The organism is Streptococcus sp. 27098_8_12 (assembly GCF_041432115.1).
Taxonomy (GTDB): domain Bacteria; phylum Bacillota; class Bacilli; order Lactobacillales; family Streptococcaceae; genus Streptococcus; species Streptococcus parasanguinis_V.
On record NZ_JAPVZA010000001.1, the window covers coordinates 115,344 to 173,014 of the forward strand.

Below are 57,671 nucleotides of genomic sequence, written 5' to 3' on the forward strand. Positions count from 1 at the left end.
CCCCGCCGCACGCGCCTTTTGTCCAAGGCGGATAATGGCATCTTCCACTTCTTTACTTGCGACCATCATCAAGTCTGCCAGCTCATCGACAATGACCACGATCAATGGAAGGGGCACTTGCTTCATCTCAGACTGGGCATTGTACTCAGCCACCTTGGCATTAAAGCCAGCAATATTACGAGCACCCACTTTCGAGAAGAGCTCATAGCGATTTTCCATCTCATCAACGACCTTCTGCAGGGCTCGACTGGCCTTGCGTGGGTTGGTCACCACTGGGATCAAAAGGTGAGGAATATCATTGTAGACAGAAAGCTCCACCATCTTAGGATCGACCATCATAAACTTGACTTCGTCCGGACGGGCCTTCATCAAGATACTCGAAATAATCCCATTGACCGCTACTGACTTACCAGATCCAGTAGAACCCGCTACCAAGAGGTGGGGCATCCGAGCCAAATCAAAGGTTCGTGCCGAGCCATCTACAGCCTTCCCAAGAGGAATCTCAAGGAGTTTAGCTGGGTCTGTTTTGGACTGCTCCCACAATTCACGGAAGGAAACAGTCGCAATCTCTGAGTTGGGCACTTCAATCCCGACCAGAGACTTCCCTGGAATCGGTGCTTCAATCCGCACATCCTTGGCTGCTAGGGCCAAGGCCAAATCATCTGCTAGATTGGAGATGCGGTTGACCCGCACACCGACAGCTGGCTTGACCTCATACTTAGTGACAGAAGGACCGATTTCTGCCCGCTCCACTGTCGCCTTGATATTGAAGCTTGCAAAGGTCTCTTCCAAAATGCGGATATTCTGACGAACGATATTTTTCTCTTTGGATTGATTTTTCGGCTTGTCAGGTGCGAAGAGATCAATGGTTGGAAGTTTGTACTGGAGGAGTTCCTTAGGTGTGAAATCCACTTGAACTTCTTCCCCATCGTCCTCGAATTCTTCGGCTTCCGGAAGCTCTTCGTATGCTTCAGGCTCTTCAGGCCATTCTTGATCTGGCAGGTAAATCTCTGGTGTTGCTGGTGCGACAATTTCGGCTTCTGGGAAGGGCTCTGTGAACGGCTCTTCCGCCAATACCTCTCCCGTTTCAGGGTCTACAGGATGCCCTTCCATTGAAAGGGGAGTTGGAAAAACTGCACTTGCTTCTTCTTGCTCTCTTTCAGCTGCAGCAGCTTCCTCGGCAGCTCTCGCTTCTTTTTCAAGGAATTTCTGCTCGCGACGTTCTTTGCGTTTCTCCATAGAAGCGTGGAAGGCTTCCGATCCCTTTTCAAACAAATCATAGATGGAGTAAGGACTCATCAAGAGAATCCCCAATCCAATAAAGAGAAGGCCAATAAAATAAGAGCCAATATTTGAAAACAGGAAGGAAATCGGAGCATAAAGAAGGGCACCGATCATACCACCACCGGCAAAGCTCTCCACTCGCAGATGAATCAGGTCTGCCATGATTCTTGAAAAGGTGACCTTGATTCCATTATTGTCTAAATGAAGGGAGGATACAAAGAAGGCCTGAAACATCAAGAGAATCCCAGCAAAGAAGCTTAGGAATCCTGAAATCACCCCTTCGTGTTTGTCCAGCCATTTAAAGGCATAGAGGTAGAAAAAGGTCGCTAAAATAGCCAAATAAGCCAAACTCCCAACAAACAGTCGGATCAAGTTGTAGGCCAAGACCCCTACTGCTCCCAATTTCAAAGCCGCAAAAATTAAGACCAGACTAATGAGAATGGTCGCAATCATGCGATGAATTGCTTTTTTTCTTTCTAATTCTGCTTTGGACAGTCGTCTCGTCGACCGTGTTTTTTTTGATTGATTATTGTTTGCCATAACCTTTATTATATCACATTTCCAGGCCAGTTCTCTAGTAAAATCATTTCCTCAATTTTTCAAAATAAAGTAAAAAAACAGCACCGATTGGGTACTGTTTTAGATATTTTTCTTAGGGTGGCGGTCAACGATGGCTTGATAGTCTTTCAGCGCTTGCTTTCCTTTGTCCGTCAACTGATAGCCTCGAATCGCGAACTGTTGCTCCAACTCTTCTTCCGTAAAATGGTCAGCCAAAGCTTGGTTCAAATCGGCCGCTTTCATCTTGGACAACCCCGCGACTCCCTTCTTTTTAAGAATGGCTTTTTTCATGGTCGCATTGATATGGTCCAGTGAATCAAAAGCGGATTCGATAAAAGCATAGCCCTTCTCCACCAAAACCTTCAAGTGTTCCGAAGCATGAATCCCATAAGTATATTCGAAGTACTTAGGAAACCAAGTCTCTGTCGTAAAGGTTCCAAAATGGATCCGCCACAAGAGAATGATATCCCCAGCAAGCAGGTCATCGTGAAGGAGCTCCATATTTCGTTTGGAAACAGGCTTTGGATCCAACAACCAAGCTTCCAAATCCCTCTCAGGTGAAATATAGGGTTTCACCTCGTGATCGGAGTAAAATTTTTCCATTACATCTGAAATAGTCGTCATAAGTCTCTCCTATCTATCATCGACTGTATCATAACAAAATAAAAAGAACCTGTCGATCAAGAAAGCTTCCTGATGACAGGTGCCTAATGTAAAACGGATCTTATTCAGATTTTTTATCATCCGGTGTGATGGTATCTAGAACTTGGTCGACTTTTTGCTCTCTTTCCAAATCATGATCCGTTTGAATACTATCAATTTGATCTTGCAAATTTGTCTGTTGGACTTGTGGTTTGAATGACGAAGCAAATCCTACTCCAATCACCAAGAGACTCGCTCCAAGGACGCAAAGTCTTTTGACATGCCAAGCCGTCGGCAAGGGAATCTTTGCTCGAATCCCTGATTTCTTGACCCAATCCGGATGGTCTCGCATCACGCGATTAGCTGCCATCAGAGGCATCAGGTAGCCAAAGAGCGCAATGACCGTTGTCAAACCAATCACCCGAAAACGATTCTGATTGGACGGAGAAACATGATTCACTTCCATCAAGACCATTCCCGTAATCACTAAAGTAATGACCAGTAATAAGCCCAAAGATCTCCATAGACCTTCCCTACGGTAGCATTTCAATTCATCAAACGACATCTCGTTAAAATTCTTATCCATTTTTTAATAACTCCTTATATTTTTTCAGGCTCTTTCAATTAATCTCTATTTTGATCGGAGGATTTACAGATGACTGCCTTCATCCCTCAAGTATTGCTTAGCCTTTCGAACAATATAGAGCGACTCATCTTCTGAAACTAACTTGTGAAAGAGTTCATTGGCTCTGTGCTGATCACCTTTAAGAGTAGCATTCAAGGCTTGGTAGTAGATAATTTCCAACTGCTGGTACTTGAAATCATTGCTTAAATCTTCGAAATAGTCATTGCTTTGGTGCGCAATGGTTAAATCATAAAGGGCAAGACAGACCTTTCTTGTTTTCTCAGCCAGTGTCGGGTCTGTGATAGTCAATTCATTCAACCGACCCTCCAGTTCTCCTCTAGACAAATCAGGATCTGTCAGGACAGTTGATCGCATGAGATAACTTTCAAAAAAGTTTTTATATTTCTGCGGATAATCCGTCTGACTAAGTGCTTCCCTAGCTTCTTTTATGACAGTATCAAAATCTCCCATCATAAACGAATAGGCAACCGATGTCAGCTTAATATCTATCTGTGAAATAGCCTTTTTCACATTCTTGTTCAACTGAAGGTATTGCTGCCAAAAAGCTAAATCTAAGTCTACATGGAGCAAGGTGTTGCACTTGTTGGTGTAGCTTTTCTTGAGCAATTGGATGAATAAAATCAAGCATGCAATAACCAATAAAACGCCAGCAGTCTGAAGAAGAGTATCCCTGACCACTAATCCAATGCAAAAGATCAGAAGCATTGCTAACAAGCCTGCAGATCTAATATAGAGTCTATAGTTTTTGCGTAGAGTTTTATAATCCAATTTGTAGCCTCCTATTCATGATACGGTTTTTGAGGGAATTCGTTCATTTTCCAACAAATTAACATATCTCCCATCATACCGAATTTTCCATCTATACGCAACTTACTTCTTAATTAGTGATTTATCAAATGTTATCGGTCTTGAAACAACCTCAGAAAATAGAGAATCCCGTCCAGATTTGAAAGTATCGCAAAATTAAGGTACAATAGAGAAAGACAATTATGTTGGAAAGGAAGAATATGAAAAAATTAATCGCACTACTATTATTTTCCGGCTTGGCTTTGACAGCTTGTTCGTCCAATAAGACTGACGCTAACTCTTCAAGCTCAAGTAAAGAAAAGACAGAGCAGACCGCAACTTCTAGCTCTAGTCAAAAAGATCAAAAGAAAATTGAAGAAGAACAAAAGAAATTAGAACAACTGCGCAAAGATTTTAACGATGCCATGACCAATGAAAATGCCGTCTTCCCACAACTTTCAACTGATGTGGCTGAAGACGAAGCGGAGGTTAAAATCACAACGACTGAAGGCGACATCACTGTGAAGCTCTTCCCTAAATATGCCCCACTTGCAGTTGAGAACTTCTTGACCCACGCAAAAGAAGGCTACTACAATGGCTTGCTTTTCCACCGTGTTATTAACAACTTTATGATCCAAACTGGGGATCCTAAAGGAGACGGTACGGGTGGCGAATCTATCTGGAAGGGCAAAGACAAATCCAAAGATTCAGGTACTGGTTTTGAGAATGAGTATTCTCCATACCTTTACAACCTTCGTGGAGCCCTTGCCATGGCCAATTCTGGTCCAAATACCAATGGTAGTCAATTCTATATCAACCAAAATAAGGATGATATTTCAAGTAAACTCCCAACTGACCGCTTCCCAGCTAAGATCATCGATGCTTATAAAAATGGTGGAAATCCAACCCTCGATGGTGGTAACTACACTGTCTTTGGTCAAGTGATCGATGGCATGGATGTGGTGGATAAAATCGCCTCTGCCGAAACTGATGATAAGGACAAACCAAAAACAGACATCAAGATTGAAAAAATCGAGATCTTAAAAGACTACAATTTCAAGAAATAATGAAAAGAGAACCGAGAGGTTCTCTTTTTAAGATATTGATAAACATTTTACATAAAATTAGCTAATAGATTCATTGGTAAAAAAATGAATTCTAATTATTTATGTCATTCATCTACTGAAACTTTCCGCCGTGAGAAAAGTGCCTGAAACAGATTTGTTTCAGGCACACGGAATTATTGAGACCTTAGGCTCAATAATTAGTCATGGAACTTCTCAGAAGTTCGCTGACGTCCGTACTCACCTAAGGAAAGTTTCTAAGAAGAATCTGAAAAGAGAACCAAACGGTTCTCTTTTTGTCTTTACGTCAATTCATTAAAGTCCCAGATTTGGTCCATCCAGCCTTCATAGAAATCTGGCTCGTGGCAAACCATGAGAATCGATCCCTTGTACTCTTTCAGAGCCCGTTTCAATTCATCTTTGGCATCCACATCCAAGTGGTTGGTCGGCTCATCTAGTACCAAGACATTGTTTTCACGGTTCATCAAGAGACAGAAGCGTACCTTGGCTTGCTCTCCACCGGATAGCACCTGGATTTGGCTCTCGATATGTTTGGTGGTCAAACCACAGCGAGCAAGGGCGGCACGGACTTCTGCTTGGTTGAGAGCCGGAAAGGCATTCCAAACTGCTTCAAGCGGTGTCTGGCGATTGCCCCCTTCGACCTCTTGCTCAAAATAGCCAAGCTCTAGGTAGTCTCCACGCTCGACTTCTCCAGCGATCGGAGGGATGATTCCAAGCAAGCTCTTCAAGAGAGTGGTTTTCCCGATCCCGTTGGCTCCGATGATGGCTACCTTTTGATTGCGTTCAAACGTTAGGTTCAAAGGCTTGGTCAAAGGACGGTCATAGCCAATCTGAAGATCCTTAGCCTGGAAGATAAAGCGTCCAGGAGTCCGGGCATTTTTAAATTCAAAGGAGGGCTTTGGTTTCTCACTTTGTAACTCAATGAGTTCCATCTTGTCCAGCTTCTTCTGACGAGACATGGCCATATTCCGTGTAGCCACACGCGCCTTATTGCGGGCTACGAAATCTTTCAAATCAGCAATCTCTTTTTGCTGGCGTTCATAAGCTGCTTCCAATTGCGATTTCTTCATTTCATAGACTTCAAGGAATTGGTAGTAGTCTCCTGAATAGCGGGTTAACTGCTGATTTTCCACATGGTAGACGATATTGATCACATCGTTCAAGAATGGAATATCGTGTGAAATGAGGACAAAGGCATTTTCATAATTCTGCAAATAGCGTTTAAGCCAATCGATGTGCTCTGCATCCAAGTAGTTGGTTGGCTCGTCCAAGAGAAGGATATCTGGTTTTTCTAGCAAGAGTTTGGCCAAGAGGACCTTGGTCCGTTGCCCACCTGACAAGGAGGTCACATCTGTATCCATGCCAAAGTCCATGACCCCAAGAGCACGCGCCACTTCATCAATCTTGGCATCCAAGGTATAAAAATCACGACTTTCTAGACGCTCTTGGAGTTCTCCAACCTCTTCCATCAGAGCATCGACATCGGCTCCCTCTTCCGCCATGGCCATATAGAGGTCATTGATGCGAGCTTCAGCTGTGAACAACTCATCAAAAGCGGTCCGTAAGACATCACGAACTGTTTGTCCTTCTTCTAAGACCGAATGCTGATCCAAGTAACCTGCCGTCACATACTTAGACCACTCCACCTTTCCTTCGTCTGGTTGCATCTTACCGGTCACGATGCTCATGAAGGTCGATTTCCCTTCACCATTGGCCCCGACAAGACCGATATGCTCTCCCTTTAGCAAACGGAAGGACACATCCTCAAAAATCGCCCGGTCCCCAAAACCGTGGCTCAAATTTTTAACTTCTAAAATACTCATGCTTGACTCTCTTTCATTGATTTCACTCGTATGATTATATCATCTTCACTGCAAAATGAAAAGGGAGCCCAACTCCCTTTTCTTTTACAAACCTAAGTCTGCGTACGGTTTCCGGTAGCCCACTTGAACTACTTTTCCGTCTTTGACAAGTAGAGGCCGCTTGATCAGCATACCGTCTGAAGCAAGGAGATCCGCCGCTTCTTTCACTGTCAGTTGATCCACCTTATCTTTCAAACCGAGTTCCCGGTATTTCATTCCGCTAGTATTGAAGAAAGACTTGATCGGTAGGCCAGAAGCCGCCATCCAATCTTGCAATTCTTGGCTAGTAGGTGTTTCTGTGACAATATTTTGGCTTTGGAACTCACATTGGAGACCATCCAATTCTGATTTAGCCTTTCGACAAGTCGAACATTTTGGGTATTCAATAAAGGTATACATCGATTTTATTTCTCCTTCCAGGTAATTCCTTCGTGTTGTAAGAGCCAGCGTTTGCGATCGAGTCCAGACGCATAGCCCGTCAGTTGTCCATCTTTTCCCATCACACGGTGGCAAGGGACTAAGATCGTCAAGGGATTGCGTCCGACAGCCTGTCCCACGGCTTGGGCTGAACCACAAGAAAGATCCTGAGCAAGCTGGCCATAGGTTTTGGTCTCACCATATGGGATCTCTCGCAATAACTGCCACACCCGCTCTTGGAAGGCTGTCCCTTGCGGTGCTAGTGGAAAGCTGATAGCGATTGGATCTCGCGCAAAATAGTGATCCAACCACTCCTTCACCTTCTCATGGTAGGGATGGACCTGTTTCAGCGCTCCATAGGGATCAGGTGCCTCTTCTTTCGGATCATAAAAATCAAGCTCTACAAGGCCTTCTTCACTGACAACGATCGAAAGAAGCCCCATAGGGCTTTCATAAAATTGTTTAAGATAGAGAGTCATTGTAGGCTGCTTCCGCTCTTTGGTCCCAGCGGTCCTCTTCTGAGACCACTTGGAATAGACTAGTTTCTGCTTTTCGTTTGATCTTTTGATAAGCCAGACGTACTCCATCAATAGGGACCTTTCCACAATAATGGTAGCCCAATTTTTCAAGCAAATGTTGCATGACCACATTATCCGGGTGCGTATCGCAACGGAAATCTGGGCCTTTTTCTCCTTCGATTAAACCTTGAAGGAAGGTCTGAGCCACCCCTTTGCCAGCAGCTTCTTTGGCTACAGCGACGCGGTGAAAAGTGATATACATATAGTTGTCATGCTCCCACTTGCCATCGTAAATCTCATTATAGGCCGCTTCATTTCCCTTTTGGACGGCTGCATAGGCGACGACTTCCTGATCTTCAACCGCCACATAGCCACGACTTTCTAGAATATCCTCAAAAATGATCTCTTCATCTGGATAGCCATCCTGCCACTGGTCGACCTGTCTTTGAGCCAGGCTTTCCTTGGCATCTTGGATGATTTCCATAATTCGCTTAATCTCATTGGGATAAGCCATTCTAATTTCCATCCTGCTTCCAACCTTTCCTAGTCTTGATGGTAACGAGCATAGAGCTCACTCTTTTGCAGGCCGTATTGTTTGGCGACCTGTTTAATTGCTTGATTTTTCTTCATGCCCTCTTGGACCAAGGTATCGATCTCTTGGATCAAGTCGACCTCTTCTAGGTCTAGCTCTTCTTCCTTGGCTCCTTCGACAATCAAGAGGCACTCCCCTTTGAGAGGATTTTCTTCAAGAAATGCGACTAACTCAGAAATACTGCCGCGAGTATATTCCTCATAGATCTTGGTTAATTCACGAACCAATACGACAGGACGATCCCCATAGACAGCCAACATATTCTCTAGGGTTGCCTTCACTCGATGGGGAGACTCATAAAAGATCTGTGTCTCCGGATAGGCCACTTTTTCTTGGAAAAAGGCCTTTTGTTGCCCCTCTTTGCGAGGCAGAAATCCATAAAAAATATGAGGTTGAGGGGCTAGGCCACTGGCAATCAAACCCGTTATACCTGCACTAGGACCAGGCACAGCTACGACAGGAATCTCGCGTTCAATCGCTGCCTTGACCAAATCATGACCAGGATCAGAAATACTAGGAAGTCCTGCATCTGAGACTTGCGCTAAGTCTTTTCCAGATTCTAAATAGGCGATTAGATCTGGAATTTTCTCCATGGCATTGTGCTCATGAAAGCTGGTCTGGGGTGTCGTAATCTCAAAATGCTTGAGCAAGAGGCCTGTATTTCTAGTATCCTCAGCTGCGATCAAGTCCACATCCTTTAAGGTCTGGACCATGCGGCAACTCATATCTTCACGATTACCGATCGGTGTCGGAACCAGGTAAAGCACCCCTGTTTTCTTTTCCCCTTTAAAACTTCGTTGGATCTGCATGCTTACTCCCTAAATAACAACTCGTCACAAAACATACACTCTTCATCGTTCTCACGGCGTTGACCGTAGGAATAAGTGCAGATATGAAAACCGTCGTTGTAAATACGTTGCAAATTTTCACGACCATGGTGTTGTGACTTTGCGGATGAAGTCTTCTCAACTTCCCCCAAACGCTCTCTCAATTTATCATTTTCTAAACGAAGAGCTGTATTTTCTTCGATGACTTGTTTCAAATTTTTCTTGATGGCTTCGACTTCAGCCAAGGTGACCAACAAATTCTGAGAGAAGCCGTCTAAAGCATCAAATAATTCTTTTTTATTCATTCTGACTCCTTAACTTTCTAAGCTCAAAACCATATATTCTAGAGCATTTTGAAAAGAAACATTGGCCTTCCACATCCTGCGAGCAAGACTCAATTTCTCAAGCAACTGCTGGGATCTACTCAAGCGCAACTGCTCTTCTAAAGCCAACTCCATCAAACGAAAGGCCTGGCTTTGTTTTTCCTTATCATCTGCTAGACTCACCAAGCGGGTCACTTCCAAATAAGCACGATTTAAATTGGATTGACAACGTTCGATGAATTGATCACAAACTTTTGCTAGTTCAAAAAACGTAGCATTCTTTTTTTGCTGCTCTGCCTCTTCGAGACTAAAACTAAAACGAGCTACTAAATTTGCCTGTGATTTGATCAAGCCTTCTTTTTCTAGCAGTTCGGTTAGATAGGCTTGCTTTTTAGGAAAATGGACCTGCTGGGCCCGACTCTTGATGGTCGGTAAGATCAAGTTTTCATCGGAAGTCAACAAGAAGAGATAGATCTCACTCTGGGGCTCCTCCATGACTTTTAAGAGAGAATTGGCCGCATTGGTATGCATCTTATCCGCATCTTGGACGATAAAGACCTGCCGACTGCCTTCAAATCCTGATTGAGAAAAGTCTTGAACGAGCGAGCGAATGCGGTCGGTCTTAATGATCTGGTTGACTGGACGCACGATCTTTACGTCTGAGAATTCTTCTTCAGCAATCAAGCGACAGGAACGGCATTTGCCACAAGGCCAGACTCCCTGCAAATCTTCGCAAAATTGACTTTGAGCTAGCAAGAGGGCCATCTCAAAACTGGCAAACGAACCTGTAAAAAGATAAGCATGACTGAGCTGTTTGTGTTCTAGGATCTGGGTGAAGCGCTCCACCAATTCTGGCTGGAGCTGTTGGATCTCTTCTAGCTTCATTTCAATATCCCCAAGCGATTTTCTAAAACAGCCAAAACATCCGCAAAGACTGCTTCAAAGGATTGACTGGCATCGATTTTCACAATGCGCTCTGGTTCCTTTTCGTACAAGGCCAAATAACCTTGTCTGACTTTTTGGTGAAGCTCCAATCCTTCCAAATCCAAACGATTGACTTCCCGCTCTTGGTTTTTGGCAATTCGAGCGAGCCCTTCTTCGACATCCAGATCAAAGTAAAGGGTGAGATCTGGTTTAAGACCATCTGTCGCGAATTGATTGAGCCACTCGATATCTTCCACACTCAGACCGCGACCATACCCTTGATAAGCGACCGAGCTATCAATAAAGCGGTCCATCAAGACGATTTTCCCAGCTGCAAGGGCCGGTAAGACACGTTCCACCAAATGCTGCCGGCGACTAGCAATATAGAGCAGCAACTCGGTCTTGGCATCCATACTAGTATGGTCTGGATCTAAAATGACTTGGCGGATCTTTTCTGCAATGTCTACACCGCCTGGTTCACGGGTTGTAATAAAAGGAATTCCTTTTTCTTCAAGTAGAGGCAAAACGGCTTCTAGGACCGATGATTTTCCCGCTCCTTCTGGACCTTCAAATGAAATTAATGTACCGTTTACCATAGTATCCTCTTTCTAGTTTTCTTCTTTTTATTTTACCAAAAATAAGGGTAAAAATCTTGTATTTTAGGAGAGAAAATTTTTCAAAGTCATTTTCATTTTTTCACTTTTTTGTTACAATGATCTTATAAAGTTTTAGGAGACAACCTATCATGTTTAAATTTAAAGATATTCTGGCTATCATCTTGGGGGCCGGCATTTTTTCATTTGGGATCTATTTTTTGGTCATTCCCTTTCACTTCTATGAAGGAGGAGCAACAGGGATTACCTTGATCACCTATTACCTCTTAAAAGTCCCCGTATCCATCATGAACTTACTGATCAATATCCCTCTTTTCATTCTGGCTTGGAAGCTGCTGGGTAAGAAATCTCTTTATCTAAGCTTACTGGGGACCTTTTCGGTTTCCGCTTGGATGGCAATTTTTGAGGCCATGCCCCTCAGTCACCGCTACCATCACTTCATCTTTGAAGCCTTTAAAGGAGATATTCTGCTTGCCTGTATTGCCTCAGGGGTTGTGCTTGGTTTGGGGCTAGGGATCATCTTCAATGCTGGAGGAACCACGGGAGGAACAGATATCCTCGCTCGCATCTTTAACAAATACACTTCCCTCAGTATGGGGAAACTCATGTTGATTGTAGATGCCATTGTTCTGACAACTGTGGTTGTTGTCTTCCAAGATGTTCGTACCGCTATGTATACCCTCTTCTTTATCCTGATTGACACCCTTGTCATCGACTTGATTGGGGAAGGTGGTTTTGCTGGAAAAGGCTTCCTTATCGTTACCTCTAAACCAGAAGAAATTGCCAAAAAGGTATCTGACGATCTGGGTCGCGGGATTACCTTTATCCGCGGGATGGGCTATTACAGCCGTAAGGACCTGGATATTGTCTACTGTGTCGTTTCGCGGAATGAGATGAAACAAATGAAAGACATCATCAATCAGATCGATCCATTCGCCTTCATCACCATTTCTGAAGCCCATGAAATTCTCGGCGAAGGCTTCACTTTAGATAAAGAAAAACAACCCATTACCCGTTAATAGAAAAAATAAGGCTAGATTCTCATCTAGCTTTGTTTTTCTATTTACGATTTTCCTTAGGTGAGTACGGACGTCAGGTGAAATTATCCAGTGGATGATTTCAGCAATCCAGGAAGTTCCATGACTAAATCAAGATACAATCCGCGACCCGTATTCAATTAGTTTTGAGCCCCTTCGCTTTTTAATTTCTAAGCTCAGGCTAAAACAGTTCCCCAAACTGTTTTACTCTCAAAAATTCCGAGAGCATGAAACATACTTGTTTCATGCTATTTTCTCACGGTGGAAAATCTTAGAATACACGTCATAATTAATAAAATCATAATTATTTTTACAGAATTTATTAAGTTACTTTATACAAAAATCAGACTGGATTGTCATCCAGCCTGATTTTTTATTAAATTGCTTTTGCGGTTGTTCGAGTGATTTCATCGACTTTCAAACCGTTGGCTTCAAATTTACTACGGATTCCTTCTAGATCTGTCACCCCATCAATTTGAACTTCGATAACCACACGATCATCTTTGGTTGGGATATTGACTGTATTGGCGATGTTATACCCTTCTTCTACAATCAAGTGAATGATTTGTTCTAGAACTCCAACCTTATCTTCTGTCACAAAGCGAACACGAACTCCTTCTTCTCCATAACCGGATACTTCAAGGAAGGCACGGAAAATATCACGGTCTGTGATGACACCGGATACTTGGTCATTGTCCACGACTGGAAGAATTCCCACCTTGTTCTTATACATGAGATAGGTCGCATCTTCTAAGCTCGCAAATTTAGAGACGGTAATGACATCGCGAAGCATGACATCTTTGACCTTGGTCTTGTTCAACAGATAGTTCATCTCGAAAATAGACAAGCTTGTTGCTTTAGATGGACTTGCTTCTGCAATCGTACCTTCTGTCACCAAACCAACCAATTTATCGTTTTCAATGACTGGCAAACGGTGCAAACCTTGTTCGCGCATCAAATCTGCCGCGTGGGCAATTGTAGTATCTGGACTAATGTAAACCACTTTACGTGTCATAAAATCTTTAACAGCCATAACAAGTTCTCCTATGCTTTTATTAGTTTTATTATACTTGATTTTAAGAATGATTTCAAACGCTTTCAGCAGTTTTCTCTTGTTTTCAAAATTTAGAAAAATCAAACACACGTACCTTTTTATGCAACATTTAATCTTGTAAACTAATCTTAGTCACTAGTAACCGATTTATTAGAAGATAAGGAAAGTACAAATACCACAATGGATAATAATAAGAATATACCCCAGGCAAACTGAGAGTTCCACATAGATAAACTTGTAAATAAAATAGTTGCTATTGGCATTGATAATACTGATATAACCTTAAAAAAACTACTAGTTTGTGCAAGAATATCCGGTGGAAGTTTTGCCATTAAGAGACTATTTAATTTGGGATTTACCTTACTACTAAGATACATCATGAATGCCAACACACTAAAGGAAATAATTTCCAAACCATTTATCCAACCACATATTCCTATGACTATTAATAATCCACTATCTATTTGAAGTATTTTAATAAGTGATAGTTTAGAAAAATAATCATTAGGGGTCATTCCACCAATTAGGGCTGAAACAAATAATATTGTTTGAAGTAAAAATACCGACTGAGCAAAAGATAAACCAAAAGGAGTTATTTCTGTAAATTTCAGATTGTACATTATTAAAATAGCACTGCCTAACGAATTTAATCCTAAAATTGAAAAAATCATTAGACCAAAACGTACTTTCTCTTGATATTTAAATATACTTTTACTATTTTTGTAAAGGTTCTTAAGTTGTGAGATAAACCCATTTTCTGGTGAATAATTAACTTCTGGATGTGTCAATTGTCTTTGGATTTTAAGCAATACCATCGATGATAATAAGAAACTTATAGCATTTATCGTAGCTAAAAAGAAGAAATTATTATGAGAAATCGTTAGTAACCAAACTCCCAAAGTTTGACCAGAAATCAAAGTTATTTGACTAATTACTTGATCAAAAGAGTACGCTTCCATCAGCTCTTCTTCGGGAATGTGGGACTGAAACATGGGTAATACTAAGCCTCTTCTGTACTCTGCAATACAATCTGATAGGATGTTAATGAAACATACAATCGAGAAAACTAGCCATGAATTTTCTTTCGATAAGAACGCAACCATAATAAATAATACTGCTTGTATATATCCTAATAATAGCAACCACAATTTCTTATTCTTTGTTTTGTCAGCCTGCATTGCAATAAAAAGAGCACAAATCGTTGGAATATATTGTATAAAACTTGCTACACCAACCGCCAATTTACTATTCGCCATACTTGCTGCAAAAACTACAAAAACAAGATTATAAATAGTTGATCCTAAATCATCGAAGAAACTAGACAAGACCAGATTCCTAAAAAAAATATTTCTTAAAAAAACTTTCATCTGCTATACCTTTCTAGTAGAAACTTGATATACATAACTTCATTCAAATAAAAAAATATTTTTAAGTTTTTCAGAATTACTTTTTCTTTTATATGAATTAACGAAATATCGAAGTATTTAATTGTTATATCTAAATATAGTTTACTACTAAATTTTAAATATTTAACAGAGTTTCAAATATGAAATATCCTATCTCATACATCTGATCTTTTGCCTAATTTATATGTATCCCAAACTGGTCCAATTTTACCTCTAAAATATTAATCAGTTGACTATCACCAACAACTCGAAGAGACTCTATAAATTGTTTAATTTCCTTTTTAGAATTTTTTGACTTTAAGTAACCATTTACTAATTTTAAAAATTTCAACAACATGATTTCTAGCATATCATATGGGAAAAGAAGCTTTTCTAGCTCGAGTATAAACAATGGAACTTGAGTATCAATTTTTCTTAAAATTAATTCGCCAATTAAATTTATGTACGTTAATTTTAAAGAACTTAAATTGTGTTTAAGAAAATTATAATCTTTAGTCCTTTCCGCAAGCTGATCTCCAAAAAATAATAAATCTTCATCAGAAATTAAAGTCATTGTATTTCCAAATACATATAATTCAAACCATGTCCAAGATTCAATTGAAAATAGATAATCTACCAATACTTTTCTATCTTCTATTTTTATTTCATAGTTTTGATCTAATGAATGAATCGCATTTTCAATAATAAACGACTGAATTCTTTGATATTGATCCGTCTCTTCACTCTGTAATACTTCGGTTAATAGATACTCTAATCCTTTAATATCCTGTTTCAAAAATAAAGTGGATATCTTCTTACCTAAAATAATATCTTTAGGTAATTCATAATTATTTAATTTATGGCCAAACTCTTCAAAAGTCATGTGAATTGATTCTATCGCTATTAATAATTTATCAGCACTTAACATTGTTTGCCCATTCTCAAATTTAGACAATTGTGCTATGCTTAATCCTTTTCTAGCAACATCCTTTTGTTTTAAGCCTCTGGCGATTCTTAGTTCCTTATATAATTCACCCAATTGAATTTTTCGATCTATATGCATAACTTATTATCCATTTCAGTCATTAGTAATTACGTTTATTTTACCAAATTAATAAAGGAAATTATATATTTTAAATTATTTTACTAAGAAAAAATCTCAGCCAGTACAAATGAAAAAAGAAAGGCCTTCAGGACCTTTCTTTCGAACATATTCAAACTGTTTTTCCTATAAAATTAGATTAATGTTTCTTCATAATAGAAATTATGCTATTTTTGAATCATTAGGAGTATATAGAAACTTTCCGCCGTGAGAAAAGTGCTTGAAACAAGATTATTTCAAGCACTCGGGAGTTTTGAGACCTTAGGCTCAAAACTAAGTCATGGAACTTCGTAGAAGTTCGCTGACGTCCGTACTCACCTAAGGAAAGTTTCTAAATTATCTTTGTCATCAATCCGAAGAAAGGTCTTCAAGACCTTTCTTTTTAACATTCTAGTGAACTTTAGAAATCTTATCCACCAAGGTAGGCCTTGCGGACTTCTTCTGAGGCTAAGAGTTCTTTTCCTGTTCCGGAAAGAACGACTTTCCCTGTTTCCAAAACATAACCGCGGTCTGCGATAGCAAGAGCCTTGTTGGCATTTTGCTCGATCAAGAGAACCGTTGTCCCTTGTTTTTGGATATCTTGGATGATATCAAAGATTTCTTGGATAAAGATTGGAGCCAATCCCATAGAAGGTTCATCCAGAAGCAAGAGTTTTGGCGTCGACATAAGTGCACGACCCATTGCTAGCATTTGTTGTTCCCCACCAGATAGGGTTGCTGCATCTTGGTTCTTCCGTTCTTCCAAACGTGGGAAACGGGAGAAAACTTTCTTCAAGTTAGCTTGATTTTCTTCTCGATCTTTCTTCAAGAAAGCTCCCATCTCCAAGTTTTCCATAACAGTTAAGCCCGGAAAGACATGACGACCTTCTGGAACTTGAGAGAGTCCTGCTGCTACAATCTTTTGAGCCGGAACCTTTTGAATTTCCTGACCTAAAAACTCGATTTTCCCAGCACTTGGACGCACCAAACCTGAAATGGTACGAAGAATAGATGTTTTCCCAGCACCGTTAGCACCGATAAGAGAGACAACTTCCCCTTCGTTTACCTCGAAACTGACATCACGGACAGCCTGGATCATGCCATAGTGTACAGAAAGATTTTCAACTTTTAACATAGACATTAGGCTTCACCTCCTAGATAGGCTTCGATTACGCGTTTGTTGGTCTTGATTTCATCTGGCGTACCATGGGCAATCAAGCGACCGTATTCCAATACATAAATCCGTTCCGTTACTTCCATAACCAAGCTCATATCGTGCTCAATCAGCATGATCGTAATATTAAATTCTTTTTGAATGCGACGAATCAATTGGGTCAATTCTGCTGTTTCTTGAGGGTTCATCCCTGCAGCAGGTTCATCCAAGAAGAGGATTTTTGGCTCTGTCGCAAGGGCACGAACGATCTCCAAGTGACGTTGTTGTCCGTAAGCTAAGTTTTTGGCCAAGGTATCTGCTTCTTTTTCCAAACCAAAAATCGCTAACAATTCAAGAGCTTTCGCTTTCAAAGCTTCTTCATTCTTGTAATAGCTTGGCAAGCGAAAAAGACTCGCAAAGACATGTGGTTTGTGGTGATTGGCAAAGGCAATCAAAACATTGTCCAAAACGCTCAAATCTTTAAAGAGACGAATATTTTGGAAAGTACGTCCCAGACCACCTGCAGCGATTTTATAAGGTGCTTTACCATTTAGTAGCTGACCATCTAAGGTAATGGTCCCTTCACTTGGTTCATATACCCCTGTTAGGAGGTTGAAGAGGGTTGTTTTCCCGGCACCGTTGGGTCCGATCAAACCAACCAATTCCCCTTCATTGAGTTCCATGGTCACATCCCCAACGGCTGTCAAACCACCAAAGTTTTTTGTTAAATTTTTTACTTCAAGAAGTGCCATTAGTTAGCCTCCTTTTTTGAGAGTAGTTTTTTCAAGCTGAATTCCCATGTTCCAAGAAGACCACCTGGACGGAAGATCATCACGAGAATCAAAGCCAATGAGTAAATGATCATACGGACACTTGAGAAGTCTTGAAGCACCATGTTCAAGATCCCCAAGACGATGGCTGCTACAACTGTTCCTGACATTGATCCCAAACCACCAAACACGACAATGATCAAGACATTAATGGTATTGGTGAAAGAGTAATCTTTAGGAACAACAGAGCCGATAAAGCCAGCTTGGAGAGATCCAGCAATCGCCGCTGTGATCGCACCAAATACAAAGGCGATGACTTTGACTTTGGTCGTATTGATCCCAACAGATTCTGCTGCGATTTCATCTTCACGGACAGAAAGGGTAGAGCGCCCAATTGGACTGCGTAAGAAGTTAATCGTAAAGATCGTTGTAATGACAACAAAGAGGTAAACCAATTGCCAAGTTGTAAAGGCTGGCAAACCAAGGATACCAGCAGCACCATTTGTTAGAGTACCACCATTGACGATCAAGATCCGGATGATTTCAGAAACCCCAAGTGTCGCAATTGCGAGGTAGTCCCCTTTCAAACGAAGGGTTGGAACCCCAACGATCAAGGCAACGACACCAGCAATCAAAGCACCTAAAACCATCGCACCAAAGAAAGCCCCATAGGTTGGTGATTTGGAACCAAGAATGGCTGCAGAGTAAGCACCAATCGCCATAAATCCGGCATGGCCGAGTGAGAATTGACCTGAGAAACCAACAATGAGGTTCAAGCCAACTGCAAGGATAATATTAATTCCAATTTGTTCTAAAATTTGGATATAGAAGAGGTTGAGCACACCCGCTGCAACCAAGACTTGGATCAAGGCAAAACCTGCGACCAAAAGACCAAGCCAGACTAAATTCACTTTTAAATTTTGTTTCATGGCTTACACCTTCTCTTTCACATTTTTACCGAGGATACCTGCTGGACGGATGAGCAAGATCACAATCAAGATGGCATACACAATGGCATCACGGAAGTCTGAAAGACCGATCGCTGTAGCGAAGGTTTCCAACAAACCGATAACAAATCCACCTAGGGCAGCACCTGGAATGATTCCGATTCCTCCAAGAACGGCTGCGACAAAGGCTTTGATCCCTGGTGTCATCCCCATCAAAGGCTCGATCGAGTTGTAATACAAACCAATCAAGACACCACCAGCACCTGCCAAGGCTGATCCCAAAGCAAAGGTAAAGCTGATCGTACGGTTTACGTTAATCCCCATCAATTGAGCGGCATCACTATCAACAGATACAGCCCGCATGGCTTTCCCCATCTTTGTCTTTTGAATAATAAATTGAAGAGCGACCATCAAGAAAACTGACACTCCCAAGATCATCAACTGAATATTGGAGATTGAAATAGGACCGAAGTTGTAACGAACCGTTTTAATCACTTGCGGGAAGGAACGGGTATTGGCACCGACGAAGAAGACCATCCCATATTCGAGCAAGAAGGAAACCCCGATGGCTGTGATCAAGGCTGCAATCCGAGTCGAATGACGAAGCGGACGATAAGCCAGGTATTCAATTACAACCCCTAAAATAGCTGTCCCAACCATGGCTAGGAGCAAAGCGACAAAGAAGTTCACTTTCAATGAATTTAATAAGAAATATCCCATAAAGGCACCTACCATGTAGATATCCCCATGGGCAAAGTTGATCAATTTGATAATTCCATACACCATGGTATAACCAAGGGCCAAGAGTGCATAGACACTTCCCAAGATTAGACCGTTCACTAATTGCTGGAGCATTTGAACCATCCTTTCTAACAATAAAGAGCGAGGCCAGGAATTTTCATTCTCCCAGCCTCTTGTACAAACAACAAATGATAATTATGGTTTAACAGACTCAACTGATTTGACTTTACCATCTTTCAAGCCAATCATAAGAGCTGATTTAACCGGGTTGTGGTTCTTGTCAATTGACATTGTACCAGTCACACCTTCCAAGTCTTTCAACTTCGCAAGGTTATCTTTCAATTCGACAGAGTTCTTAGCACCTTTAGATGCTTCTGCAACCATGTAAACTGAATCATAAGCCAAAGCTGCGAACATTGAAGGTTCTTCATTGTATTTCGCTTTGTAGGCTTCTACGAATTTCTTGGCTTTATCAGTCATTTCACCTTCAGTAGAGAATCCAGCTACGTAGTAGATATCTGTAGCTGCAGCAGGTGTTGCTTGTTCAACGAACTTAGCATCGCTAAATCCATCCCCACCAATGATTGGTTGTTTGATTCCCATACCACGCGCTTGGTTTACGATCTTACCAGTTTCTGTGTAGTAACCTGGAAGAACAATCGCATCGAAGTCTTTATCTTTGATTTTTGTAAGAGCAGCTTGGAAGTCTGTATCCTTAGATTGGAAGGTTTCTGTTGCTACGATTTCACCTTTGTAAGATTTCTTGAAGGCTTCAGCAATCCCTTTCGCATAGTCAGATGAGTTATCGTAGTAGAGAACGACTTTCTTCGCTTTCAAGTTATCAGTTGTGTATTTAGCGATGATTTTTCCTTGGAAGCTATCGATAAAGGTTGCACGGAAGAGGTAATCTTGACCTTTTGTCAAATCATCTTGAGTTGCTGATGGTGTGACCAATGGAACACCTGCTTTACCAGCGTTGGCAACCGCTGCTGCAGTAGCACCTGAAGTTGCAGGTCCTACAAGAGCGTTCACTTTTGATTGAGTGACAAGGTTTGTAGTGACTGTAGCTGCTTCAGCTGTTTCAGATTTGTTATCTTTATCTGTGACAACGATCTTCTTACCGTCAGCTCCACCCTTAGCGTTGATTTCATCAACGGCCAATTGAGCACCTTTTTGTTCAGCGCTACCGTAGGCTGCTACTTCACCAGTTTTTTCAAAGTTAAAACCGACTTTTAGTTCCTTGCCGATTTCGTTACCAGTTGTGTTTGAACCTGAAGTAGAAACTTCACCACAAGCAGCAAGAAGAGCGACACTTGCAATGGTTAAAAATGAAAGAGCAAATTTTTTCTTCATTTGTAATGATCTCCTTAAATGAATCTTAAAATAAATACATTAAGAATATACCGAATTATCTGACAATTGTCAATAAAAAAAGCGCAATCCATCAAATGATTGCGTTTTCTAACCTTCTGTGACCACAGATGGGGTCTCCAATCGTTGCAAACTCCCCACAAAATCTGTATCTAAATCTTTGAGATGGCAAGGCAAGACTTTTTTGACATAACGTTCTTTCTTTAAGTCTTCCATGACTTGATCGGCCTTGTCGCTGTCCACATACAATTGGACATAACGGCATTTCTTAGAATGGTACAAGACATCTCCGACAGATTGTAATTTTTTCCCGTCTCGATTGTAATACAATTTAACAATTAAGCCTGTTCTTTCTTGTTTCTCAAACATGGTCAATCCCTTTCTCGTTCTGTTACTAGTATATCAAATTTCAAGAAAAAGAACTACTCTTTTATGAGAGCAAAAAAGAGAGTGGGACAGAAATCGGTAATTCGTTAAAATTCGATTTCGTCGTCCCACCTCCGCACAGTTGAGTAGGGCTGTAAAAGCTGATGAAATCAGCGTAGTAGAGCCCACTCAACCACTGCGTTTTGCTCGACAATCCAAAAATAATTGAGAGGCTAGGACTTTTGTCCCAGCCTCTTGACGGGCCTTCCCACAGGATGGTTTAACCCAATTTATTATTGGCCATGATTTCATCAATAAAGCCATATTCAAGTGTTTCTTGTGCGCTCATCCAATTGTCACGCTCCGCATCAGCATGCACTTTTTCAATGGATTGACCTGAATTTTCCGCAAGGATTTTTTCCAAGTTGTTCCGTGTTTTGAGTAAGTGTTCTGCTGCAATCGCCATATCGGTTTGTTGGGTACCACCACCAGTACCACCCATTGGTTGGTGAATCATGTACTCGGCGTTTGGCAACATGAAGCGTTTGCCCTTCGCACCGCTTGAAGCGATAATAGTTCCCATAGAAGCTGCCATCCCCATAACAATGGTTTGGACATCTGACTTGATAAAGTTCATAGTATCTACAATGGCAAGACCTGCTGAGACAGAGCCACCTGGGGTATTGATATACATATAGATATCTTTTGTATTATCTTGGGCATCCAAGAAGAGCAATTGAGCGATAATGGAGTTAGCCATTTGGTCCTCAACTGGTCCTGTTACCATGATAATTCGATCTTTTAACAGACGGGAATAAATATCGTAAGAACGTTCTCCTCGACTGGTTTGTTCAATAACTACTGGAATCATCTATTCTTCTCCTTTAGTATCCATTCATTCTCACGATTCGTGAGGTTCAAAGTATATGTGCTATTATAAACCAATGGTCAAAAAAGGTCAAATCTTAAGCACCTTTCGGACGAATCATGAATGGTTTCTTATTTGGTACCGAATAAACGGTCACCTGCATCTCCAAGACCAGGAACAATGTAGCCATGTTCATTCAAATGATCATCGAGGGCTGCTGTAAAGATATCAACATCTGGGTGAGCTTCTTGAAGAGCTTTCACCCCTTCTGGCGCTGATACTAGACAGACAAATTTGATATGGCTAGCGCCACGTTTTTTCAAGGAATCAATAGCTAGAATAGCGGATCCACCCGTAGCAAGCATTGGGTCTACTACAAAGATACGACGTTGATCAATATCTTCTGGCAATTTCACCAAGTATTCAACTGGTTTCAAGGTTTCTTCATCACGGTACATCCCGATATGGCCAACCTTAGCAGCTGGTACCAAACTCAAGAGACCATCAACCATCCCAATCCCTGCACGAAGAATTGGGACAATAGCCAACTTCTTCCCTGCGATTTGTTTTTGAACGGTTTTGGTAATAGGAGTTTCAATTTCAACATCCTCAAGAGGCAATTCACGCAATACTTCGTAGCCCATCAACATAGCAATCTCATCTACCAATTCACGAAAGGCCTTCGTAGAGGTATCTGTACGACGAAGAATAGACAATTTGTGTTGAATCAGTGGATGTGTAATAACTTCTAATTTTCCCATTTTGAGATCCTTCTTTCTAAGCTGTTATTATTCAAAAAAGAGCTATGATAAAAGTGGAGTCAAGCTCTACTCTTTCTTTCAGTCCCTCTTTGATACTCACAGCACATGGAAATCTTCATTTCCAACTTTACATTCTTCTTATTATACCAAATTTTACCAAAAAAAGAGAGCCCTTACACTTAATTTTTTAAGTTCGGACTCACTCTTTCTATCAATCAATTACAACCATTCTTTGTACTTCTTAATATAGATACGTTTGACAACCGTCACACTCAGCATATAAAGGACGATAATCGCAAACAATAGAACAAAGTACAATCCATTTAGTTGGCTCAACTTCAAGATAGAAGCCAAAGGACTATATGGAAGGGAGGTTACAAAGAAGGCTGCTGCTAGAGTCGTCACCACGACTGAGAAGGCTGGACGACTTTGGATAAATGGCAGTTTTGGTGAACGCAACATATGGATAACCATGGTTTGAGACCACATGGATTCGATAAACCATCCAGTTTGGAACACCATGATAAAGGCTGCTGCATCTGCTGCTCCATGGTTGTAGCCATGACCTAAAATCATAGGAACAACAAGGAAGTAAAGAAGCATGTAGGTAATAATATCAAATACAGATGAAATGGGACCAATCCAGGCCATAAAACGCATGATAGAGTTTGCTTCCCAGATACGAGGTTTCTTGAGAAATTCCTTGTCGACATTGTCAAAAGGAAGGGCGATACAAGAAAGATCATAGATAAGATTGAGCACAATCAAATGAACGGGAGCCATTGGAAGGAAAGGCAAAAAGATGCTGGCGAAGAGCAGAGAAAAGATGTTCCCGAAGTTAGAAGAGACCGTCATCTTGATGTACTTGGTCATATTGGCATAGACCTTGCGGCCTTCAACCAAACCTTTTTCAAGGACCATCAAGTCCTTATCCAGAAGGATGACATCTGCTGTTTCCTTGGCAATATCCACAGCGGTATCCACGGAGATCCCAACGTCTGAGACCTTCATGGATGGAGCATCGTTGATCCCATCTCCCATGTAACCAACCTTGTGGCCATTATTCTTGAGGCAGAGGATGATCCGCGCTTTTTGATCGGGTGATAGTTTGGCAAAGACCGTTGTTGTTTCCACAACTTGTGCTAACTCTTGGTCTGTCATCGTATCGATTTCGCTTCCCAAAAGAATCCGCTCGACATCTAGTCCTACTTTTTCACAGACAGCTTGGGTGACCTTTTCATTGTCCCCAGTTAAGATCTTGGTGGTTACCCCATATTCTGCAAGAGCTTTGATCGCTGGAGCTGCAGAAGGTTTTGGTGGATCAAGAAAGGCAAGGTAACCAGTTAGGATCATGTCTCGTTCATCTTCAACACTAAAGATGTCATTTTCGTCCAAATCGGTTTTGTAGCTAACACCCAAAACACGAAGTCCTTGTTCATTTAACTGAGCAACTTCAGCGAGGACCTCTTGACGAACTTCATCTGTCAGGCGTTTAATCTCACCTTTGTATTCAACATAAGTCGATACAGAAAGCATTTCTTCCAAGGCACCCTTGGTCACCATGCTGACCACACCGTCTTCGTCTTTGACAATGACACTCATGCGACGACGTTCAAAATCAAAGGGCAATTCATCAATCTTATGGAAGGTTTGATCCAGGTCGCGAACAATTTCATGTTTCTTGGCTTCTTTCTGGGTCCGATTGATAATCGCTCGGTCCATCAAATTTTTTAGCCCGGTTTGGAAATAGGAATTCAAGTAAGCCCGGCGAAGGACTGATAGATCCAACTCGCCATGGATATCAAGCGGATACTCCAAAACGATTTCATCTTGGGTCAAGGTTCCTGTCTTATCAGTACACAAAATATCGATAGCGCCGAGGTCTTGGATGGCATTGAGCTTTTTGATAACGACTTTTTCTTTTGCCATAATGATGGAGCCCTTAGCAAGACTCGCTGTAATAATCATCGGCAGCATTTCCGGAGTCAAACCAACCCCAACGCTGAGGGCAAAGACACCCGCTTCTAACCAGTCACCATCTGTGAGGCCATTGATCACAAAGACAATGGGCACCATCACTAACATGAGCCGAATCAAGAGCCAAGAGATGGTATTCATTTCTCTCTCAAATGAGGTTGGTTCGTCATAAGTGTTGATGGTTTGCTCAATAGCTCCCATCATGGTTTCATCTCCCACGACCAAGACCAAGGCTGTCGCCCGTCCGGAGATGACATTGGTCCCCATAAAGGCCAAACTTTCACTTTCCAAGAGACTATCTAGATTTTGACTGTCGGCTTTTCTGAGACAAACCTTTTCAACAGCATCACTTTCCCCCGTGAGACCAGATTGTTGGACAAAGAAGTCACGGGAATCAATCAAGACCACATCTGCTGGGATCATATCGCCGGCACTCAGTTTGATCACATCACCTACGACGATTTCATCGATCGGAATTTCTTGTTCCGATCCATCACGCAGAACGGTCGCTGTATTGACAATCATACGTGATAAGTTGCTAGCTGCTTTGTCGCTCCGCAATTCTTGAATGAAGCGGATACCACCAGAGATCAAGACCAAGGTCACAATGATGATGGAGGTCGTTGGATCCTGTTCACCTGGTTTTGCTAGCCAGACATTAGTAATGAAGGAAACCAGCGCAATGACCAACAAAATCACCGTAAAAGGATTGATGATCGATTCGTAGATCTTTTTGATCATGGAATCTTCTTGACCTTTTGTGATGACATTTTCGCCATAAATATCACGGTTTTCTTCTACTTGATCGTCAACCAAACCAAGGGCACTGGTTTTGTAGGTGGCAAAGGTGCTTTCAAGTGGTTCTTGAAGAGCCGCAATGAGTCTTTCTTTATTTGTTTGCATTAGTATCTCCTTTTTCAATCAGGAGCCAATCACTTTTGGAGTCCCTACGACACAAATCAGCGATTGGCTGGTTCGGTGCGGTTCGGGATGATCGTCGATTTGTATCATAGCTCTCTCCTTTCTCTTTTCTTGGTAAGGCATAAAAAAGAGTCCTACCCTCGATCGGTAGGACTCATGAAACTCGTCATTTATTTTTCAATCAAAACTCTCAAAAAACTGACCGTCCAAGCTTTAGCTCCACAAGGCAATGAAATGAACTTAGTCTTGACCTTTGCGATCAGAACTGTTGACCAACGAGTAGTGTCTCCACTGCTTTGCGGTAGTCATCCGTATCCTTGTGGTAGCCTCACCTACCGTATTTCGAGTATATTGTACTCCTTCACTTACAGAAAGTCAACACTTATTTGTGAAAAGTTTCCACCAAGCGTTTGGTGATTTCTTCAATGAGGGTGAAGGGAGCTGCCACATTGAGGCGGGCATGCAAGGTTCCTTCTTTTCCGAAATCTGTTCCACGGTTCAAAATCAATTTGGCTTGGTCATGGATTTTAGCATGCAGCTCATCATCGGTATAAGGATAGGCTGAAAAGTCCAACCAAAGAAGATAGGTTCCTTGGGGCTTCATGACACGGATTTTGGTCTTTTCATGCAATTCATCTACGACATAGTCAATGTGTTTTTCAAAGACTTGCTTGAGCTCTGTCAACCAAGGTTTACCATGGCGATAAGCCGCTTCTGTCGCAATATAGCCCAAGCCTGAGATTTCATGTTGGTTATTAGCCAATTGCCGTTGTTTAAAAGCCGTACGAAGCTTTGGATTTTCAATGACCACATAGGAATTTTTTGTTCCTGCAATATTGAAAGTCTTGGTTGCACTGGTTAAGATCAAACTGAAGTCTTTAAAGCTTGGATCAACCGTGTTAAAGCTGGTATGACGGTGGCCAAACAAGGCCAAATCTTGGTGGATCTCATCTGAAACGAGAAGGACACCATGTTTTTGACAGAGGTGGCCGATTTTTTCCAAGACTTCACGATCCCATACACGGCCTCCAGGGTTGTGCGGATTACACAAAACATAGAGTTTCACCTCTTGCTCCACAATGTCTTTTTCCAGCTGATCAAAATCAATTTGGAAAAGACCATCCTTTTCAACTAATGAATTTTCGATCAATTTTCGACGATTGAGTTTGACACTTCTGGCAAATGGAGGATAGACCGGCGTATTGATTAAGACAGCATCCCCTTCCTTAGTAAAGGCTTGAATAGCTGTTGAAATAGCCGGAACAACACCTTCGATAAAGACGACAGCTTCCTTGTCAAAGGAATAGCCATGCTCTTCTTTTTCCCAATCAAGGATAGACTGGTAGAGGCTATCCGATGCATAGGTGTAGCCATAGACCATTTGGTCTGCATAGCCGATCACCGCTTCTCGTACTTCTGGAATGACATTAAAATCCATGTCCGCGATCCAAGCTGGAATGATTTCTGGATCTGTCTCAGTTTCTTTCCACTTGTAGGTATGGTGGGTCAAGCGATTCGGTAAAGTCGTGAAATCATATTTGGTCATCTTAAGCCTCCAATGCTTGTTTCAAATCTTCAATCAAATCATCCGCATCTTCGATTCCGATGGACAACCGAAGAAGATCATCTGTCAAACCGTATGAATGGCGAACTTCTGCAGGAATGTCCGCATGGGTTTGAGTGGTAGGATAAGTGATCAAACTTTCAACTCCGCCAAGACTTTCAGCAAAGGTAAAGACTTGAAGGGAATTCAACAAGTTAGGAATTTTTTTCTCATCTTGAATTTTAAAGGAGACCATTCCACCTTTTCCGGTGTAGAGGACTTCTTTGACCTGAGGGGAGGTTTTCAAAAACTCGACCACCTTGCGAGCATTCTCTGTGGAGCGCTCCATCCGAATAGAAAGTGTCTTGAGACCACGGATCAACAGATAGCTGTCAAATGGGGAAAGAACAGCACCTGTCGTATTCAAGTTGTAAAAGAGTTTGTCATACAAGTCTGCCTCATTTGTCACGACAACACCAGCCAAGACATCGTTGTGACCAGCTAGGTACTTAGTTGCTGAATGAAGAACAATATCCGCTCCCTCTTCAATCGGACGTTGATAGATCGGGCTATAGAAGGTATTGTCCACCACGACTTTGGCACCTTTTGCATGGGCCAATTTAGCTAAATGAGCAATATCAAATTCCAACATCAATGGATTGGTTGGTGTTTCAATATAGAGGACATCCACCGGATCATTATCTAGATGGTGGATCAGTTCTTCTCCTGTATTGGCATAGGTGAAAGAGAAACGACCTTCTTGCTCTTGTTGGTTAAACCAGCGGAAAGAACCGCCATAAAGGTCACGAACGGCTAAGACTTTTGAACCAACAGGGAAAATGCTAAAAGCAAGCACGATGGCTGACATTCCAGAGCTTGTCGCCAAAGCATAGTCTGCACTTTCGATAGCCGCCAAAGTCTTCTCAGCTGTTGCGCGTGTTGGATTTTTCGTACGGGTATAGTCAAAACCTGTAGACTGACCAAATTCTGGGTGCTGGTAAGTCGTAGAGAAATGCAAAGGAGTCGTCAAAGCTCCCGTTGCTTGATCCGACTTGATTCCTGCCTGTGCCAAGATAGTATTGATATTGCGTTTTTTACTCATATTGCCCTCCGATAAACATTCAATCTAACTGCTTACTATTTTATCACTATTATGAGGAGAGCGGTTTTCCCATTTTCAAGACCTAGCTATAGTTTCAAACTATAAGAAAAGGCTGGGCACTTTTTACCCAACCTCTGATTTATTTAATCCGAAATTTTTGTCTGAGACGTGTAGCTTGACCTCCGATAAAGCGGTCAAAATACCGTAGCCATAATCCTAAGGCTCCATATATAGCAACTCCTAATCCGCCAATGACGACGATATAAATCATGCTCGATACACGGCCATTTGGTGGGAAAATCCAGCCCAAAATCAAACCAGCGATCAAGACTCCAAGTAGCATCACCACAGTCAGGATAGAACCAAGCAAGGTCCGCTTAAAGACGATGGTGCGATTAAACTGAGTGATGGTTTGGATCTCCCGATACATGAGAACGATTGGCACCATTAAGGCAATGGTCGTTGACAGAAGCGGCCCATAAGAACGAAAGACCAAAATAAATGGAATCTGTAGGACCAATTTCACCACTACCCCATAAAGGAAGTAGCGAATGGCCTTGCGATTTTGAAAGAGGGCTTGAATCATTGGCGATAAGACCGTGTAAAGACCGAGAATTACGGTCTGCAACATCGCTACGATGAAAAGTCCTAAGGCCAAGCCATCTGGTTGCCCGTAGAAAACCGTATAAAGTGGTTTTGCGACTGCTACTGCACCAAAGGTGGCTGGAAGCAAGAAAGCTAGCAACATGGTCAAGTTATCCTGTACGAGCTTTCCAGCCGCTTTTAGGTCCCCCTTGACATAATTCTCTGTCAACAGAGGAATCCCGACTCCTCCAATCGAAGTCGCTACCGCAATCAAGATCATGGTAATTTTGTTTGGATTAGCAGAGAAATAACTAAACATGACCATGAGCTGCTTTTGACTATAGTCTGTGAACCAAGACATGACATTGATAAAGGTCATCTGGTCAACAATTTGGAAGAGCTGAATCGCAGAACCAGTAATGATAAAAGGAATAGCTTCCCGAATCGTATCGATCAAGAGAGCCCGAGTGTCAATCCCTTCACTTCCCTCTTGCTTTCTAAAAATAGAAGAGAGCAAGCCTGTCTTTGCAAGGTAATAAAAGAGCACCAGAAGGCTCGCTCCCATACCAATAAAAGCCGCAAAGGTCGACTGCGTCACAGCCTGCACGTAATCACCTGAGCCAATCTTCATAATGAAGAAGGTCGTGAGCAACATCCAGATGACCCGGATCACTTGTTCTGCAATCTGGCTTATAGCGTAAGGCTTCATGTTGTTAAAACCTTGAAAAAATCCCCGAATGACACTCATCGAAGGAAAGATCAAGACAGCCCAAGAAAGGCTCTGCATGATCGGAATCAACTCTTTTCCCCCACCTGAAAGGCTAGCAAAGACAGGAGATAACAGATACATAAGAATGGCAAATCCTAGGCCTAAAATTCCCATGAATTTTAAGAAGCCCCGAATCAAAGCAAAGCTATGGTCGGCTTGGTCCCGGGTATTGTATTTGGCTACTTGCTTGGCAACAGCTACGGGTACCCCGGCTGTCGAAATCAAGAGAAACCAAGCATAGATATTGTAGCCCATTGTAAAAAGACCATTGGCTTGTGGACCATATTTTCCCATCCAAATATACCAAGGAATAATATAAGCGGCTCCTAGCAAACGGCTGATAAAGTTGCTGGCTGTCATCCAGGCAGTCCCGCGTAGCATCTGGGCTTGCTGGTCATTTTGTTCGTGACTCATTGGTGTCCTCTTTCGTTTCTTCTTCTCTTCATTATAAACTTTTCCATGACACTTGTAAAATAGGGACTTTAGGTTTACAATAGTTTTATGATTACAATTGAACAAACCCTCAACATTTTAAAACATGACCAAAATTTCCGAGAAATTCTAGTAAATGGTGAATATTACTACCATCTAGAAGGAACAAGTTTTGATGCTATTAGCTATGATAGCCGGAAGGTTTCTGCTAGCACCCTCTTTTTTGTCAAAGGGGCCAACTTCAAAAAAGAATACCTGGAACAGGCTATTTCTAATGGACTCGGCTTTTATGTCTCTGAAAAAGATTATGAAGTTGGTATTCCTGCCATCCTCGTCAATGATATCAAACAGGCCATGAGCTTAATTGCCATGGAGTTTTATGGGCACCCTGAGAAACAATTAAAACTATTGGCCTTCACAGGGACTAAGGGAAAGACAACCGCGGCCTATTTTGCTTACCATATTTTGGAACAAAGTCACCGACCAGCTATGCTGTCGACCATGAATACTACACTGGATGGTAAAAACTTCTTTAAATCGACCCTGACAACGCCAGAGAGCTTGGATCTTTTTGCCATGATGGCTGAGGCAGTAACGAATGATCGGACCCACCTTATTATGGAAGTCTCCAGTCAAGCTTATCTGGTGAAGCGGGTTTACGGTCTGACCTTTGACGTCGGTGTTTTTCTCAACATCAGTCCAGACCATATTGGACCGATTGAACACCCAACTTTTGAGGATTATTTCTACCACAAACGTCTCCTCATGAAGAATAGCCAAGCCGTAGTCATCAATAGCGATATGGATCATTTCCAAGTTTTAGCGGACCAAGTCGCGAACCAAGACCACGATTTTTATGGAAGCCAGTCTGAGAATCAAATTGAAAACTCCAAAGCTTTCAGCTTCTCAGCCACTGGTAAATTAGCTGGAAACTATGATATCCAACTGATTGGTCACTTCAACCAAGAAAATGCTGTAGCAGCAGGTCTTGCCTGTCTTCGTCTAGGTGCGAGCCTTGAGGATATTCAAAAAGGGATTGCTAAGACGCGCGTTCCTGGCCGAATGGAAGTCTTGACTCAGAAAAACGGCGCTAAGGTCTTCATCGACTACGCCCATAATGGAGATAGCTTAAAAAAACTGCTCTCAGTTGTCGAAACCCATCAAACGGGGACGATTTCACTGGTCCTTGGATCAACTGGGAATAAAGGAGAGAGCCGCCGCAAGGACTTTGGCTTACTCTTGGAAGACCATCCTGAGATCCAAGTCTTCCTCACAGCGGATGATCCCAACTATGAAGATCCTTTGGCTATCGCTGAAGAGATTAGTAGTTATATCACGCGACCTGTCGAAAAAATCGCAGATCGCGAGCAAGCCATTCAACTGGCTATGGCGACAACCAGCAAGCCTGAAGATGCCGTCATTATCGCTGGAAAAGGAGCAGACTGCTACCAAATCGTCAATGGCGTAAAAGAAGAGTATCCAGGTGACGCCGCCATCGCTGAACGTTATCTATAATCAAAAAAAACAAGGCTAGGAAGTTTTCCTAGCCTCTTTCTATTGTTTGATAAACATCAGTCTTTCCTTATCCAAGTCCACTGCTAATTCATATTTGCCTTCATCATTTTTGCGGATATAACCTAAGACTTCTAAACTATCGACAAAGATGTCCTTGCGCTTTTGCTGGACTTCTTCTTTTTTGAGAAATTTGAGCAAAAAGCTGGTCATATACTTAAGAGCATACTCAGGATTGACATCTCCCAAGATGGCATAGAGCTTTTCTTGATCCTCCGTCAATGGGTATTGGTGAGCTACCTTATAAAAGTAATTGGAAAGGGCCTGTGCATGTCGCGCAAAGTCCGTCTCCTCTATGAGAATCGCTGCATTGGTCGTGTTGCGGAGTTCCGTTTGGAAGACCTTGGCTTTTAATTCTTGATAAACTGCACTGTCCTCTCGAACAAAGACCTCCTGATCCAAGTCAACAAGATCAGCTGACTTCAAGAAGGGCAGGTTGAGGGTGTAGCGTTTATTTTCTCGAAGGATGAAGCCCGCTTTGATATACTCCTCCATCAGCTTATCCACTGGTTGATCTGGAAATTGGGCCTTGATTTGCCGCAGGATCACATCGTCATGCTGATCCAAAAAGTTGATCAAGTCCTTGAAAAATGGCTGACGTGTCAAACGTGTAGGATTAATGATTGTAATCATAAATAGGTCTCGTTTACTGTTTTATCGGTTCGTTCTTATTGTAACATAAAAATTAGTTTAAGCGAAATCAATACCAAAGGACAAAATCTTCAATTTATGGATAGGCAGGCAAGAGGGGAAAATAAGGCAATAAAAGAACTTAGTCTTTTCAATCCAAGTTTACTGTAGAAGCCCCATAAGTTATTCCAACTCATTTCATTTCTATTATTTTAAAAGAAATAAAATCAGTCAGTAGTTGCTTAATGCGTTCTGGACATTCTTCATTGTCCCTACTGTAGATACTCACTAAGCCATGTAAAAAAATAAAGATTCCACTACGAATATTTAGCGCTTCTGCATCAGATAAGTCTTTCGGTAAAAAGACATCAATAGCTTCTTCCAACAAACGATAACTTTTCATTCTCAATTGCATCAACGGTTGCGAACAATCGCCTGAATCTTCATGCTCTCCACGGTAAAAAATCAATAATTCATAAATATTACGTTCTCTAAACCCAAAATCCACGTATACTTGACAGATTTGAAGCAGACGTTCCTTATCATTCTGCTTGGAATGACTGATTTCTAAGCAAGTATGATAGAGATGAGTTAACGGTTTTTCCGCTACTGCATATAATATATCCTCTTTCTTTTTAAAATACTGATAAATAGCTGTATGTGAACATCCTGCAGCTTGAGCAATCTGCCTGATTCCTACTTTTTGCTGAGATTCTGTCCGGAAAAGTTCTTCGGCTGCCCTGATAATTCTAGATCTTGTATCCTTTGCCATTACAAACTCCCTTTAAACCCATCCGATGCCTCAAAATCTCGTACTGCATCTTTTACCTCACTACCATGACAAACACTAACAAGTGCCTGCGAATATCTCTTGATAATTCTTTCTCCACTAGCTAAAGCTTGTCTCATATCTGCTGTATATCCTTTCATTGGTGGACGCAACTTTCCATTTCTCGTAGCTGTAAAAAGGTCTCCAGCAATTAAAACTTGATCCTCTTCATGGTAATAAACAACATGACCAGGGGAATGACCAGGAGAAAATAGGGGTTTTAATCCTGCCCTACTTAACAAGTCTTGACCCTCTTGACTTTCAACAGTTATAAAAGTAACCGGGTCAAAAATGACTTTTTCTTTCTCTTTTCTATTAGGAAAAGGTTCTTTGCCTGAAATATAGGGGAATTCCTTCTCACTGATTAAAGTCGGGATGTTCCCAAAGTGCTGTCTAAGATAGGGCAAACCTTTGATATGATCTGGATGTCCATGGGTCAGAAAAATTGCTTCAATTTTTTGTGGGAGTAAAAACTGGGCAGCGTACTTCTCCATTCCTCGCATTCCCGTATCAATCACATAAAAGCGACCAGATGATTCAACTAGCCATATGCTGACAACAAAAATGCCCAATTCGGACTCAAACTTTTTTATATGTGGACTGATTTGTTTTGTACGTGTTAATAAACGATACAAGAAAGACATATTTACTTCCTCCTTTGATTTCCAGCAAAAACTAACCAGTGGTTAGTTTTTTTGTGAAGTATATCATATTTTATCTGTCTAAACAAGAAACATCCAGAGGATATTAGAAAAAAATACAACTTTTACAAGTTGTATTCGAACGTAGAACATATTTTTCTTTAGTTTGATGCAACTCTTATAAACTGTATCAAAGATTCAGATTGTTGTTTCATGAATCCAAATCATCCAAATACCTTTCTTTAAACTGTAGCTGTGGTGATTGGGCTAACTGACTCGGGTTGGTCCCGGGCTGATCTAAAGGAACCGCTAGACCAAGCTCTCTGTAGTAATCTTCCCAAAACGAACTAATCTCTTGTTCCTCATCTCCAAACTTCATGGGAATGGTTTCAAAAATAGGAAGTAGTTCAGCAATGAACTGGGAACAATAGAAACCAGCTCCATCTGGATAAAAGGAAGCATTGTAGGGAGCCCCTAAAAGGTTTTCTGCCCGCTTTTTGACCTCTGGACAATCAATCTGCGCATAGCGATAAAGGTCATAGACTTTTCCAGCTTCAAAGAAATCCTCAGGGGCTTGGGAAAGGACGCCACCTTCTACCGTGGCATGATAAATGAAACCGTCCAAAAAGATAGCCACATGGCTATAGTTGCCAGTAGATACCTGGATGGCCTGCCCCATTTCCGTATCTTCTCTCACAAAAATCAAATCGCCCGTCTCTAACATGATCTTCTCCTAGCAAAAAAGGAGCCGAAACTCCTTTTTAATAATGGGTTTCCCCATTTATCATTATGCATTAAAGCTTTCAGTCAATTGAGGAACCACTTGTTTCTTACGTGAAACGGCACCTGGAAGGAAAGCGTGGTTGTTTTCAAGTTTGAAGTTGAAGGCTGCTTCTACCTTGTCCATGTTGGCACCAAGAGCCAAGATTTCTGAGTTTGAGTTGACGATGTCTGTAATCATCAAAACAAAGTCAGAGTAGCCGTTAGCGGCATTGGCAGCTTGGATAGCTGCTTCGATTTCAGCTTGGCGTTCCAAAACTTCCGCAATATCAACTGTGTTCACTTGAGCCACACGAACGTTATTTCCGTTCAATTCAAAAGTCTTGGCATCGATGTCGATCAATTCTTCTGCTGATTTGCTTGCCAAGTTAGTACCAGCCTTGAGCATTGCAAGACCATATTCTTCCAAGTTGACACCAGCCAATTCAGCCAATTCTGGCGCAATCACTTTATCAGATGGGTGAGTTGTTGGAGATTTCAAAAGAAGAGTATCTGAAATCAAACCTGAAAGCATCAAACCTGCCAATTCTTTTGGCACTGCTACACCGTGTTCTTTGAACATGCGGTACACGATAGAAGATGCTGATCCAACTGGTTCCAAACGCATGTAAAGTGGGCTGGCAGTTTCGAAGTTAGCCACACGGTGGTGGTCCACTACACCATATACTTCTACTTCAGCAATATCTGATACTGATTGTTGGAATTCATTGTGGTCCGTCAAGATGACTTGCTCTGCACCTTCTGCTTTAGCTGATGTGATGACGCGTGGTGCTTCCACACCAAAATAGTCCAACACGAAAGCTGTTTCTTCATTTGGAGTTCCAAGGGCCACTGCTTCTGTATCCAAACCATAAGCTTCTTTTGCAAGATAAGCAAAAGCTACAGATGAGCCGATAGCATCTGAGTCAGGATTTTGGTGACCAAAAACGAGAATTTTTGACATGTTTCTACCTCTTTATTTCATTTATAGATTCACTCTATTTTAGCACGTTTTGCCATTTAAAGAAAGGGAATAGTTGTGCATTTCATCAGAAAAAGACAGCTGGAAGGCCCAACTGTCTATACTTTTTATCCTTTGACCCGTTTCAGGTAATCTTGGTAACTTTCTGTTTCCATCAAATCTTTTGCATTTTGGACCCGTTCTTTTGTCGGTGGTTTCACACCCTCCAATTTGTACGGAATTCCCAATTCACGCCATTTGAATTCCCCCATAGTATGGTAAGGAAGGATCTCAAATTTATCGACATTTTTAAGGGTTTTAACAAATTTTCCAAGCTCGATCAAATCATCATCCCGGTCTGTCAAACCTGGGACCAAAACGTGACGAATCCAGACTGGTTTTCCAATATCAGATAAATACTTGGCACAAGCTAAAATCGTTTTATTGGTATGGCTGGTCACAATTTTGTGTCGTTCATCATTGATTTCCTTGATATCAAGAAGCACCAAGTCTGTCACTGCCATCAAGCGGTCAAATTTTTCCAAATAACGAGGCGTATTCCGGAAAGGAAGAGCACAGGTATCCAAAGTACAATGAATGCCCAACTCTTGAGCCTTGGTAAAAAGTGCAATCAAAAAGTCAATCTGCAAGAGGGCTTCTCCTCCACTGACAGTGATTCCCCCTTTTTCGCCCCAAAATCCACGATAACGGAGGGCTTCTTCTAGGACATCATCCACTGTCCGTTCACGGGACTTGTTGGTTTCCATTGCCCAAGTATCTGGATTGTGGCAGTATTGACACCGCATTTGACACCCTTGAAGGAAGACAATAAAGCGGATCCCAGGCCCGTCTACTGCCCCAAAACTTTCTGTTGAGTGTACCATTCCTGTTACTTTTCCATAGTCAACTGTTTCATTTTCCATTGAGGAACCTCTTCTCTTGAAAACGTTTTATGATTTTATTATAACACGATTCCACCTATTTTAAAGAGTTTAAGCTTCTTTTTGAAAAGAAACTGTTCTTTTCAGTAGTTTTCATTGTCCTAGTACAGTTTCCAATATGGGACTATCTGTCCTGTATTTTAGGAGAAAAAAAGGAGCCAGCGACTCCTTTTTTAGATCTTTCTTATAAAACACGTCAGTGAGTCGTCTTTTTCTTCTTGTACCAAACAAGAATCATCGTAGCTACTGCCACTCCAAAAAGAGCTAGATAGCTTGTTTCTTGTCCAGTAGATGGAAGGATTTTCCGTTTACCTGGTGTCTTCGTTTCTGTTGCTGCCTCTTCCTTGTCGTCTTGCTTCTCATCTTCGTTCTTGCCCTTCTCTTTGCTTTCAGATGGTGAACTCTTTTGTTCATTGGCTTGAGCCTGATGAGGGACTAGTTGAGACCCTGTATTCGATGAAGAAGGGCTGGTTTGATCCGTTGGTTGTCCTGCATTTCCTTGTTGATCATCCGTCGGCGTTCCTGGAGTTTGTGCTCCACTAAAGTCGATTTGGACCAAGACAGGATCATGGTCTGATGCACGACCGTGTTCCTTCATAAAGGAAGCATTGATATGGACTGGTTCAAACCTTGCTTTGGCTGCCATGTTGTTTGAGATAAAAATGTTATCCAAAACTTGATTGCTTCCACGATAGAAATAGGAATAGCGATCTCCTGCATCATGTTGGGCCATTAAGTTGGTTAGTTCACTGCCCGCAAGGATCTGTGCCGTGGTTGAAAAATCGTAATCATTAAAATCACCCGTCAAAACAAAGGTGGTCTTCGGATTTTGCTTCAAGCCTTCTTGAACGAATTGATGGATGACACTAGCTTGTGCTTCACGAGTTGGCAAGGTATGTTCCACTGCTGGTTGGCTTGCCCCATAAATAGCATCATCTCCGATTTTTGATTTCAAGTGATTGGCAATCACCACAACTGGTTGACCTTTGAATTCAAATTCAACAGCTAAGGACTTGCGAGTATGATCAAACGATGGGTCATTAGGGGCAATCCGAGCTGGATTTTTAACCAGGTGTCCCTTGTCAAATTGCGCTGCCTCGTTGCTAGTTGCTGCCTCTTTTTTGGCTAAGGTTACGCGTTCTGGATTGTAGAGGATTCCCAAACGAATATTGGAACCAGGCTTTCCTCCGTCAGCGCCATCTACTGGAGCAACCTCCGTATACTCATAGCTCTTGCCACCCAATTCCTTGATCCGATTGGCTAGTTTGCGTCCACTTTCAACACCACTGGTCGTTCCGTCATCCACACTACCATTATTGTCCTGCACTTCAATCAAAGTAATGATGTCTGGATTGTGAATTTCATGGATAAAGGAATTGGCAATCAGCGTCACCTTATCCTCTGGGGTTTCATTTTTGGCATTGTTGGCCGAGAAATTTTCAATATTGTAGGAAGCGATGGTCAGCTTGTCCTCACTTGGTTGGGTTTGAGCTGCTTGACGCTGCAAACCACCATCTTGGACTGTCAACTGTTGAGTAGGTTCTAACTTATAAAAGCTATTCCGATACGTTACCACTCCTGTTACGTCTTCTGTAAAGTAATCCTTGGCTTTTGCGACAAATTGATTCCCAACATAAATCGGGATCGTCGCTGTATTTTGCGCATGTGGCCGTAGATTCAGACCCCCAATATTGTTTAAAGGAAGGCCTGTAAAATCTTCTCCCAATACATAGATATCTCCTTTGTACTGGGGACCAAGGACATGCGGTTTCTTCACCACCGTGAGCATTCCTTCCAAGCTTTCCCAATAATCGAGAGCATCAGTTTCTGGAGCATAAGCAGTCGGATTAGGCTTCACATCTGCTGGCATGCCCTCAGTGATATTCACAGCTTCTGGAAGAGGGGCTGTCCCATCTTTTGTGATCCAAGCATCGACCAGCATGGTCACCGTTAAACTATTCGTTGGTTCCTTAAAGGTTTTCCCAGCTCCCAAGGTAACCTCTTCCATATAGCCTTCCTTGACGGTACCAGTGATTTTAACCTTGTCACCGACCTTGACCTTGTATTTAGAAACTACATAAATCCCATCTGAAGTACGGCTATTGCCATCCGATTCAATATCTTGGGCATAAAAACCATAGCGGTCTGTTTTCGTCACCACTGCATTTTTGATAGCTACCTTTTGGCCTTCCAGTGGAGAGCGTTGTGATTCCCCTTGAATGTCCCCGATCTTAACCGTTTTCTCCTCAGTATCGTCTGAGGAACTGCTAGATGTCTCTTCTTTATCACTCGAAGCTCTCGTCGTAGCTTCTGTAGTTGTTGTTGTAGCAGAAGTCGAACTATTTGTCGAGTTTTCTTCGCTGCTAGTGTTCGTCACAAGCGCTGGCTCTGAAGTCGAAGCTGTGGTCTCGTCTGCAACTACCGTGAGGGTACTGCTAAAGACCCCCAACTGACTAGCCAATAAGGTGGCTACTCCCAGTAGGCGAATCTTTTTACCGTTTTTTCTCATGCGTTTCTCCATCCCTAAAAAGTTTTCCTCTTTTATTATAAGGGAAGAACTTTGCATTTTCAAGCGCTTTCAAAAATATTTTTCAAAAAAAAAACACTTCGACCAAAAAAGATCGAAGTGTCAAGAACTTAAGCTAAAATTGCCAGTGTCTGATACGGTTTCAGAATTACTTTTTCAGAAAGCTTTACATTCTCATAGTTGGACAAGAGCACGCGCCCTGCTTGGTAGTCTTTTGGAATCGCTACTTCGACTTCACTTCCATAGAAATGATTGAGTACCAAGAGTTTTTGACCGTCTAAGTGGCGTTCAAAGGCATAGACTTCTTGACTATCTTCAAGTGCTGGCTGATAGCTGCCTTCTGAAATGATAGGCATTTCTTTACGCAAGCGAATCAATTTTTTATAGAAAGTAAAGATTGGTCCGTCGATCTCCTTTTCAACGTTGATGTCTTTATAGGATTTCCCAACTTTCAACCATGGGGTCCCTGTTGAAAAATCAGCATTTAGAGAAGCATCCCATTGCATGGGTGTACGAGAATTATCTCGTGACTTAGCTTGGATAATCTTGAAGGCTTGCTCAGGTGACTTGCCTTGGTCCAAGAGCATTTGGTAAGCATTAATGGACTCCACATCCACATAATCTGCCATCGAATCATAGTCTGGATCAATCATGCCGATCTCTTCACCCATGTAGATATACGGAGTTCCACGTGACAAGTGAATGCTGTCAGCGAGCATGGTCGCTCCTTCATTGCGGAAGTTCTTGATATCCACAAAGAGATTCAAAGCACGAGGTTGGTCATGGTTATTCCAGAAGAGGGCACTCCAACCACCTCGTTCACTCATTTCCTTGCCCCAGGTATGGTAGAGACGCTTGAGCTCTTGCAGGAGGAAGGCTTTATCGAGACTGTTCAAGGGATGGGTTCGCAAGTTTCTAGACAAGCGAACTTTGACTTCCCCGTTTCCCAATTAACCAGCTACCAAGAAATCGTCAAAGCTTCTGTTCTTCACTCAGAAACCAATATCATTCGTTTGGAAAAGATCAGTATCGATGAAAAAGGCACTAAAAAGACAGGTTTCCCCCTTCACCGATTGGTTTGGAAAGTAACCCGGCAACGGGTGGTGGATGGTGTCTCTTCTGTCTTAGATATTGATTACCTAGACAGAGAGCTCATCCCTGGCCTGACCAAGGAAATTGCCCAGCACTCTATCTACCAATATATAGAAGAAGACTTGGAATTGCAGATTAGCTATGCCAAAAAAGAAATTTTGATTTCACCAATCGATAATCGTGACAAAATCTTACTGGATCTTGGAAAAGACAAACACGTGGTGACAGTCCGTTCCCAAGTTCACCTAGCAGACGGACGACAATTCCAATTCACCGAAAGTCGACACATATTAGACAAGTTTCATTTTGTCGACTATGCAGAGCGGAGGAAATAAAAGGAGGCTGGGACAAAAGTCCTAGCCTCTCAGTTATCTTTGTATTGTCGAGTAAGACGCAGTGATTGAGTGGGCTCTACTACGCTGATTTCATCAGCTTTTACAGCCCTACTCAACTGTGCGGAGGTGGGACGACGAAATCGAATTCTAACGAATGACCGATTTCTGTCCCACTCTCTTTTATTTTATCCCAAGACCAATTCATCACTCACCAAAGTTTCACCACTGTTTTGTTGGAAGAGGCGCATCAAATCTTCAACCGTTAGGTTTTTCTTTTCTTCTCCTTTGACGTCGACAACGATCTTGCCTTGGTAGAGCATGATCAAGCGGTTGCCGTATTCGATAGCATGGTTCATATCATGCGTAATCATCAAGGTTGTCAAATCATGGCTTTCCACGATCTTTTGGGTCAATTCCATGACCATTTCACTAGTCTTTGGATCGAGCGCTGCGGTATGTTCATCCAGAAGCAAGAGTTTTGGTCTAACCAAAGCTGCCATGACCAAGGTCAAAGCTTGACGTTGCCCACCAGACAAATATTGGGTATCTACCTTGAGACGATTCTCTAAACCGATATTCAGTTCCTTCAAGGCTTCACGGAACAATTCGCGATCTTTCTCCCGAACTCCCCAGCTCAAACCACGAGATTTCCCCCGACGTTGGGCAATCGCCATATTTTCTTCAATGGTCAAACGAGAAGCCGTCCCCATCTTAGGATCTTGGAAGACACGCGCAATATCTTTCGCACGCTTCCGAACACTCGTATTTTTAATGGAGTTACCTTCTAGCAAGATATCCCCTTCATCCACGACTAGATTTCCTGCCAAGATGTTCATCAAGGTTGATTTCCCAGCTCCATTTCCACCGATAACCGAAATGAAATCTCCTTCTTCCACTTGGAGATCCAAGCCTTTTAAGACATGGTTTTCATTAACCGTTCCTGCTTCAAATGTCTTATGAATGCCTTCAATTGATAATAATGTTGCCATACTTTTCTCCTACTTATTTCCTAACTTCAATCCACGAACACGAAGACGTTTTTGCGCCTCAGGAGCGAACAAGACAATCGCAAGCAAGATCGCATTGAAGAGACGGACCATATTTTGATCGAGATTTGGGATCTCGTAAATATTTAAGATAATCAAACGGTAAACAATGGCTCCAACCCCGATTGAAAGCAAGCGCCAACCAATGGTCAATTCGTGGATCAAAACTTCAGCGATAATCACCGCACTCAAACCGACTACGATCGTCCCTGTACCAGAAGTCACATCTGAGAAACCATCATTTTGTGCAAACATGGCTCCACAAAGGGCAATCAAGCCATTGGAAATCATGTAGCCCAACATCTTCATGTTATCTACATTGACCCCATTGGCCTCACTCATTGGAATGTTATCACCAGTCGAGCGCAAAACCAAGCCAAGTTGCGTCTTCATTAAGAGGGTCAATAAGATACAGACGATGATCAAGCAAGAAACACTAATCAAAAAGACAGCTTCTTCATTGGACAAGCCCAATTTCATGACACTTTTGAAAATGGTACTGGCATCGCCAATAGAGAGGTTGGGTACTCCCCCCATGATTTTAATATTGATAGAGTAGAGACCGGTCAAAGTGACAATCCCTGTCAAGAGGGCTGGAATTTTCATTTTTGTATGGAGAATCCCAGAAACCAATCCTGCGATCATTCCTGCTAGGAAGCCCAACAAGGTTGCAAGCCAAGGGTTTCTTCCTGCTTGAATTTGGGAAGCTACAACTGCTGCCCCAAGTGGAAAGGCTCCTTCTGCCGTCATGTCAGCAATATCTAAAATTCGAAATGTTAAGTAAACACCGATCGCCATGATCGACCACAATAAACCTTCTGATAAACTTGATAAAACGAAATTCATCTCAAACCTCCTATTTTTCTACCTTCAACGAGCTAATATCAATTCCAAGCTCTTTGGCCATCTCTTTATTGGTATGCAATTCTAATTTTTCAGGTGTTTCAACTGCAACTTTGCCAGGTTTCTCACCCTTCATGATGCGAATGGCCATCCGAGCAGCTTGTCTTCCCAATTCCTCATAATCGGTACCAAAGTTGTACAAGCCACCAGTAGCCACCATCTCAGCAGACCCACCAAAAACGGGCACCTTATGGCTGAGGGAAACCTGTTTTACAGTGTCCATTGTAGAAGAAATGATGTTATCCGTCGGAACAAAGACGATATCTGCTTCTGACATGATACTGTCTGCTGCAGCTTTCACATTGTTACTATCGAGAATGGTTTTTTCAACCACTTGATAGCCTTTAGCTTCTAGGATCTTCTTCGCATTGTCTTTTTGGACAACTGAGTTAGGCTCACTTTGCGTATAGAGGATCCCAACTGTTTTCGCCGTTGGAAGTACTTGCTTAATCATGTCTACCTGTGTAGAGATCGCATCGTCTGACTGGTCACTTGTCCCTGTGATATTGCCACCAGGTTCCTTCAAGTTTTTCACCAGTTTCGCTGCCAATGGGTCGGTCACAGCTGAGAAGACAACCGGCGTTGTTTTCGTCGTATTGGCCAAACTTTGAGCTGACGGTGTTGCAATCGCAAAGACTAGATCACTTTCTTCCGCCAATTGTTTGGAAATGTTTTTCAGATTTCGTTGCTCCCCTTGAGCATTTTGGAAATCAATCTGGATATTTTTCCCATCCACATAGCCCTCTTTCTTCAACTCATCGATAAAGCCTTTTCGTGTCGCGTCGAGCGACTTATGGGTGATGTACTGGGAAATCCCAATCCGAAATACATTGTCTTTTTTAGCATCCTTCAGATGGTGTAAGGTCACCAATGAGGTTAACAGCAGTCCTACAACCAGGACAGGTGCTAGTAATTTCTTCACTACTTTCATTTTTTGACTCCTTTTCTGCAAATAAACAAAAAATCCGCTTAGATCATTCTCTAAACGGATGCTTGAAATTCTCCAACAAGTTACAAAACCTCGGTCCATTTAGATACTAGCTCTATGGACCATCATCAAAAATCTTAGCCACATAGATACAAACAAATTGCTTGGGTTGTTTGCATCCATGAGATCATGTCTACAAACACTATCTAAAGTAGCTAAAGTAAAATTTTTGAGTTGAAATGGCTTGTTGCTTCATGTTTATTTTCTGCTTTCTTTATTTATGGGTAATATCTTACCTTAATTTTTTTTGGCTGTCAAGACTATTTCAGAAATTTTTGAAATTTTTTGAAAATTCAACTAGCCCTGACAAGAAAAAAACAGAGGCTGGAACACGTCCAGGCCTCTATTTTCTAATCTTCTTTTGATTTGGTTTCTTCATCATCTTCGACGATTTCAGAAATTTCAACTTTTACCTTGGTCACACGACCATTTTTCACCTTGTCATTTGTCAGAATCAAGTGTTTCTTTTGACTATCGACTTCACAGCTGAGTCGCTCTTTCAAGGTCGGAATTCGCCCAACCTCTGTCAGGTAATAGCCTGCAATGGTATCCACATCATCGCTTTCCAACTCAACATCAAAATATTCGTTAAAGTCATTTAGAGACATGGCTCCTTGTACGACATAGGTATTGTCCGCAATTTCAAAGACATCAATTTCCGCTTTGTCAGTCTCATCGTCAATTTCACCGACGATTTCTTCCAAGAGGTCTTCAAGAGTAACCAAACCAGACATCCCACCATATTCATCGAGTAGAATGGCCATTTGATTTTGCGTATTGCGCAATTCTTTCAAAAGATCATCCACAAAAATGGTTTCTGGAACAAACAAAGGTTCTTGCAAAATCTTTCTTAAGACAATATTATCAAAGCCATTGATAAATCCTTCGTTCAAGAGACGTTTGGTATGGATGAGGCCGATGACATTGTCCTTGTCATCATCATAGACAGGAATCCGTGAAAAGTTTTGCTTAAGGATACTTTCAATAATTTCTTTGGTATCATCATTGATATCGACCATGAAGGCATCTGTCCGTGGCACCATGACTTCACGCGCTACCATTTCATCTAATGAAAAGATCCCTTGGAGCATCTCAATCTCGTCCGCATCTAGTGTTGCTTCACTATTGGTCAGCATATACTCGATTTCATCCCGCGTCATCTTTTCATCCGGATCATCGAATTCCATTGGCGTGATACGGCTCAAAAGGTTGGTCGATGCTGAAAGCAACCAAACAAAGGGGCTGACAATTTTTCCTAATAGAATCACAATCGGAGCTGTTCGAACAGCCAACTCATCTTTCAAGTTCATAGCGATTCGTTTCGGATAGAGTTCGCCAAACACGATCGAAATATAAGTCAAAAATGCTAGAGATAAAAAGCTTCCAGTTGCAAGAGCTGTTTTAGTATTGCCCATCCATCCAGCAATGACATGACCGAGACTTTCTGCAAGACTCGCCCCAGATAAGATGGTAATCAAGGTGATCCCCACCTGAATAGTGGATAAGAAATGATTCGGTTGTTCCAATACGCTAAGAAGACGAATGTATTTTTTATCTCCTTCTTCAGCTTTTTGCACTACACGAGAGCGATTCAACGATACCATTGACATTTCAGTCGCCGAGAAAAAGGCGTTCAATAATGTCAAAACAATCAATAAAATAAATTCCAGTAAAATTTCCTGACTGCCAGGGTCTTCCATGGATAATTTCCTCCAGTATATAATATTGTATATTATACCACAAAATAGGAGAGCCTGCATTCTTCTATAAAATTTTCTTTTTTTTACCATCAAAAAATCAGGAACAAGTCCTGATTTTAGAATGTGAACAAATTGTTTTTTCAAACGAAATAACCTAAGTGAAGCTGAAAACTTAAAACAATCTATATAATCAGTTTCATTCAAACCTACACTGAAACTTTTCGCCGTGAGAAAAGTGCTAGAAACACGATTGTTTCTAGCACTCGGGAGTTTTGGGAGTAAAACAGTTTGGGAAACTGTTTTAGCCTGAGCCTAAAAAATTAAAAAGCGAAGGGGTCCAAAACGAATTGAACACGGGCTACGGATCGTGTCAAAAAGATAAGTTTTCCTAGAATCTAAAGATTCTGCGTCAAACTTCCTATTTTGACTTTATCCGCGAACGCCCTTTGTATCTTAATTAGTCATGGAACTTCTTCGAAGTTCGCTGACGTCCGTACTCACCTAAGGAAAGTTTCTAAGAAGGCTTTGTCTTTAATGCTCTGCACTGGTAAAATCATAAAAGAAGGCATTAAGTTTTTCAACCAGCTCAAGCGATGAGAGACTACTTGTACAAATAAATGGTTTTTTCTTTAATTCAGGCATCATAAAGTTGGCCACCACTACATCGGCATCCGAAGCTTCAATATCATCCACTGTCAGATTGTACTTGATCATCTGCGTAAATTCAAAGTTATCCGTACAGTAGAAATCAAGGAAATCGATCATGGATTTGGCATGGTGATCGTCAAAACGACTGATAATCAAGACCTTAATGGACTTCCGACGGCGCAATAACTGCGGTAAGAGACGTTCCCAGTGAGTATAGACCGTATAGATCATGTGCTTGATGATTTCATCATTCAGATCATGCTTCATGGTCTTCATATAAGTGATGATATGCTCCTTCAAATCATCATAGAAGGCTGGGAAGATGCTCATGAAATCTTCGTTGGTATTGGTCTTGGTATCAAACAAGAGAAACTCAGAGAATAATTCCTTCCGATCGAGATGAGACGTGTTATGGACATGCATCAACATCTCATCAAGATTTTCAATGTCTAAATCATAGGTATAGCATAGATCCTTGAACATATCTCTGATGAGCGTCGTCGATTCTTTGGCATAAGGATCTGTTTCTGCAGCTTCGATCAAGCTTTCTGGGCTGAAATAGAAATTCTCTTGAATGAAGATGATAAAGAACTGCTCCAGCACTTTTTCATTCAACTCGACACCCAACTGCAAGCTAAAGTAGCGCAACATCTCCTCGACATTGGTCACTCCTTGATACTGGTCCTTATACACATCATAGTTGGTTGGCATGTCAATAAAATAGCCCTGCTTAATCCGTGATAAGTAGACTGTTAAGAGAACTTTATAAGACCTGAGGACAGAGAAGGTCAATGGATAGCCATAGAGCTTGAAGAAGAAGGTGATCAAATCGGTCACCGCCTCTTCCTTAAATTCTGGGAAAGGCCATTCCATATAGTAATAACGTTCCGCAAAATATTGGGCATAAAAGAAACGAACGTCAATCTCATCTCCGACAAGATTCAAGGGTTTCAAATCAATCTTTACATTGTATTTTGTTTGAAGCTTCTGATTAATCGTCCGAATCAAGCGGTAGAAAGACTGGTAACTCAGATCAAACTTTCTGCAAATATATTCATTGGAAACATCCTTGTTGAAAAAGAGATATTCAATCAAGGCGAAGGCTTGTGATTCTTTAAAAAAGTGATGGTAAATCACCTCAAGCCCAACCGAATCCTCATAACTGATCTTGATCCCATTGGTAGAGGATTCAATTAAAAAGTCATCAAATGTACTACGAAGATTAGACAAATCTTCTTTTAACGAACGTTCTGTACAATCCAAACGCTTGGCCAACTCTTTCAAGTGGAACCATCTTTTTTCCTTAATCAAGATTTCCAATAATTGCAATTGGCGTCTTTGTTTTTTCGATAAGAGCAGTCTCATCTTTCCCTACCTAATTTCATATTTTCTTTCAAAATCACTTATATTTTAACACATTTCATAGCACTTGTTGACTTTTTTACGGTATTTTTTCAAAAAAATGTACAAAAAAGACTCCAAGGCCCATATAGGCGCTAGAGTCTAAGATTTATTAATGATTCCAAATTCTTCTTTTTTCTTCTGTTCCTTAGCAGCACGGTGGTTATCATAAAGATTCACCAAGAATTTTACAATTTCTTTTCCAATCGAATAGACTGGAATCGCAACGACCATCCCGATAATGCCGTAAATATTACTTGAGAGCAATAAGAGAACCATAATGGTAATCGGGTGAACCTTCATCACGCCTCCAACGATACGCGGATAAAGAATATTCCCATCGATCTGCTGGATAATCAACATGTAAATGACTGCTTTGATCATCATATCCATATCTGTGAAGGCATAGGTGATGATCATCGGAATCAACCCGATGGTTGGTCCTACATATGGAATGAGGTTGGCCAATCCAGAAAAAATGGCAAAGACCAAAGCATACTTCAATCCAATAAAACTATAGCCAATGTAGGCTAGGGTTCCAATGATAAAGGCATCGATCGAAATCCCACTAATATAGCGAGAGACCGTTTCATTCAAACTAATCAAGAGGCTTGAAATGTGGAGTTTGTCATTGCGTAAAATGGTCCGCTCCAACATCGGTAATAACTTCTTCCCATCGACCAAGAAATAAACCAAGAAGACAGGGGTCATGATCAAGATAAAGACCGTATTGACAATGGTGTTAACCACACTTCCTAAACTGTTGGTCACACTATTCAAGAGATTTTGTAGGATATCCATATAAGAGAGATTCAACTGCTGAATCGTCGACTGGATATTCACATTCTGGAACAAAGGATTGGTCGAGAGTTTTCGAACCAAACTTTGAACTTCCCAGTAAAGTCCTTGAGTTGAATTGATCAAGCTGGTTAACTGATTAATTAAGATAGGGAGCAGATAAAAGATCCCTAAGCCAATGATCCCAAACAAGAGTACTAAGGTGATCAAAATCCCAAACACACGCTTGATTTTTAAATGTTTTTCCAACAATTCAACAATCGGATTGGTAATGTAATATAAAAAACCTGCAATTAAAAATGGTAAGAGGATGGTATTCAGAACAGATACAAATGGAGAAATTAAAGTCCCCATTGATTTCCAAATATAGAAAATCACCGTCAATAATAAGATCTCACATGTCCAGAATAACAATTTACTATTTCGAAACATTCCTTACCTCCTGTTTTCTATTCTACCATATTTTATGATAGAATAAAGGAGATTTTAATCAAAAGGATGAAGTTATGAATAATTTGATTGAACTACAAGACGTCAATTTGATCCGCAATGGAAAAGCCCTTTTAAAAGAGATTAACTGGCAAGTAAAAGAAAATGAATGTTGGGCGATTTTAGGCTTAAATGGAGCAGGAAAATCGACCCTCCTCAAACTGCTCATGTCTGAATACTGGGCTAGTTCTGGCCAGGTAACGGTCCTTGGAACCCGCTTTGGAGAAGGGGGTATTCCTGAGTTACGTAAGCGTATTGGTATCGTTAGCTCCTTTATTTCAGAAAGACTGCCAGAACATCTTTTGACAGAGCAAATTGTCCTAACTGGTCAATACAAGAGTAGTATCTTATATGCTGCATACGGGGAAGAAGAACTGAACTGGGCACGGGATATGCTAACTTCAATTGGGGCTAGCTCTTTGATCGGCCGCAAATACCGGGAGCTCTCTCAGGGAGAAAAGCAGACCGTTCTCATTGCACGAAGCCTCATGGACCAGCCTGATCTGATCATTTTTGACGAAGCTTCTAGTGGATTGGATCTCTTTGCCAGAGAAAAGCTCCTCCGTCAGATCCATCATATCAAACAACTGGATCACGCGCCTACCATGATCTACGTCACCCACCATGCCGAGGAAATTACAACAGACATGACCCATGTCCTCTTACTCAAACATGGCCAAGTGGTCGAGCAAGGACCAAAGGAAAAGATCCTAACTCCTCATGTCCTTAGCCAATTTTATGAAGCACCAGTATCCCTTATTGATCTTGGTGATGAGCGACTCTTTGTCAAACCAGAAATCGCACACTGAAAAGAAAATGAATAAAGCAAAAAGAGAGTGGGACAGAAATCGGTAATTCGTCAGAATTCGATTTCATCGTCCCACCTCCGCACAGTTGAGTAGGGCTGTAAAAGCTGATGAAATCAGCGTAGTAGAGTCCACTCAACCACTGCGTCTTGATCGACAATCCAAAAATAATTGAGAGGCTAGGACTTTTGTCCCAGCCTCTTTTACTCTTATCTCAACGATTCCGTGCATACTCGATCAAATCGTATGGAAGCGTATTGGCACTTTCTCTTAGGGAATAGCTTTCTAATTCATTGACATTTTGTCGCATACGGCGCGCTTGCTTGGCAGTAATCAGGTGTTGCGCTTCATATTCAAAAATAATCTTACGCTCCAAATAATAGCCTCTCAACATTTCATCGATATTATTTGGTTTCACGCGATTAATAACCCGCTCCACAAAGGCCCCACTGGTAATAATAGCTGTCTCTCTCAGACGAGATTCTTGTAGGAAAGAGATCAAACTGCTCCGATAAACCCCCTTGAGGTCTTCCAAACTTTCGATAATGATTTCCGTATTGGCCAGATAAAGGGCCGCAATCTGGTCATAATCAACGGCCTCTAACTTGCTGTCCTCTCGGGTCCACCAGTTTCGCAAGCCAGACCCAAAAGTTAAGATCTCATGAACTAATAAACGCAAGAGACGGAAAGACACCAAGAGGTAATAGGTTAAACGAGACGAAAGATTGCGATTGACACGTTGCTCCATATTGCGAAGATAGCGTTGGTAGACGCGGTAGCCCCGCTCTCGAATCTTCCCTTCTTCATAGGCTTGTTCCAAGCCGTCACTTTCAATACTCAAAATCAGGAGCTTCAACTGTTCCCAGTCCTTTTGAATGAGCCTGTTTTCTTGGCCTAGAATCAAGTTTTCTATGCGACCATGGTAGTTATCAATCGCCGCATATAAGGGACCCTTGTGCTTGCTATTCTTTAGATCTGCTTCTAATTCCATGACGACATCATTTAAAATCGCGATCTGCATCAAGTAGTCATTGGTTTCTTCCTTGTCTTCTGATAATTTTGGAAGCACCACTAAGCCAGCAATAAAGCTGACAAGGGTAACTCCTGCCACTAAAAAGAGTAGGATAGGGTATTCTTTTTCGATCTTGGTTGGAATCAAAAGAATCGTCGCAATCGAAACCGTTCCCTTCACACCCGAAAAGGTCAACAACAAGGCATCTTTTAGATAATTTCTCAACGATTTTTTTAGTCGAACCGTTCGGAACCAATAAAAGAGGTAAACCATGACAAAACGAATCAAAAAGAGCAAGGCTGTCAACAAAAAGACCGAAAGAACTAAAAGAAGATTATTGTAAATGGGACTACTTAAGATGGGCTTGGCGATCATTTCCAATTCCATTCCTAAGATGACAAAGACCGACCCATTTAAGATAAAGTTGACCGTATTCCAGACAGTATGGCTCACAGTATCTACCCGCGCTTCAAGGAGGGTAATGTGCTTAAAGCGACTGGCTTTTAGGATCCCTGACACAACTACTGCAATGATCCCAGAGACATGGAGTTCTTCTGCTAAGAAGAAGGTTAACAGAGGGAGACTCAGTTCTAATAACAATTCACTGGCAATATCACTGGCGCGAACACTCAAGAGTAATCTTTGTAGCCAACGGTTCACAAAGGCCGTCAAGATCCCCACCGCAAATCCTCCAATGATGGAGATTCCTAAGGAAACCCCTGCCTCCCCAAGAGAGAAACTACCGGTCGCAAGGGCTGCCAAGGCCACTCGAAAGGCAACTAGACCTGAGGCATCATTTAGTAATCCTTCGCCTTTTAAGATATTCGAAACCCGCTTTGGAAAGCTAAAGCGCTCAGACAGGGAGGCAAAGGCTACTAAGTCTGTAGGCCCCAGGGCTGCCCCCACGGCCATACAGGCTGCTAATGGAAGGCTCAGCCACAAAGAGTGAGCTGCCCAGCCCAAACTAATGGTTGAGATAAAAATCACTGGAAAAATCAAATAGAGGATGACCCGCCAGTGCTTTAAGACAGAAGTAATATCTGCTTCTTCTGCTTCTCGAAATAAGAGAGGGCCAATGACCAAGGCCAGAAAGAGCTCGGTATCCAGATGAAAATTTTCTTCTGGTACAAAGAGGGCCCAACCAATCCCTAGTAAAATTTGAATCAAGGGCAGAGGAAGACTCGGCACAAGTTTATTCGTGGCATTTGAGATGATCAAAATCATCGAAAAGATCACTGCATAAAGGAGTAGTTCCATATCACTCCCTCCTTAGCGTTCTTGGCAGCAGGTCTCAAATTGCTGTTTTAACTCCGCAATCTTTTGGTCTGTCTTGGTTACATCCTTGTGCTCAATCTTCTTTTGGGACCGTTCCATCTCAAGCGAAACCAATTTCTTTTTTATTTTGAGCATCTTTTTGGTCATATGGGCTTCATCATAAAAACCCATTGCACGCTCGTGGATGGTTGATTCGACAAAATGATGTCTCAATCCTTCAATTTTATTCTTTAAATATTCTTTATCCATGACGGTAGCTTTCTAATTTTTCGATCATGACCAAAAACGGTGGCTGATTCACTTGATTCAGTGTCCGGTAGATGGTCGCTGTATAGTCTTTTTGAGGGAGCTGACTGACAAAGTCCAGCACTGCATCACGCTCGATGTCTCCTCCCTCATGACCATAATAGATCATAATAGCCATTCGCCCACCTTTTTCTAGGCGAACACAAATTTTCTCCATCGCTTCAATCGTGGTAGCTGGAAGAGTAATGACCGATTTATCCGCAGATGGCAGATAACCCAGATTAAAAATAGCTGCTTTGATGGTCTCCACATATTGGTCCACATGCTGGTGGCCATCCAAAATCAACCGGACATGTTGAAGTCCCAACTTTTCCAATCTTTCTTGGGTATTGACAAGTGCCTGCTCTTGAATATCAAAGGCATAGACCTGGCCTGCTAGTTGGGCTAAAAAGGCCGTATCATGTCCATTTCCCATGGTCGCATCCACCACCACATCTTCTTTGGTGATGACTTCTGCTAAAAATTGATGGGCCATTTCAAGTGGTCGAAGCATCAGCAGTCTCCTTTTCTTCTAGCTTACATCCTTGGGTACTTCCACGACGACGCATTTCAGTTTCAATAGCGTTTAGGACTTCCCATTTGTTGAGACTCCACATAGGGCCAATCAACATATCCCGTGGCGCGTCCCCTGTAATCCGGTGGATGACAATGTGTTTGGGGATGATCTCCAACTGGTCACAGATGACCTTGACATACTCCTCCTGGCTCATGAGTTGAAGTCGTCCTTCATGATAGTCCCGTTGCATCCGTGTATTGGTCATCAAATGCAAGAGGTGCAACTTGATGCCATCAATTTCATTATCAGTCACACAACGGCGAACATTTTCCACCATCATCTCATGCGTCTCCCCAGGAAGGCCATTGATCAAATGGGAGACGATCTCTGCCTTAGGCACCTGTTTACGAATACGCTTGACTGTTTCAACATAGAGATCATAACTATGGGCCCGATTGATCAATTCAGACGTCGCTTCATAAGTCGTCTGAAGCCCCAACTCAATCGTCACATGCATGCGCTCTGTCAGCTCTGCTAGGTAGGCCAAGGTCTCATCTGGTAAACAGTCCGGACGCGTACCAATGTTGATTCCTACCACTCCTGGTTCATTGATGGCCTGTTCATACCGCTCTCGAATGACTTCCACTTTATCGTGGGTATTGGTGAAATTTTGAAAATAGACCAGGTACTTCTTCACATCTGGCCATTTCCGATGCATAAAATCAATCTCTTTGTAAAACTGTTCTCGAATCGGAGCTTCTGGGGCCACAATGGCATCTCCTGAACCCGAGACCGTACAAAAAGTACAGCCACCGTGGGCGACTGTTCCGTCTCGATTGGGACAATCAAAGCCTGCATCAATAGGGACTTTAAAGGTCTTTTCTCCAAATAAGGTTCGATAATAATCATTCAAGGTATTGTAGGATTTCATACCCTTCATTATAGCAAAAAAAGAGTCGAACTCAAAACGCGAGTTCAACTCCTAGTTGTTAGATGCTTATTTTTGCTTGCCTGTAAAGCGCCATTGAAATCGCAAGCGATCATACAAGGGATACTCAAACTGTAAGACAGCAAGGCCCAAAATCATACTGCCAAGAACGTCTGATGGATAGTGGACCCCGACATAAACGCGGGAAACCACAATGGTCACGATTCCCAGAACCAGCAAGCCTTGAAGGCAATAGCAGGCTGTTTTATTTTTTACATGTTGGCTGATGATAATGATCAAACTTCCCAAAACAAGGGTAGACGCCAGTGAATGACCACTTGGAAAAGAAAAGCCTTTTTCCTCTACTAGATGAAGAATACTTGGTCTCGGTCTCTGGTAGATATTCTTTAGAAGAAGAACCAAAAGACCAGTCAATACCAGATTGCTCCCCAGAAAGAGGGCTTCGCTGTACCATTTCTTACAGGCAAAGACAGCTAGCAAAAGACCCACCCAGATGACAATGATCTTGGTATCCATGACATGGGTTACCTTGGTAAAGAAGGCTGTCAGTGGTGCAGGCAGATCGCCTCGAATAGCAGATTGAATCGTGCTATCAAAGCCTGTTAATTGTTGCGGGTAAAAGCGAATCACATACCCGAGAATGACAAAAAAGAGAAGGGCGAAGCTTGCCTTCGCCCAATGTTGTTGTTTATTTTTCATATTTTTTCAAAATCGGTTGCAATAAGGTATAGATCAACCCAAATGCGATGGCCCAAATCACCCCTTCGATCAGGTTAAACGGTGCAACCATTGCGGCTAAATAGTGGACAAGCCCTAGTGTTTTCGAAATATCATAGTTCATAAAACGAGCATACAAAGGGATTGCATAGACATAGTTCACCAACACCATCGTGATACTCAAGCTGATCGTTCCAACAATCGTTGCCAGGACAAATCGACCATGGGTCCGTTCTTTGTTCCAAATCCAAGCAAAAGCAAGGACAAAAACAAGAACACCAATGATATTGATTGGTAATCCGATCAAGGTTTCAAGCCCCTTATTATTAAGGGCTAATTTAAGAACAGATCGGATCAAGGTCACCCAAACGGCACTTTTAAAGTCCAACAGGACCAAGGCCAACAAAATGGCGATGATACTCAAATCAATTTTGAAGAAATCTATCAAGAAAGAAAATTGATAGAACATCAAAATAAAAGATAAAGCGGATAAAACAGCCACTAGGGTCAGTTTACGTGTATTTGTCATAACAGGTTCCTCCAATTTTTTAAAAATTAGAGAAGCTGGAAAGACGTCTACTCCATCATTCTACTCTAAACTATTTAAACAAAGCTTAAACTAGAAACTATTCTAGTTACTTTAGCTGGTCTCCATCGAAACATGCCGTTAGTCAGTCTTAGACTCCAAGGTACTATTCCCATGCATCAACTCTAAACAGATCAGAATAGCTGTCAGTCTATTCGTCTCTCGTCTTCTCCCATCCAGACTATACTGTCGGTTGTGGAGTCACACCACATCAGCTTGCGCTCGCGGACTTCTTTTAGAGTATGGAAAAGAACATTTCCTCGTAAAAGTCACCGCCGGTCGGGAATTACACCCTGCCCTGAAGACCCTTTTATGATAACAAAAAAAACTTGCCTAGGCAAGTTTTTGTAACGTCATGGATTACATCGTTCGGGTTTTAATTTTTCGTTCTTATTTGAGCTTGTCGTGCTCATAACGATGGCTCAACTCCAGCCCCTTAAAACCTTGCTGGCGGAGTGCCTCATAGACAATCATGCAGACAGTATTGGAGACATTTAAACTACGGACATGCTCATCATTCATCGGAATGCGAATGGCCTTCTCCTCGTGCTGGCGCATAAAATCTTCCGGCAAACCTTTATCCTCGCGTCCAAACAAGAAATAATGGGACTTCCCATCCTGATAAGAAACGTCCGAATAGGTCTGATTTGCAAACTTGGACACTAGGTGTACCTGACCATCGCTCGCTGCTTCCATAAACTCTTCTAGGCTATCATAAAAACGGACATCCAGCTTGTCCCAATAATCGAGTCCTGCTCGCTTCATTTTGCGATCATCGATCGGAAAAGCCATGGGTCGTATGATATGCAAGGGGGAATTGGTCGCCGCACAAGTCCGTGCAATATTTCCCGTATTTTGTGGAATCTGAGGTTGGAACAAGACGATGTGGTTTTGAGCAGCTGACTCTTGGTAGTCCAGTTCTTCAATATTCATACTCGATCTCTTTCTGATAAAAAAATAGCCACACTGCCCGGAGTCAAGCTCAGCAAACAGCGTGGTTACAGCTTCATTAACTTAACTCACAACAGGTTTGAGGTAAATCAACGAAGGTACTTTCTAAGTATAACACTTTTGAAGCTCCTGTCAATAGTTTTTTTAGATTTTTTTAAGAAACTTTACCAAAGTTTTCAATCCCTCCTCGTTCTACTCTTTTGACGATTTTTCCTACTTGTTCTTAGCTTCTCAAAATTCCACCAGAAAATCCTTAAAAAAGATGAATTTTTCTTGAAAATAGAGTATGATAGAAGCATACTCTGGAGGTATTCTATGAAAATTATTGTTGTTGGTGGAGGAAAGGTCGGAACGGCCCTTTGTCGTTCTCTCGTTGCTGAAAACCACGATGTTATTTTGATCGAAAAAGACGAATCCGTTCTTAACCATATTACCAAACGATTTGATATCATTGGAATTTTAGGAAATGGGGCAAATTTCAAGATCTTGGAGCAAGCGGATGTTGAAGACTGCGACATCTTCATTTCCATGACCGAGTACGATGAAGTGAATATGGTCTCTGCTGTTTTGGCTAAAAAAATGGGAGCCAAAGAGACCATCGTTCGGGTACGGAATCCGGAATATTCTAATTCCTACTTCAAGGAAAAAAATATCTTGGGCTTCTCCCTAGTTGTCAATCCGGAATTGCTGACAGCACGTTATATTGCCAATATCATTGACTTCCCAAATGCCCTTTCTGTGGAGCATTTTGCCAATGGTCGGGTAGCCTTGATGGAATTTAAGATCAAGCCAGATAGCAATCTCTGCGATATGAGCCTATCCCAATTCCGAAAGAAATACGGAAATGTCATTGTTTGTGCGATCGAGCGTGGCAATGAACTCACGATTCCAAATGGAGACTTTGTTTTGCAGCCCCAAGACAAGATTTTCGTGACAGGAAATAGGATCGAGATCGTTCTCTTCCACAACAATGTCCGACCTCAGGTCATTAAGAGCATGATGATGATTGGTGCCGGAAAAATTGCCTACTATCTGCTCAATATTCTCCAGGATGTGCGCCGCAAAATCGATCTCAAGGTCATCGAGGTCAATCGCGAACGAGCTGAATTCTTTAGCCAAGAATTCCCTGACCTCTATGTCGTCCATGGAGACGGAACCGCTAAAGACATTCTTTTAGAAGAGAGTGCCAATAATTTTGATGCTGTGGCTACTTTGACAGGGGTCGATGAAGAAAACATCATCACCTCCATGTTCTTGGATTCTGTCGGAGTCAAAAAGAACATTACCAAAGTCAACCGAACCAGTCTGTTGGAGATCATTGGCGATCAGGATATGACCAGTATTGTCACTCCAAAACGCATCGCTGTAGACACCATTATGCACTTTATTCGCGGGCGCTACAATGCACAGTTCTCAAACCTAGAAGCCTTGCACCATGTCGCAAACGGCCGGATTGAAACCTTGCAGTTTCAAATTAAGGAAGACAACAAACTAACCCAATATTCCCTCTCTGAATTGAAATTGAAGAAGGGCGTTTTGATCGCTGCCATTATTCGAAACGGCAAGGCTATTTTCCCAAATGGGGATGACCGTTTGATGGTAGGGGATCGGATTATCGTGACCACCTTGATTCAAAATGTCACTAAAATCTACGATCTACTTGAGAGGTAAGCCTGATGAATAGAAGCATGATTCGTTACCTCTTATCCAAACTCCTCTTAATCGAGGCAGGTCTCCTAATCGTTCCCTTAGTCGTCGCTACGATCTATCAGGAACCTGCCAAAGTCTTTGTCTCTATTGGAGCAACCATGGCCATCCTACTTGCGTTTGGCCTCCTTGGTAGTTTTCACAAACCAAAGGACTTTCACATCTATGCTAAAGAAGGAGTCCTGATTGTAGCACTTTGTTGGATCCTATGGTCCTTCTTTGGTGCCCTTCCCTTTGTCTTTTCGGGCCAAATTCCAAACATTATCGATGCCTTCTTTGAAGTCAGCTCCGGCTTTACAACAACAGGGGCAACGATTTTAGATGATGTGGGTGTCCTCACCCATTCTCTCCTCTTTTGGCGCAGTTTTACCCACTTGATTGGGGGGATGGGAGTATTGGTCTTCGCCCTTGCAATTATGGACAATAACAAGAACAGCCACCTTGAAGTCATGAAGGCAGAAGTTCCTGGTCCAGTTTTTGGGAAGGTCGTTTCCAAATTAAAAAACACAGCTCAAATCCTCTACTTCTTGTACTTGGGCTTGTTCTTCCTTTTTGTGGTTCTTTATTTCCTTGCCGGCATGCCCCTTTATGATAGTTTTGTCATCGCCATGGGGACGGCTGGAACCGGGGGCTTTACCGTTTTTAACGACGGAATTGCCCACTAC

At 41.9% G+C, this 57,671-nt stretch carries 53 protein-coding genes, 2 pseudogenes and 2 riboswitches (2 of these 57 cut by a window edge); of the genes and pseudogenes, 7 read left to right on the forward strand and 48 right to left on the reverse strand.

Features of this window, described 5'->3' with window-relative positions:
- From O3629_RS00540 to O3629_RS00555, 4 genes are all read right to left on the reverse strand, one after another.
- Positions 1 to 1,824, reverse strand: the 5' portion of a protein-coding gene (locus O3629_RS00540) for a DNA translocase FtsK (protein WP_155167466.1). 537 nt of this gene lie to the left of the window's left edge; only the first 1,824 of its 2,361 coding nucleotides appear in the window; the start codon lies at positions 1,822 to 1,824; the stop codon falls past the left edge of the window.
- A gap of 99 nt (positions 1,825 to 1,923) precedes the next feature.
- Positions 1,924 to 2,466, reverse strand: coding sequence for a hypothetical protein (locus tag O3629_RS00545; RefSeq protein ID WP_155167464.1), 543 nt, complete (start codon positions 2,464 to 2,466; stop codon positions 1,924 to 1,926).
- A gap of 100 nt (positions 2,467 to 2,566) precedes the next feature.
- On the reverse strand, positions 2,567 to 3,070 hold the full coding sequence (locus O3629_RS00550; RefSeq protein WP_155167462.1) for a hypothetical protein: 504 nt from the start codon (positions 3,068 to 3,070) through the stop codon (positions 2,567 to 2,569).
- Between the two features lie 63 nt (positions 3,071 to 3,133).
- Positions 3,134 to 3,898 carry a hypothetical protein gene (locus tag O3629_RS00555; RefSeq protein WP_173019367.1) on the reverse strand — a complete coding sequence of 255 codons (765 nt, stop codon included), beginning with the start codon at positions 3,896 to 3,898 and terminating at the stop codon, positions 3,134 to 3,136.
- A gap of 239 nt (positions 3,899 to 4,137) precedes the next feature.
- Between O3629_RS00555 and O3629_RS00560 the strand changes: the two genes are divergently transcribed.
- Positions 4,138 to 4,983: a peptidylprolyl isomerase gene (locus O3629_RS00560; RefSeq protein ID WP_155167460.1), complete on the forward strand. Its 846-nt coding sequence runs from the start codon at positions 4,138 to 4,140 to the stop codon at positions 4,981 to 4,983.
- A 299-nt stretch (positions 4,984 to 5,282) separates the two neighbouring features.
- Here the strand turns inward: O3629_RS00560 and O3629_RS00565 are convergent, their stop codons facing one another.
- The 8 genes from O3629_RS00565 to tmk all read right to left on the reverse strand — a co-directional run bounded on the left by O3629_RS00565 (position 5,283) and on the right by tmk (position 11,060).
- Entirely contained in the window at positions 5,283 to 6,824 is a 1,542-nt protein-coding gene (locus tag O3629_RS00565; RefSeq protein WP_049488524.1) for an ABC-F family ATP-binding cassette domain-containing protein, read from the reverse strand.
- 84 nt (positions 6,825 to 6,908) lie between these two features.
- Positions 6,909 to 7,262: an arsenate reductase family protein gene (locus tag O3629_RS00570; protein WP_003013024.1), complete on the reverse strand. Its 354-nt coding sequence runs from the start codon at positions 7,260 to 7,262 to the stop codon at positions 6,909 to 6,911.
- 5 nt (positions 7,263 to 7,267) lie between these two features.
- Positions 7,268 to 7,759 carry a methylated-DNA--[protein]-cysteine S-methyltransferase gene (locus O3629_RS00575; protein ID WP_371608548.1) on the reverse strand — a complete coding sequence of 164 codons (492 nt, stop codon included), beginning with the start codon at positions 7,757 to 7,759 and terminating at the stop codon, positions 7,268 to 7,270.
- Positions 7,743 to 8,324 (reverse strand): N-acetyltransferase family protein, encoded by a 582-nt coding sequence (locus O3629_RS00580; protein ID WP_371608549.1) that lies wholly within the window; start codon positions 8,322 to 8,324, stop codon positions 7,743 to 7,745. Before O3629_RS00580 ends, O3629_RS00575 begins: the two co-directional genes overlap by 17 nt.
- Positions 8,325 to 8,341: 17 nt before the next feature.
- Positions 8,342 to 9,199: a 16S rRNA (cytidine(1402)-2'-O)-methyltransferase gene (gene rsmI, locus O3629_RS00585; protein ID WP_371608550.1), complete on the reverse strand. Its 858-nt coding sequence runs from the start codon at positions 9,197 to 9,199 to the stop codon at positions 8,342 to 8,344.
- A 2-nt stretch (positions 9,200 to 9,201) separates the two neighbouring features.
- Positions 9,202 to 9,522, reverse strand: a complete 321-nt coding sequence (yabA, locus tag O3629_RS00590) for a DNA replication initiation control protein YabA (RefSeq protein WP_003005416.1) — start codon at positions 9,520 to 9,522, stop codon at positions 9,202 to 9,204.
- 9 nt (positions 9,523 to 9,531) lie between these two features.
- Complete coding sequence (locus O3629_RS00595; RefSeq protein WP_155124707.1) at positions 9,532 to 10,425, reverse strand: DNA polymerase III subunit delta'; 894 nt, start codon at positions 10,423 to 10,425, stop codon at positions 9,532 to 9,534.
- Positions 10,422 to 11,060 carry a dTMP kinase gene (tmk, locus tag O3629_RS00600; RefSeq protein ID WP_049472085.1) on the reverse strand — a complete coding sequence of 213 codons (639 nt, stop codon included), beginning with the start codon at positions 11,058 to 11,060 and terminating at the stop codon, positions 10,422 to 10,424. Before tmk ends, O3629_RS00595 begins: the two co-directional genes overlap by 4 nt.
- Before the next feature lie 149 nt (positions 11,061 to 11,209).
- Here tmk and O3629_RS00605 point away from each other — a divergent pair, with 149 nt between their 5' ends.
- Positions 11,210 to 12,097, forward strand: coding sequence for a YitT family protein (locus O3629_RS00605; protein WP_049485952.1), 888 nt, complete (start codon positions 11,210 to 11,212; stop codon positions 12,095 to 12,097).
- Between the two features lie 394 nt (positions 12,098 to 12,491).
- On the opposite strand, the gene O3629_RS00610 is transcribed toward O3629_RS00605, so the two are convergent.
- From O3629_RS00610 to O3629_RS00680, 15 genes are all read right to left on the reverse strand, one after another.
- On the reverse strand, positions 12,492 to 13,148 hold the full coding sequence (locus O3629_RS00610; protein ID WP_003005183.1) for a CBS domain-containing protein: 657 nt from the start codon (positions 13,146 to 13,148) through the stop codon (positions 12,492 to 12,494).
- 149 nt (positions 13,149 to 13,297) lie between these two features.
- Positions 13,298 to 14,536, reverse strand: coding sequence for an MFS transporter permease (locus O3629_RS00615; protein WP_045759741.1), 1,239 nt, complete (start codon positions 14,534 to 14,536; stop codon positions 13,298 to 13,300).
- A 214-nt stretch (positions 14,537 to 14,750) separates the two neighbouring features.
- Positions 14,751 to 15,617 carry a helix-turn-helix domain-containing protein gene (locus O3629_RS00620; RefSeq protein ID WP_371608551.1) on the reverse strand — a complete coding sequence of 289 codons (867 nt, stop codon included), beginning with the start codon at positions 15,615 to 15,617 and terminating at the stop codon, positions 14,751 to 14,753.
- Between the two features lie 448 nt (positions 15,618 to 16,065).
- Entirely contained in the window at positions 16,066 to 16,776 is a 711-nt protein-coding gene (locus O3629_RS00625) for an ABC transporter ATP-binding protein (RefSeq protein WP_003008277.1), read from the reverse strand.
- The gene (locus tag O3629_RS00630) at positions 16,776 to 17,540 is read right to left on the reverse strand and encodes an ABC transporter ATP-binding protein (RefSeq protein ID WP_003005595.1); all 765 of its coding nucleotides are present in this window, start codon (positions 17,538 to 17,540) and stop codon (positions 16,776 to 16,778) included. The genes O3629_RS00625 and O3629_RS00630 overlap by 1 nt, the downstream gene beginning before the upstream one ends.
- Positions 17,540 to 18,487 (reverse strand): branched-chain amino acid ABC transporter permease, encoded by a 948-nt coding sequence (locus tag O3629_RS00635; protein WP_003008278.1) that lies wholly within the window; start codon positions 18,485 to 18,487, stop codon positions 17,540 to 17,542. Before O3629_RS00635 ends, O3629_RS00630 begins: the two co-directional genes overlap by 1 nt.
- Positions 18,488 to 18,490: 3 nt before the next feature.
- Positions 18,491 to 19,360: a branched-chain amino acid ABC transporter permease gene (locus O3629_RS00640; RefSeq protein ID WP_045759743.1), complete on the reverse strand. Its 870-nt coding sequence runs from the start codon at positions 19,358 to 19,360 to the stop codon at positions 18,491 to 18,493.
- An 81-nt stretch (positions 19,361 to 19,441) separates the two neighbouring features.
- Positions 19,442 to 20,599, reverse strand: coding sequence for an ABC transporter substrate-binding protein (locus O3629_RS00645; protein ID WP_023918808.1), 1,158 nt, complete (start codon positions 20,597 to 20,599; stop codon positions 19,442 to 19,444).
- Between the two features lie 108 nt (positions 20,600 to 20,707).
- Positions 20,708 to 20,986 carry a DUF2129 domain-containing protein gene (locus O3629_RS00650; RefSeq protein ID WP_003013098.1) on the reverse strand — a complete coding sequence of 93 codons (279 nt, stop codon included), beginning with the start codon at positions 20,984 to 20,986 and terminating at the stop codon, positions 20,708 to 20,710.
- A 277-nt stretch (positions 20,987 to 21,263) separates the two neighbouring features.
- Positions 21,264 to 21,854, reverse strand: coding sequence for an ATP-dependent Clp protease proteolytic subunit ClpP (gene clpP, locus O3629_RS00655; RefSeq protein ID WP_021153673.1), 591 nt, complete (start codon positions 21,852 to 21,854; stop codon positions 21,264 to 21,266).
- 128 nt (positions 21,855 to 21,982) lie between these two features.
- The gene (gene upp / locus O3629_RS00660) at positions 21,983 to 22,612 is read right to left on the reverse strand and encodes a uracil phosphoribosyltransferase (RefSeq protein WP_003005574.1); all 630 of its coding nucleotides are present in this window, start codon (positions 22,610 to 22,612) and stop codon (positions 21,983 to 21,985) included.
- A 219-nt stretch (positions 22,613 to 22,831) separates the two neighbouring features.
- On the reverse strand, positions 22,832 to 25,492 hold the full coding sequence (mgtA, locus tag O3629_RS00665; protein ID WP_049471749.1) for a magnesium-translocating P-type ATPase: 2,661 nt from the start codon (positions 25,490 to 25,492) through the stop codon (positions 22,832 to 22,834).
- 207 nt (positions 25,493 to 25,699) lie between these two features.
- Positions 25,700 to 25,857, reverse strand: a riboswitch (M-box (ykoK) riboswitch).
- 35 nt (positions 25,858 to 25,892) lie between these two features.
- Positions 25,893 to 27,056 (reverse strand): MalY/PatB family protein, encoded by a 1,164-nt coding sequence (locus tag O3629_RS00670; protein ID WP_201036728.1) that lies wholly within the window; start codon positions 27,054 to 27,056, stop codon positions 25,893 to 25,895.
- A gap of 1 nt (position 27,057) precedes the next feature.
- The gene (locus O3629_RS00675; protein WP_201036729.1) at positions 27,058 to 28,155 is read right to left on the reverse strand and encodes a cystathionine gamma-synthase; all 1,098 of its coding nucleotides are present in this window, start codon (positions 28,153 to 28,155) and stop codon (positions 27,058 to 27,060) included.
- A 139-nt stretch (positions 28,156 to 28,294) separates the two neighbouring features.
- Complete coding sequence (locus O3629_RS00680; protein ID WP_371608552.1) at positions 28,295 to 29,923, reverse strand: oligosaccharide flippase family protein; 1,629 nt, start codon at positions 29,921 to 29,923, stop codon at positions 28,295 to 28,297.
- An 87-nt stretch (positions 29,924 to 30,010) separates the two neighbouring features.
- On the opposite strand from O3629_RS00680, the gene O3629_RS00685 reads away from it, so the two are divergent.
- Positions 30,011 to 31,456, forward strand: coding sequence for a UDP-N-acetylmuramoyl-L-alanyl-D-glutamate--L-lysine ligase (locus tag O3629_RS00685; RefSeq protein WP_061591023.1), 1,446 nt, complete (start codon positions 30,011 to 30,013; stop codon positions 31,454 to 31,456).
- A gap of 39 nt (positions 31,457 to 31,495) precedes the next feature.
- Here O3629_RS00685 and O3629_RS00690 read toward each other — a convergent pair whose 3' ends face one another.
- The 8 genes and pseudogenes from O3629_RS00690 to O3629_RS00725 all read right to left on the reverse strand — a co-directional run.
- Positions 31,496 to 32,146, reverse strand: a complete 651-nt coding sequence (locus O3629_RS00690; RefSeq protein ID WP_371608553.1) for a DUF1803 domain-containing protein — start codon at positions 32,144 to 32,146, stop codon at positions 31,496 to 31,498.
- 190 nt (positions 32,147 to 32,336) lie between these two features.
- Positions 32,337 to 32,915, reverse strand: coding sequence for a TetR/AcrR family transcriptional regulator (locus tag O3629_RS00695; protein WP_070506876.1), 579 nt, complete (start codon positions 32,913 to 32,915; stop codon positions 32,337 to 32,339).
- A complete protein-coding gene (locus O3629_RS00700) occupies positions 32,915 to 33,616 on the reverse strand; it encodes an MBL fold metallo-hydrolase (RefSeq protein ID WP_070506881.1) in 702 nt (233 codons plus the stop codon). Before O3629_RS00700 ends, O3629_RS00695 begins: the two co-directional genes overlap by 1 nt.
- 208 nt (positions 33,617 to 33,824) lie before the next feature.
- Positions 33,825 to 34,337: a YiiX/YebB-like N1pC/P60 family cysteine hydrolase gene (locus O3629_RS00705; RefSeq protein ID WP_070506884.1), complete on the reverse strand. Its 513-nt coding sequence runs from the start codon at positions 34,335 to 34,337 to the stop codon at positions 33,825 to 33,827.
- Between the two features lie 63 nt (positions 34,338 to 34,400).
- The gene (locus O3629_RS00710; protein ID WP_003005572.1) at positions 34,401 to 35,336 is read right to left on the reverse strand and encodes a manganese-dependent inorganic pyrophosphatase; all 936 of its coding nucleotides are present in this window, start codon (positions 35,334 to 35,336) and stop codon (positions 34,401 to 34,403) included.
- Positions 35,337 to 35,461: 125 nt separating this feature from the next.
- Complete coding sequence (gene pflA, locus O3629_RS00715; RefSeq protein WP_003005017.1) at positions 35,462 to 36,256, reverse strand: pyruvate formate-lyase-activating protein; 795 nt, start codon at positions 36,254 to 36,256, stop codon at positions 35,462 to 35,464.
- Positions 36,257 to 36,470: 214 nt separating this feature from the next.
- Positions 36,471 to 38,783, reverse strand: coding sequence for an endonuclease/exonuclease/phosphatase family protein (locus O3629_RS00720; protein WP_155199938.1), 2,313 nt, complete (start codon positions 38,781 to 38,783; stop codon positions 36,471 to 36,473).
- 128 nt (positions 38,784 to 38,911) lie between these two features.
- Positions 38,912 to 39,676 (reverse strand): annotated as a pseudogene (locus tag O3629_RS00725) (alpha-amylase family glycosyl hydrolase); the annotation flags it as partial.
- Here O3629_RS00725 and treR point away from each other — a divergent pair.
- A pseudogene (gene treR / locus O3629_RS00730) lies at positions 39,650 to 40,228 on the forward strand (trehalose operon repressor); the annotation flags it as partial. The pseudogenes O3629_RS00725 and treR sit on opposite strands and share 27 nt — an antisense overlap.
- 185 nt (positions 40,229 to 40,413) lie before the next feature.
- Here treR and O3629_RS00735 read toward each other — a convergent pair.
- From O3629_RS00735 to O3629_RS00760, 6 genes are all read right to left on the reverse strand, one after another.
- On the reverse strand, positions 40,414 to 41,217 hold the full coding sequence (locus tag O3629_RS00735; protein WP_049474005.1) for an ABC transporter ATP-binding protein: 804 nt from the start codon (positions 41,215 to 41,217) through the stop codon (positions 40,414 to 40,416).
- A gap of 9 nt (positions 41,218 to 41,226) precedes the next feature.
- Positions 41,227 to 42,120 carry an ABC transporter permease gene (locus tag O3629_RS00740; protein WP_371608554.1) on the reverse strand — a complete coding sequence of 298 codons (894 nt, stop codon included), beginning with the start codon at positions 42,118 to 42,120 and terminating at the stop codon, positions 41,227 to 41,229.
- Positions 42,121 to 42,130: 10 nt separating this feature from the next.
- On the reverse strand, positions 42,131 to 43,108 hold the full coding sequence (locus O3629_RS00745; RefSeq protein WP_371608555.1) for an ABC transporter substrate-binding protein: 978 nt from the start codon (positions 43,106 to 43,108) through the stop codon (positions 42,131 to 42,133).
- Positions 43,109 to 43,515: 407 nt separating this feature from the next.
- Positions 43,516 to 44,865, reverse strand: coding sequence for a hemolysin family protein (locus O3629_RS00750; RefSeq protein ID WP_371608556.1), 1,350 nt, complete (start codon positions 44,863 to 44,865; stop codon positions 43,516 to 43,518).
- A gap of 531 nt (positions 44,866 to 45,396) precedes the next feature.
- The gene (locus O3629_RS00755) at positions 45,397 to 46,878 is read right to left on the reverse strand and encodes a M protein trans-acting positive regulator PRD domain-containing protein (protein ID WP_371608557.1); all 1,482 of its coding nucleotides are present in this window, start codon (positions 46,876 to 46,878) and stop codon (positions 45,397 to 45,399) included.
- Between the two features lie 138 nt (positions 46,879 to 47,016).
- Entirely contained in the window at positions 47,017 to 48,144 is a 1,128-nt protein-coding gene (locus O3629_RS00760) for an AI-2E family transporter (protein WP_003008322.1), read from the reverse strand.
- Between the two features lie 74 nt (positions 48,145 to 48,218).
- On the opposite strand from O3629_RS00760, the gene O3629_RS00765 reads away from it, so the two are divergent.
- A complete protein-coding gene (locus O3629_RS00765; protein WP_024054785.1) occupies positions 48,219 to 49,010 on the forward strand; it encodes an ABC transporter ATP-binding protein in 792 nt (263 codons plus the stop codon).
- 211 nt (positions 49,011 to 49,221) lie between these two features.
- Here O3629_RS00765 and O3629_RS00770 read toward each other — a convergent pair whose 3' ends face one another.
- The 7 genes from O3629_RS00770 to O3629_RS00800 form a co-directional block, all read right to left on the reverse strand.
- Positions 49,222 to 51,276: a cation:proton antiporter gene (locus O3629_RS00770; RefSeq protein WP_371608558.1), complete on the reverse strand. Its 2,055-nt coding sequence runs from the start codon at positions 51,274 to 51,276 to the stop codon at positions 49,222 to 49,224.
- A 12-nt stretch (positions 51,277 to 51,288) separates the two neighbouring features.
- A complete protein-coding gene (locus tag O3629_RS00775; RefSeq protein WP_045759757.1) occupies positions 51,289 to 51,543 on the reverse strand; it encodes a hypothetical protein in 255 nt (84 codons plus the stop codon).
- Positions 51,536 to 52,093, reverse strand: a complete 558-nt coding sequence (locus O3629_RS00780) for a class I SAM-dependent methyltransferase (protein WP_070675084.1) — start codon at positions 52,091 to 52,093, stop codon at positions 51,536 to 51,538. Before O3629_RS00780 ends, O3629_RS00775 begins: the two co-directional genes overlap by 8 nt.
- Positions 52,077 to 53,036, reverse strand: coding sequence for a TIGR01212 family radical SAM protein (locus tag O3629_RS00785; protein WP_023918876.1), 960 nt, complete (start codon positions 53,034 to 53,036; stop codon positions 52,077 to 52,079). The genes O3629_RS00780 and O3629_RS00785 overlap by 17 nt, the downstream gene beginning before the upstream one ends.
- Before the next feature lie 57 nt (positions 53,037 to 53,093).
- Positions 53,094 to 53,744 (reverse strand): phosphatase PAP2 family protein, encoded by a 651-nt coding sequence (locus tag O3629_RS00790; protein WP_371608559.1) that lies wholly within the window; start codon positions 53,742 to 53,744, stop codon positions 53,094 to 53,096.
- On the reverse strand, positions 53,734 to 54,306 hold the full coding sequence (locus tag O3629_RS00795) for an ECF transporter S component (protein ID WP_324252899.1): 573 nt from the start codon (positions 54,304 to 54,306) through the stop codon (positions 53,734 to 53,736). Before O3629_RS00795 ends, O3629_RS00790 begins: the two co-directional genes overlap by 11 nt.
- A 202-nt stretch (positions 54,307 to 54,508) precedes the next feature.
- A riboswitch (FMN riboswitch) is annotated at positions 54,509 to 54,658 on the reverse strand.
- 80 nt (positions 54,659 to 54,738) lie between these two features.
- Entirely contained in the window at positions 54,739 to 55,281 is a 543-nt protein-coding gene (locus O3629_RS00800) for a tRNA (cytidine(34)-2'-O)-methyltransferase (RefSeq protein ID WP_003005113.1), read from the reverse strand.
- Between the two features lie 333 nt (positions 55,282 to 55,614).
- On the opposite strand from O3629_RS00800, the gene trkA reads away from it, so the two are divergent.
- Together trkA and O3629_RS00810 are read left to right on the forward strand one after the other, a co-directional pair.
- Complete coding sequence (trkA, locus tag O3629_RS00805; protein ID WP_371608560.1) at positions 55,615 to 56,970, forward strand: Trk system potassium transporter TrkA; 1,356 nt, start codon at positions 55,615 to 55,617, stop codon at positions 56,968 to 56,970.
- A 5-nt stretch (positions 56,971 to 56,975) separates the two neighbouring features.
- Positions 56,976 to 57,671, forward strand: partial view of a TrkH family potassium uptake protein gene (locus O3629_RS00810; RefSeq protein WP_371608561.1) — the start only. 744 nt of this gene lie beyond the right edge of the window; only the first 696 of its 1,440 coding nucleotides appear in the window; the start codon lies at positions 56,976 to 56,978; its stop codon lies off the right edge, out of view.

Bases quoted from the DNA above. Each gene is read 5' to 3' on its own strand.
- O3629_RS00545 (WP_155167464.1), bottom strand. From the start codon at position 2,466: ATGACGACTATTTCAGATGTAATGGAAAAATTTTACTCCGATCACGAG.
- O3629_RS00550 (WP_155167462.1), bottom strand. From the start codon at position 3,070: ATGGATAAGAATTTTAACGAGATGTCGTTTGATGAATTGAAATGCTAC.
- O3629_RS00560 (WP_155167460.1), top strand. From the start codon at position 4,138: ATGAAAAAATTAATCGCACTACTATTATTTTCCGGCTTGGCTTTGACA.
- O3629_RS00565 (WP_049488524.1), bottom strand. From the start codon at position 6,824: ATGAGTATTTTAGAAGTTAAAAATTTGAGCCACGGTTTTGGGGACCGG.
- O3629_RS00570 (WP_003013024.1), bottom strand. From the start codon at position 7,262: ATGTATACCTTTATTGAATACCCAAAATGTTCGACTTGTCGAAAGGCT.
- O3629_RS00575 (WP_371608548.1), bottom strand. From the start codon at position 7,759: ATGACTCTCTATCTTAAACAATTTTATGAAAGCCCTATGGGGCTTCTT.
- O3629_RS00580 (WP_371608549.1), bottom strand. From the start codon at position 8,324: ATGGAAATTAGAATGGCTTATCCCAATGAGATTAAGCGAATTATGGAA.
- rsmI (WP_371608550.1), bottom strand. From the start codon at position 9,199: ATGCAGATCCAACGAAGTTTTAAAGGGGAAAAGAAAACAGGGGTGCTT.
- yabA (WP_003005416.1), bottom strand. From the start codon at position 9,522: ATGAATAAAAAAGAATTATTTGATGCTTTAGACGGCTTCTCTCAGAAT.
- O3629_RS00595 (WP_155124707.1), bottom strand. From the start codon at position 10,425: ATGAAGCTAGAAGAGATCCAACAGCTCCAGCCAGAATTGGTGGAGCGC.
- tmk (WP_049472085.1), bottom strand. From the start codon at position 11,060: ATGGTAAACGGTACATTAATTTCATTTGAAGGTCCAGAAGGAGCGGGA.
- O3629_RS00605 (WP_049485952.1), top strand. From the start codon at position 11,210: ATGTTTAAATTTAAAGATATTCTGGCTATCATCTTGGGGGCCGGCATT.
- O3629_RS00610 (WP_003005183.1), bottom strand. From the start codon at position 13,148: ATGGCTGTTAAAGATTTTATGACACGTAAAGTGGTTTACATTAGTCCA.
- O3629_RS00615 (WP_045759741.1), bottom strand. From the start codon at position 14,536: ATGAAAGTTTTTTTAAGAAATATTTTTTTTAGGAATCTGGTCTTGTCT.
- O3629_RS00620 (WP_371608551.1), bottom strand. From the start codon at position 15,617: ATGCATATAGATCGAAAAATTCAATTGGGTGAATTATATAAGGAACTA.
- O3629_RS00625 (WP_003008277.1), bottom strand. From the start codon at position 16,776: ATGTCTATGTTAAAAGTTGAAAATCTTTCTGTACACTATGGCATGATC.
- O3629_RS00630 (WP_003005595.1), bottom strand. From the start codon at position 17,540: ATGGCACTTCTTGAAGTAAAAAATTTAACAAAAAACTTTGGTGGTTTG.
- O3629_RS00635 (WP_003008278.1), bottom strand. From the start codon at position 18,487: ATGAAACAAAATTTAAAAGTGAATTTAGTCTGGCTTGGTCTTTTGGTC.
- O3629_RS00640 (WP_045759743.1), bottom strand. From the start codon at position 19,360: ATGCTCCAGCAATTAGTGAACGGTCTAATCTTGGGAAGTGTCTATGCA.
- O3629_RS00645 (WP_023918808.1), bottom strand. From the start codon at position 20,599: ATGAAGAAAAAATTTGCTCTTTCATTTTTAACCATTGCAAGTGTCGCT.
- O3629_RS00650 (WP_003013098.1), bottom strand. From the start codon at position 20,986: ATGTTTGAGAAACAAGAAAGAACAGGCTTAATTGTTAAATTGTATTAC.
- clpP (WP_021153673.1), bottom strand. From the start codon at position 21,854: ATGATTCCAGTAGTTATTGAACAAACCAGTCGAGGAGAACGTTCTTAC.
- upp (WP_003005574.1), bottom strand. From the start codon at position 22,612: ATGGGAAAATTAGAAGTTATTACACATCCACTGATTCAACACAAATTG.
- mgtA (WP_049471749.1), bottom strand. From the start codon at position 25,492: ATGCAAACAAATAAAGAAAGACTCATTGCGGCTCTTCAAGAACCACTT.
- O3629_RS00670 (WP_201036728.1), bottom strand. From the start codon at position 27,056: ATGACCAAATATGATTTCACGACTTTACCGAATCGCTTGACCCACCAT.
- O3629_RS00675 (WP_201036729.1), bottom strand. From the start codon at position 28,155: ATGAGTAAAAAACGCAATATCAATACTATCTTGGCACAGGCAGGAATC.
- O3629_RS00680 (WP_371608552.1), bottom strand. From the start codon at position 29,923: ATGAGTCACGAACAAAATGACCAGCAAGCCCAGATGCTACGCGGGACT.
- O3629_RS00685 (WP_061591023.1), top strand. From the start codon at position 30,011: ATGATTACAATTGAACAAACCCTCAACATTTTAAAACATGACCAAAAT.
- O3629_RS00690 (WP_371608553.1), bottom strand. From the start codon at position 32,146: ATGATTACAATCATTAATCCTACACGTTTGACACGTCAGCCATTTTTC.
- O3629_RS00695 (WP_070506876.1), bottom strand. From the start codon at position 32,915: ATGGCAAAGGATACAAGATCTAGAATTATCAGGGCAGCCGAAGAACTT.
- O3629_RS00700 (WP_070506881.1), bottom strand. From the start codon at position 33,616: ATGTCTTTCTTGTATCGTTTATTAACACGTACAAAACAAATCAGTCCA.
- O3629_RS00705 (WP_070506884.1), bottom strand. From the start codon at position 34,337: ATGTTAGAGACGGGCGATTTGATTTTTGTGAGAGAAGATACGGAAATG.
- O3629_RS00710 (WP_003005572.1), bottom strand. From the start codon at position 35,336: ATGTCAAAAATTCTCGTTTTTGGTCACCAAAATCCTGACTCAGATGCT.
- pflA (WP_003005017.1), bottom strand. From the start codon at position 36,256: ATGGAAAATGAAACAGTTGACTATGGAAAAGTAACAGGAATGGTACAC.
- O3629_RS00720 (WP_155199938.1), bottom strand. From the start codon at position 38,783: ATGAGAAAAAACGGTAAAAAGATTCGCCTACTGGGAGTAGCCACCTTA.
- O3629_RS00735 (WP_049474005.1), bottom strand. From the start codon at position 41,217: ATGGCAACATTATTATCAATTGAAGGCATTCATAAGACATTTGAAGCA.
- O3629_RS00740 (WP_371608554.1), bottom strand. From the start codon at position 42,120: ATGAATTTCGTTTTATCAAGTTTATCAGAAGGTTTATTGTGGTCGATC.
- O3629_RS00745 (WP_371608555.1), bottom strand. From the start codon at position 43,108: ATGAAAGTAGTGAAGAAATTACTAGCACCTGTCCTGGTTGTAGGACTG.
- O3629_RS00750 (WP_371608556.1), bottom strand. From the start codon at position 44,865: ATGGAAGACCCTGGCAGTCAGGAAATTTTACTGGAATTTATTTTATTG.
- O3629_RS00755 (WP_371608557.1), bottom strand. From the start codon at position 46,878: ATGAGACTGCTCTTATCGAAAAAACAAAGACGCCAATTGCAATTATTG.
- O3629_RS00760 (WP_003008322.1), bottom strand. From the start codon at position 48,144: ATGTTTCGAAATAGTAAATTGTTATTCTGGACATGTGAGATCTTATTA.
- O3629_RS00765 (WP_024054785.1), top strand. From the start codon at position 48,219: ATGAATAATTTGATTGAACTACAAGACGTCAATTTGATCCGCAATGGA.
- O3629_RS00770 (WP_371608558.1), bottom strand. From the start codon at position 51,276: ATGGAACTACTCCTTTATGCAGTGATCTTTTCGATGATTTTGATCATC.
- O3629_RS00775 (WP_045759757.1), bottom strand. From the start codon at position 51,543: ATGGATAAAGAATATTTAAAGAATAAAATTGAAGGATTGAGACATCAT.
- O3629_RS00780 (WP_070675084.1), bottom strand. From the start codon at position 52,093: ATGCTTCGACCACTTGAAATGGCCCATCAATTTTTAGCAGAAGTCATC.
- O3629_RS00785 (WP_023918876.1), bottom strand. From the start codon at position 53,036: ATGAAGGGTATGAAATCCTACAATACCTTGAATGATTATTATCGAACC.
- O3629_RS00790 (WP_371608559.1), bottom strand. From the start codon at position 53,744: ATGAAAAATAAACAACAACATTGGGCGAAGGCAAGCTTCGCCCTTCTC.
- O3629_RS00800 (WP_003005113.1), bottom strand. From the start codon at position 55,281: ATGAATATTGAAGAACTGGACTACCAAGAGTCAGCTGCTCAAAACCAC.
- trkA (WP_371608560.1), top strand. From the start codon at position 55,615: ATGAAAATTATTGTTGTTGGTGGAGGAAAGGTCGGAACGGCCCTTTGT.